This is a genomic window from Chitinispirillales bacterium ANBcel5, from assembly GCA_029688955.1.
GTDB classification, from domain to species: Bacteria; Fibrobacterota; Chitinivibrionia; order Chitinivibrionales; family Chitinispirillaceae; genus Cellulosispirillum; species Cellulosispirillum alkaliphilum.
The window spans coordinates 1-41,484 of sequence record JARUKZ010000039.1 but is presented as its reverse complement, the minus strand read 5'-3'; the positions used below and the strand labels follow the sequence as shown (position 1 = coordinate 41,484).

Genomic DNA, 41,484 nt, shown 5'->3' with positions numbered 1-41,484 from the left:
TTTGGGGTATTACATACTAATTCCCATCGGTTTAATCAGGCTAAAAGACGAATTGGTATGATCTATGGTTTTTGTAGAAGGATTGTTCATTTCTCTTGCTCCTTCCTGCTCAACAGGGCGACTTCTATTGTAGATGATACTTTCTTTGGCCTTGATCTCCCTCATAAGCGCTGAATGCGCGCAATTTAATAGCCCGGGGTAAGCCAGTCTTCTGGCGCGGCCCCGGGTGCTGGCGCGAATAAAGATCCCAAGCGCTGAAAGCGCGGGATATTCTTGTGGTATTTGGATATGCAGGAAATAATGAAAAACAGAACCCTTTTTCCACTCCTCGGTCACTCAGAAATGAATATCACAACTCTGTTTTTCGCTCATAAGTCACCTAGAAATGAACTTCACAACGCGTTTTTTCGCTCATAAGTCACTTAGAAATGAATATCACAACCCGTTTTTTCACTCCTAAGTCACTTAGAAATGAATATCACAACCCGTTTTTTCACTCCTAAGTCACTTAGAAATGAATATCACAACCCGTTTTTTCACTCCTAAGTCACTTAGAAATGAATTTCACAACCCGTTTTTTCACTCCTAAGTCGCTTAGAAATGAATTTCACAACCCTGTTTTTCACTCCTAAGTCGCTTAGAAATGAATTTCACAACCCGTTTTTTCATTTCTAATTCACAATGTTAAGTAATTTGGACTCTGTTTTTGACTCCTTAGTCACTTAGGAGCAAAAATTAGAACCCGTTTTTTCACTCCTTAGTCACTTAGGAGCCTCATTAGAACCCTTTTTTTCACTCCTTGGTCACTTAGAAGTCAAAATTAGAACCCTTTTTTTCACTCCTAAGTCACTTAGAAGCCTCATTAGAACCCTTTTTTTCACTCCTTGGTCACTTAGAAGTCAAAATTAGAACTCTTTTATTGACTTCTTAGTCACTTAGGAGCCTCATTAGAACCTTTTTTTTCACTCCTTAGTCGCTTAGAAGTCAAAATTAGAACCCTTTTTTTCACTCCTAAGTCACTTAGAAGCCTCATTAGAACCCTTTTTTTCACTCCTAAGTCACTTAGAAGCCTCATTAGAACCCTTTTTTTCACTCCTAAGTCACTTAGAAATGAATATCACAACTCTGTTTTTCGCTCATAAGTCACTAAGAAATGAATCTCACAACCCTGTTTTTGGCTCATAAGTCACCTGGGAACCAAAAATTGAGCCCTGTTTTTGCTTACTAAAGTGGGAGTGTATGGGAGTGTGTATTTTTTTGTGTAACTGGTTCCGGTAAATTATTAAATCTAAAAACTCAGAAAGTGAACACACCATGAATAACAATCCCCAAAAAATAGTTCCCCATCTCTGGTCCGACGAAAACGCCAAAGAAGCTGCTGAGTTTTATGTATCTGCTTTCGGCAAAAACTCAAAAATTAAGAACATCACTACGCTTCACGATACCCCGCCCGGAGACACCGACACTGTCACTTTTGGATGATTTTAGCGGACCCAACTGTTGACCCCAGACCCTCCCCGGCCTAAAATCGGTTATCCGGAATGCCTCGTTCTGCTGCAAGTCGTTACACAGGTGCTAAAATATATGATCAATGATAAAAGACGCGAGCAAACCGGACACAGTTTCACTATTTCACTTCCGCTATTTCATACCCGTATCTTTTGCTGATCTCAATGATATTAGAAATATTGAAGATACCCCACTGTGTTGATACCGCGATTGTGGCATCTGCAAGTCTAATAAGATCCTCAGTGGCAAGAAAGTGTCTCCTTCTACGCTCACGATTATAGGCTTTTATCGCAACATCTGCTACAACAAAAACACCATGGCTTCCCTGCACATCTTTAGGAAATATTGTTTGCAATTCATTATATGTGGTATGTGGATTATCCTGAACATATTTTTTGACAATTGCAAGAGCAAGCTTTCCTTTACCATAAGCTTTACCATCAAACAAGTAGCGAGTAGAATCTTTTACTCCCGGTGTAGTGGTTGAGTTACCAATATCTGTTACCCCGGTTTTGGATGTGCTAAAAGGTTTAATAGCAACCTGTACAGTATTAGCGATTTTTGTTTTGATAGTAACCTGAATCTCATCAAGCAGTTTATCACACATTGGTTCATCGAGTACCTTAGCAATATCGCTTCTAATAACCGATACTAAATTTTTTTGGTACTTATCAGATAACAACATGGCCCTCATCTGATCATAGGCCTTAGCTTGCCCAATCCTATGAAGTTTATCTTTAACGTACTCTTGAACACGATCACTGTGCTCATAACCATCTTTGGAGAAGGTTTGGACAAATAAACTACCTTCTTCTTTCGCTCCCATTGAGAGTGGTATTTTTTTTAAACAGGTAAAATTCTCATGAACACCCTCTTTTTCATCAAGGTAAATGCTTAATGTATCCCCAATAATTAACCCAAGTTCACATTTGACCTGTCGCATATATGAATACAACTGCCTGGTGTATGCATCATTAGTTGAGTCGACAGCTGGCTTTTTGACTTCGATTATAAATTTGCGGCTATGGTTACCAAGGCTCTGAACCAGGATGTCAGGGTAGATATTCCCTGTGCTGCCGATCTGTAAGCAAGGTTTTTCAACAATCTCTCCCCGAAACTGACTCCACCCAAGTTTCTCAAGAACTCGAATAATTTCCCTTTGAAACGCACTTTCATCAATCTCTTTGCTGATGTTTTCAGAAAGGATGTAACAGATCTCTGCCCAAAGGTTTTCACTTTTTTCTAAACTCATTAGTAACTCCTCTGCACTCTGCAACCATACCTTGTAACCAGCATATTATGTAGAGAACTGGTATTACAGTTTAGGGGGGCTTAAAACACCTGAAGCTTTTTAGGCCATGGTAGACGAGAGCACCTGAAGTGTAAGAACATTTTTCCTAACATACTATTACATTATAATATAATTTTGAGCCGACAAAAGAGTATCCACATTTGTTCTCCTCCGACTAAGTGAGTTTTAGTCGACACTCCCGTGAGGGAGTGACGGTCGACATGCCGTCATTGAAAAGCTGCTGGATCCCGTTCAATCCACACTCCCGTGAAGGAGTGACATGGGGCTGTCTGAGACAGTTTGCACTTCAGAGGACCTCAGCACAAGCTCAGCATGAACGGAACATCCTCACAATCCCTCACTCTACAATAACAACCCGGTCCCTTCAATATACTACCCCGAAGGGGTTACGGCTCTAGCATGGGGGGCTTCCTATCCCATAAACCGTGAGAGGATGAATACCGATACCCCGCTCCGTACGGACACCCCTCCTGGGTGTCCTCCCTCATCCCCATGCCGATATATCCAATTCTCAATCAAAAATATCCCCAAAAACGCATCAAAACACTTCCCAAAATCCCTCACAAAACGCGACATCCGCACCAAATTTATCACCCCCGCTCTTGTTGGGCCAGGTATGGACGGAAATATCGATACCACTGCAGGTGTCACGCCTTTAGCCCCAAAAAATCTCTATTCCAAACTTCTCTCCAGGCAACTACGTAACCTCCCCTCCCCTTCTCTTTACCATTATGTTCTTTATAAGTTTATCAATCTCCATCACCACAATAATCAACAGTCCTATTCCCACCGTTTCTGCCCAGGATCTGAGTCCAAGACCGGTTGTTCGGAATACAAACTGCATAAATGAAAGGTGAAGCACTGCAACCTGGGCCAGTATAGCAGCTAACAGACTAAGAAAAAGATAGGGATTGGAGAAGAAAGGAATCTTAAAAACCGACTTATTTAACGACCTTGAATTCCAGGCGTGAAAAAACTGGAAAAAGACGATGGTGTTAAGTGCACTAGAACGGGCATATTCGATACCAAAGCCCGCCTCGATTCTTTGCCAGAAAATATAGAGAGAACCGATAGCAATGAATACCGCAATTACTATTATCCTTCTTAACACTTCAGCATTAATAACATTTTCCCCCGGGTCTCTTGGTTTTCTCAGGTGTATATCCTTTTCCCCGGGTTCATTTGCCAGAGCAAGGTGCTGAAAGCTGTTGGTGACCAGATTCATCCACAACACCTGAGTTGCCAGAAAGGGAAGCTGCAGCCCAAAAAACAAACTGCCCAATATGGTTACAGCAATACCTGCCCCTGTAGCTATGAGGAAAAAGGAGACCTTGCGGATATTGTCAAAAATCACCCTTCCTACTTTTACCGCCTGAAAAATAGTGGCAAAATTATCATCACTAAGTACCATTTCAGAAGCTTCCCGTGCCACATCAGTTCCAACCTCTCCCATTGCAACCCCGATATTACCCCTCTTTAACGCCGGGGCATCATTCACTCCATCCCCGGTTACCGCAACCACTTTACCCTTTTTTTGCAACTCCTCGACGATATCGATCTTATGTTGTGGTGATACGCGTGCATACACCGTTGTTTTCTCGACATTTTTGGCTAAAAACTCTTTACCGTTTTTATCGATTTCACTGCCACTTATAACCAGATCCCCCTCTTCGAGTATATTGATTCTTCTGGCAATAGCACTTGCTGTCACCTTATGATCTCCGGTTATCATTACTACCCTGATCCCTGCCCTGTGTGCCTGCCTAATAGCCTCAATGGCACTTTCTCTGGGTGGATCAATAATACCCTGAAAGCCCAAAAATTCCATATCTGTGGTTGATTCCTTTTCGATATCGATATTTTCAGGGCACTTTTGGGGAAGCTCTTTCATACAGAAACCAAGTACTCTTAACCCATCATCAGCCAGTTCAGTATATTTTTCCGCAAGTTTTTTGTTATCACCATTACCAGTAAATTTAAGTATCTTTTCAGGAGAGCCTTTTACCATGATAAAACATTTCCCCTGGTAATTGAAAACAGAGGACATATATTTACGCTGTGAACTGAACGGTATTTCATCTACAAACTCAAACTGCTCCTCCTGTTCAACTCCCAGCCCATATTTTCTGGCAGAAACAATCAGTGCACCCTCCGTGGGATCACCATCGATTTTCCACTCCCCCTCTTCCTCAAAGAGATTTGCAGTATTACAAAGCATCCCACACAGCAGTAGTTTTTTAAGGTCCTCATTGTCCCCTACTTTTTCTCCACTCTGCAGGATCTCACCCTCCGGTTCATACCCCGTACCCTTAAACTGAAAATACCTGTCCTTTGCGAACACTTTTGTCACAGTCATTCGGTTTTCGGTGATAGTTCCGGTTTTATCTGAACAGATATAATTACAACTACCAAGGGTCTCAACAGCCATGAGTTTTCTCACAATTGCATTTCTTTTTGCCATTCTGGTAAGACCGATTGCCATGGTTACCGTTATAGCAACCGGCAATCCCTCCGGTATTACCGCCACGGTCATACTTATGGAGAAAAGAAGCATATCAACGACTTCTCTGCCCTGAAGAATTCCTACCAGAAAAGCCAGCAGAGCCAACCCCACCGAGCTTGCACCGATAATCCAGGTAAGAATAAAGAGCCGTTTTTGAAGCGGTGTTTGCTGCTTTTCTGTTGAACCAACCTTCTCGCTTATTGAACCCAGTTCAGTCTGTTTACCCGTTTTAACCACTACGGCTCTTCCTCTGCCCTGGGTAGCTACGGTTCCCATAAACACCATATTGGCCTGATCACCAAGCGGCACACTATCGTCATCTATTGGCTCAGAATTCTTAGCGACCGGTACCGACTCCCCTGTCAGCATAGACTCATCAACTTCAAGCTCCTTATGATCAAATACCCGTGCATCCGCAGGCACAGTGTTGCCCGCCATAAGCTCAATCACATCACCGGGTACAACCTGAGAAGACTCTATTTTTTCATTTTTGCCCTCTCGTGTCACATAAGCCTTTGGCGCCGAAAGACTCATAAGCGCCTGCATTGCCTTATCGGCCTTATATTCCTGAATAAACCCAATTACCGTATTTATCACCACTACGGCGAGTATAACAACCATATCGACATAAAAACCGATCAGAAGTGTGATGATTGCAGCGATTATTAGCACAAAGATCAGCGGATTTTTAAGCTGACGAAGCACCAATTGATACGGTGATTCCCCTTCTGCCTTCTCCAGTTCGTTTGGCCCATGCTGTTGAAGCCGTTTTTGAGCCTCCTGGTTTGAAATACCACTATCTTTTGATTCCAGCTCTTCAAAGACCTGCTTTACATCTTTTCTGTAATGCAATCTGAACTCCTCTGATTTATTGAATGTGAATTTTTGGGTTTTTCTGAGGTACTACACGCAATAATTTTGCCAATGTAGGTAAAAAAATCCTCTCACAGGTGTAATTTACCCCGTATACTTCTATACCATTTTTCACCATAGTATAGAAGCCACACCAGAGTTATTCCCAACACCGCACCAGAAAGAACGTCCAGAGGGAAATGTACCCCGATATGAATTCTTGAATAGGAAATAAGTGCCGCCAGTAGGTAAGAGAGCCAGAAATACCCACCAAAGCACAGAACCATCACCGAAGCAACGGCAAAGGATGTGGAGGCATGGCTTGAAGGGAATGATTGCTGTTTAAACCCTTCTCCTGCCAGGGTCACAGCAACAGCGTCAAAACTTTGCTCTGATGGAAACTGCCGTAACGGTTCGGCAAGCTGCGCGGGCAGCTGCTCTATACCCTCAAAATGCTCTACCGGTCTTGATCGGTCTACGGTGTTTTTGAGAATAAAGGTAGATAAAAAGACCAGAAAAAGTGAAACTAAAGCAAACTGAAGATTTTTTTTGAGTTTAGCAACAGGACTTTTTAGCAGTATAACTGCAAAAAGTACTACTCCGGCCACCCATACATTCCCGATCTGAGAAATGAACCAGAAAAACCAGTTTAGGGGTAATCTGTAACCGTAGTTTAAGAATATAAAGAGCGATTCATCTATTTGCATTACCCTTTGAAGGTTTAAAGCACTACCAACCATACTCCCCCGTGTGCTTAAGAAACGTTTAGTGTGGCATAGATCTTGTACTTTTAATACCCTAAAACAAAAATCTTACCACTTGTTTAACCAGGGGTCAAATCATGAGGAAAGTATATTGCTTTGTTTTTTTACTTTTGGGACTTACCCTAAACGGCTACTCATTTGAGAGTACTATTCAACTACGGCACACCTCTTTTAACATGCGAAGTGCCTCCTTCATAAACAGAGACACCGCATTTGCCTCGGCAAACCCCAGCTGGAACCAGGACAGCCTTAGGTATACCGGCACTATCGCAAGGACTTTTGATGGCGGGCAAACCTGGGAAAAGCTTGAAGTAGGGGTACATGTTTCATTTCCGGACCTGTTTATAACGGATGATCACACCATTCATGTCGCAGGAACTAATGGTCGTTATTTAAGATCAACCGATATGGGTGAAAGGTGGACTGTCAGTGTAATGAATCCTCGTTACGACTTTTCAAGTATACATTTCACAGAGCAAAACGGATGGCTTATTGCAAACAGACGAGAACATACCGGCGGTGGTGGTGTAGCACTGTGGCATACAGATGATGGGGGAATTTCCTGGAATCAGCTCGATTTCCCCGGCACAGCATCACAGATAAACGATCTTTTTTTCGTTGATGATAGTACGGGGTGGGCAGCAGGTAAGATGATTACCACCGATGGTAATAGTATAGGCGCAGTATATTTAACGGTTGATGGTGGAGAGTCATGGGAGCTTATGCTTGAGACTGAGGAACAGGTAAGTTTCACCGCTGTTTCTGCGGTAGATAACCATGCCTGGGTTGCAGCCAAGAGACCTTCTTCTGAACCCCGAAGCACTGTTTATTCCACAGAAAATCTGGGAGAAGATTGGAGAGAACATAGTCTGCAGGCTAATTTCAATGCTATAGGTTTTCTTGACACTCAAAGAGGCTATGTGGCAGGTCCCAGGATCAGGGGTGGGCAGCCAAAAATTTACCGCACAACAGACGGAGGTAACAACTGGACACGTGTTCTGGTTGATCGTCAAACCGGAGAAGAAATTAATGCTATTTATGTAACGCAAGACTTTGTAGCTTGCGTTGGTGAGAGAGATTTTTTCACCGTAGCAGACGACCCCTGGAAACAACCAATTGCTGCAGAAGAAACTCTTTTTGAATCTTTCCAGGTAAATCCGCAGTATGTATATGATGCAGTCTATTTCGTTGATGAAAACACCGGATGGGTAAGCGGAACAAAAACCGATTTTGATCATGGAAATCAAATCATCTTAAATACCACCGATGGTGGAGAGACATGGCAGGAAGTGTATGAAAGAGATACATTTTGCGTAGGATATGGAAGACCCTTTAGCAGATTACGTGACTTGGTAGTAGTTAATGACAGCAGCGCAGTTGCAGTGGGAGGGTTAGGTTCCCATTGGTGTGACCCTAACAGTTCATATCTTGTGCACCTGGATACATCTGGTAGCTGGGTTGCAAATACGCACTATCAGGGCGAACAGATGTACTCTATACACGCCATAAGTGAGGACAATATGTGGGCCCTTCCGCAGATGAGTAGAGGTGATCGGCTCACTTTGGTTCATATTACAGAAGGTGGTGCTAACTCCACCCTTCGACAGTACGACATCACGGTTCCATCCTCAATTACCAACGGATCGGTCTTTTTCCTCGATTCACTGAATGGATGGGTTACCGGCGGAAGAGATTTTTTAGCTGCTACCGAAGACGGGGGTGAGACATGGCATAGAAATGATAACAATACGTTAAGTGGTCTGTTACATACCGTTTATTTTATTACAGAAGATATCGGATGGGTAGCGGGTGATAACCTCTATCAAACTACTGATGGTGGAGAGACCTGGGAGGTTCAGATTCTTAGCACCTCTGATACAGACACTCTTAACTTCCCAATTTACGACATCACCTTTACCGATAGCTCTCATGGATGGCTTTCAGGTGGTGGTGGAATAATTATGCAGACTACTGATGGTGGAGAGACCTGGCGTGGTGAAACCGGTAGACAAAACTTTCAGGTGCTCCATTCAATCAGTTTTGTAAATGAAAGAGTGGGTTGGGGATGCGGTGGAGGCGGAACGATAGTAAAAATTAGAGCCTCAGGACAAACTGTATCAACTCAGCCTCAAATCACTAAACGAAACAGAATTCACAACAATCACCTCTCCTCCCTTCTTACCACCTCAAATTCAGTTATAATGAATTTTGAAGTCCATCAATCAACTACAGTACAAATAGATCTGATGGATTTAAGAGGCAGAAGGGTAACAACACTTAAAGAAAAACTTTCGCCTCAAAACAACAGAGTGTCTCTTAATACTCAAACGATCAGTCCGGGAATGTACATACTCAGATATTCTGTACAGGGAGTTTCCGCAAATAGAAGTATAATGATCAGATAGGAGCAGTTCGTCATGGGCCCATTCAGTTGACTGGGCCCAACATTTAGTTTTACTGCTAAGAGTCGGCAAAAAGCATTGGTATACTTAAATACCTTTCCATGCTATCGGGAAACAGCACTACTGCTGTTTTATTTTCGAGTTGATTTTTTTCAATATATTCATTAGCGGCAAACAGTGCGGCACCACTGGATATTCCCGCAGCGATTCCCTCCTGGCGAATAACTTTTCTGGTCCAATCAAATGCATCAGAATCGGAAACTCCAATCACTTCATCAATATCTTCCATATCCAGAATTGATGGTATAAAACCAGCGCCAATCCCCTGAATCATGTGAGGTGCAGGTTTAGCGCCATTTAAAACACCGGAGGCAGATGGTTCCACCCCAATCACCTTTATTTGGGGCTTTTTTCTTTTAAGATGACGGCCTACCCCTGTGATTGTGCCACCAGTACCTACACCTGCAATAAAGATATCAATGGTACCATCTGTATCGTTTAGGATTTCCTCTGCGGTTGTTGCCTCATGGATAGCGACATTTGCACTGTTATCAAACTGTCCTACTATAAAGGAGTGTGGTATTTCACTGGCGAGCTGTTCTGCTCTTTTTATGGACCCCTGCATTCCCTCATGGGCTGCAGTAAGTTCAAGCCGTGCACCAAACGCCGTTAGGATTTTTTTTCGCTCTGCACTCATACTATCAGGCATTACTACAATTGTATTATACCCTCTTGATGCGGCAATAAACGCCAGGGCAATACCGGTGTTCCCACTGGTTGCCTCAATAATCGTTGAACCAGGCCCAATCAGTCTCTTCTCTTCAGCATCCTTTATCATCCCCAAAGCAGCTCTGTCTTTTACCGATGAAGAGGGGTTTTGCTGCTCCAGTTTTGCCAGTATCAGATTTGATTCGCTGTTAATAGCAGTATTGATTTTTACTAAAGGTGTATGGCCTATCAACTCAGTAATATCATGAGCAATATTCATTTATTCCCCCGTTAAATATGATAAAGAACCTGTTGATCCAAGGCCTTCTGTTGCATCCACAGTTCACTGAGAGTAATAGAAAGAGTATTTCTGACCGAGGTTTCAACCTTTCCAAAAACACCTTTCAAAGCAGCCATTTCGATATTGTTGGTAAGTTTTATCTCACCCTCAAGTGCCTCAATTACATCAAGCAGTGTTAGGGTGTCGGGATTTCGGTTAAGCTCATACCCACCCCTGTTACCTCTCACACTTTTCACTATCCCACTTTTAAGTAATCGGTTTAAAATCTGCTCCAGATAGTTTTTAGGAACACCTCTTCTTTGTACAATATCCTTTATCTGAACCAGGTTTTTGCCGTATCCCTCAACCAGTTCCATTACAGCTATAAGACCATAATTTGTCTTTGCACTAATAAAATTCATTGTTAATTACCTGTTTTTTACTTCTGTTTTTTTGTTATTGATAGTTACAGAACAATCAACAGATTGTCAGGTGGCAGGAACAAGGGGCAGTGTATAGTACCGGCCACAAAAGAAGAAATCTTTTGTGGCCGGGCAGAAATTTTATCACTATTTGAATAAATAGTTACTTTGCTACTTAATCTCTTCGATTCCAATCATCGGCTGATCTTTATCAATATTCTGCCCATCATCAACCAAAACCTTAACTATCTTACATTTAACCGGGGCATATATTTCATTGAAGAGTTTCATAGCCTCTACAATACAAACCTTGGCCCCTTTCTCTACCACATCCCCCTCTTTCACAAAAGAAGGTTTGCCCGGCCCCGGAGCACGATAAAAAGTACCAACGAGCGGAGCATTTATTGTGTTTGAATATGGTTCATCCTTAGCCTGGGGCGTTTTCTCCTCCTGTTTACTTTCTTCCTGGGCTTTTGGTTGCGCAGTTTTAGGCTCAGAAACCGCTGTTGGCTCCTGCGCAGGCGCACCACTGGGTTGTATCGATGAAACAGCACCGGCAGGTCTTACACTAAGAGAGACTTCGCCCTTTCTGAAAACAATCTCTTCAATCTTTAAGCCTTCAATCTTGCTGTTCACTTCAGCTGCGACACTTTCGATGTCTGAGCTTCCCTCGGTATCGTTTAACAGTTGAGGTGACTGAGAAGGTTTCTGGGCGGTAGTTTTCTCCTCCCGCTCAATGCATCTATCCTCTATTTCCTGTTTCTGAGATGCTTTTTTCATCTCCAGTTCAGCAGGAGTTTCGGGACGTTCATCAGGAGCAAGAGCGCGATATTTAAAATATTCACTGGCTGGCTCAGGAAGCAGCACATAAGAGAGGATATCCTCTTCATTTTCGAAAAACGAAGCCTCAACCCCATCAGTAGCACTGGGCAGCATCGGCTTAAGTGCGTCTGCGGGACGGGAGGTGATTGGTTTTTCATCACCAAGAATTTTCTTGATAATATCTTTTTTAATTGGAGCGGGTGATTTCCCGTACAAGCCTTTCACATAGTCTCTTACCTCTTTAGGCACGATTTTATAACGCTCACCGGCGATAACATTCATAACAGCCTGAGTGCCAACGATCTGACTTGTTGGAGTAACCAACGGTGGATAGCCCAGATCTTTTCTTACTTCAGTGACCTCATTAAGCACCTCGGGAAGTTTATCCAGAGTTTTTTGCATCTGGAGCTGTGAGCGGAAGTTGGAGATCATGCCACCGGGGATCTGATGGATCAGAATGTCGGGGTCGATGATATTCAATGGTTCGTTGCACTGTCGTCTTTTGGGAGCAAGGTCCATAAAATACTTTGCTACCTTTTCCATAGCCTTCAGATCCAAATTTGCAGAATAGTTGGTTTCTGAGAAGATAGCTTCCATAGTTTCCACCGGAGGCTGTGAGGAGTACCCGGCCATAGAAGAGATGGCACAGTCAATAGCCCCGGCCCCGGCTCTCACCCCTTCAACATAGGTTGCAGTCGCCATTCCGCTTGAAGCGTGGCAGTGAAGCTGAATGGGGATATCAACCTCTTTTATAAGAGCACTTACCAGCTTTTCAGCTGCGATTGGAGAAAGAATACCTGCCATATCCTTTATACAAAGTGAATCTATCCCCAACGCTACCTGTTCTTTTGCATACTGAACATATTTTTCTACTGTGTGCAGGGGAGAAATTGTGTAGCAGAGTGTACCCTGAGCATGGCCTCCATACTTTTTTACCGCTTTTATTGCAGCTTCCAGATTTCTGGTATCGTTAAGCGCATCAAAAACCCGGAAAATGTCGATACCGTTCTCACAGGCAAGTGCAATGAACCGGTCCACAACATCATCAGCATAGTTTCGGTACCCCACCAGGTTTTGCCCCCGTAAGAGCATCTGCAGTGGTGTGTTTTTAGCTTTGGCCTTAACCATGCGAAGCCGTTCCCAGGGGTTTTCCCTCAGAAAACGCAAACAGACATCAAAGGTGGCTCCGCCCCACATCTCAAGGGAGTAATAGCCCACATTATCGATTATATCAACAATATGCAGTATATCATCAGTTCTCATCCGAGTTGCCCAGAGCGACTGATGTGCATCTCTTAGAGTAGTATCAGTAATACGCAGTGGTATCTTATGGAGCTGATCTTCGCTGTTTTTTTTCTGAATTTTAGCCATACCCGAGAATCCTTACATTATTATTTGTTGAATTTTCCCATAGCAGCAAACTTATCAAATCTTCTTGATAACAGTTTTGAGGTTGAATAGGATGATAATTTTTTCAAACTTTTAAGCAACTCATCCTTAATCGACTCAGCAGTTTGTTGATGATTACAATGGGCCCCACCCGGTGGTTCTTCTACAATTGCGTCTATCACCCCAAGCTCAAGCAGGGATTTTGAAGTAATTTTTAACGCCTCAGCAGCATCGGGAGAATAAGCTGCATCACGCCACAGAATCGAAGCACACCCTTCGGGAGAAATTACCGAATACACAGCATAAGAGAGCATAAGCACCGTATCGGCCACACCGATTCCCAGTGCACCCCCGCTTCCCCCTTCACCTGTAACGATTGTAACAATGGGAACCTCTATACGTGCCATTTCCGTAAGGTTTCGAGCGATGGCTTCAGCTTGTCCCCGCTGCTCAGCGTCAAGTCCGGGAAACGCCCCGGGAGTATCGATAAAAGTTACGATGGGGATGTTAAATTTTTCAGCCAGACGCATAAGCCTTAAAGCTTTTCTATACCCGTCAGGGCTGGCCATCCCAAAGTTTCGTTTCACATTTTCATCAACATTGCTACCTTTGTTGTGCCCAATCAGCATTACCTTCTGATCACCAAGCATAGCAAATCCGCCAATAAGCGCCTGATCATCACCAAAAGCTCTATCCCCGTGCAACTCCACAAAGTCTGAAAAAACCAGGGAGATATAATTCATGAGCAACGGACGTTTTGGATGGCGGGCAACCTGGACAGTCTGCCAGGGCGTAAGATTATCGTAGACCTCTTTCTTACGCTCCTCACACTTCCTCTCCAGCTCTTTTATCTGATCGGAAAAATCTTCTTTATTTTCAGCTGCAAGTGTCTTTAGTTTCTCGATTGCCTTTTCCATTTCGGCGATCGGTTTTTCGAAATCGAACTCACGTTCCATGGAGCAACCCTCTTAACGGTTATAGAATGAGAGAATTTTGTGAAGAGTTGTTTTCATATCTTTGCGATGCACAACCTTGTCAATAAAACCATGTTCCTGTACAAACTCAGAGGTCTGAAAATTCTCAGGAAGCTTTTGCTTAATCGTCTGCTCAATTACCCTGCGGCCGGCAAAACCAACCAACGCCCCCGGCTCTGCCAAATTCAGATCACCAACCATAGCATAGGAAGCCGAAACTCCCCCGGTTGTAGGATCAGTAAGCACAGAAATATAGGGTAGCCTCTTTTCATCCAGACGAGCCACCCCTGCACACGTTTTAGCCATCTGCATCAGTGACAGTATCCCTTCATGCATCCGGGCACCACCAGAGGCGGAAAAAACGATATAGGGCAGCCGATGATCATAGGCATAGTTTGCAGCCAGAAGGATCTTCTCACCCGTCGCAGAGCCAAGACTTCCGCCAAGAAATCGAAAGTCCATAACCCCCACAACCACATCTATACCACTAATTTTTCCGGTACCGGTTACAATCGACTCATTGAGGCTTGTTTTTTCCCGTGCCAGCTCAACTTTTTCCTTGTAACTCCCCTTGGCATCAACGAAAGAGAGCGGATCTGAAGGAGTGATAGTTTCGTTTATCTCAGCAAACGAACCGGAATCCAGTGTAATACCTATACGCTCATAGGCGGTTAATTTACCATGCCAGTTACACTTGGGGCAGACATTTTGATTGTTACTGAAATCTTCTTTAAAGATATGCGCATTACACGATTTACAGCGTATCCATATCTCATCACGGCGCTTCTTTTTTGCATCCCGTGTTGATCTGGTCTTGATAAACCATGGCATATAAACGGTTCCCCTGTGACTTAAGTTTTCGTTGTTTTCTCTATCTACAGTACCATACACTCATCTAAAAATGTAATCACATAATATAATTTTCGGAGTTGGTGGGAATGTCTTTTTATGCTGAAGCAAAGGCCTGAAGCCAAAGTTTATGCAAATCTACTCCTCCCAACTACTATTTAACACCATAAACTAAGAAAAGGAGACCCTCTTTTCAAGGCACTGTGGGTAATTATACCTATTATAATAGAAGCGATGAGCTGCATTTTTTCTCTTTTTACCTAAAAATCTACCCAAAGTGTCCAGCCTCTGTGATAAAAATTTTCAATCAAATAACTGCTCACGGTTCCCCCATTATTGACTTCCTGAGCCGGTTACACTATATTGAGCGCAGAAAAGCATCTGATTTAACCCTGTGATAAAGGAGATTACTTTGAAGATATTTGTTACCGGGGGAAGCGGTTTTATCGGCTCCTATATTGTCCAAACCCTCATTGAGAACAATTATGAGGTAACAACGCTTGTCCGCAACCCGGATAAGCTCCCTGAGCTCTATAACATTCAAGGTGTCAGTGTAATAGAGGGAGGATTTGAAGCCAAAGAGGCGATAAGCCAGAGCTTACAAGACCACGATGTGTGTATCCATGTTGCTCTTGGATGGGGAGAGACACCTCTTACAATGCTAAAAAATGATACCGAATTCACTGCCTACCTTCTTGAGACAGCAGAAAATGCCGGGGTCAAACAGTTTATCTATACCTCCTCAACAGCTGCAGTTGGCGAGATTCGCCCTCTTATGACACCACAGAGTGTCTGTCGGCCAACAGATCTTTACGGGGCAACCAAGGCAGCATCCGAAGCGTATATCCTGGGCTTCTGCAGCAAAGCCACAATTAGAGGAAATATTGTCCGACCAGGGTACACCTTTGGTAATCCGGTTTTTAGAGGTGGTTCAACTCAACCAGACCGGCGATTCCACACTCTGGTAAAAAATGCGTTAGAAAACAAACCACTTGAAGTGATCAAGTACGATGGGACCCAATTTATCTGGGCCGGAGACCTTGCCCGTATTTACCTGAGCCTTGTGCAAACAGAGGAAAACAGAAGTGTTATGCACGGACTCGCACGTGAGTTTGTGTCCTGGGAACAAATTGCACGCTGGATAAAAGAGATAACTGGTTCTGAAAGCGAAATTAAGGTCGAAGACAAGGGATGGGGAGCTGACCCTGCAATTTTTGATGTATCGTACATAAAAAACCGCTGGGGACACAGTTTTGAAAGTGAACAGAGGTTAAAAGAACATATAGAGTATCTAACTACTGTTTTTGCTGCATCAACTCCATCCTAATGGAGTTGATGTTACTTTTTTAGTATCACCATAAAACACCGAAAATAAACACTTTACACAGACTGCACAAAAATATCGCTTATAAAAATAAAATAGCCTTCACTTTTATAGCGCCTTTTTACGAATTTATTATAAACCGAGCTTATCAGTAAGGAGATCTTTTATGGCTGAATATGGAGCGTACAGAAGATCGATGCAATATCAAAGCAGCTCTGAAATCATAGGTGTGGGGCAAATAGCACTCGGTCTAATTGTAATTATCCTGGCGGGTGTTGCTACCTGGATTATGTTGCTTGTGCTTGGAGCGGTTCTTTTAATTCGGGGCATAATGGATGGATACTCTGCTTTAGGAATAAAAAAAGAAAAGAGCTTTGTACCCAAAATCTCAATCGCAGTTTTGAGTGCGGTAACCGGTATTTTACTCCTCACCTGGCCCCAGGCTGGTGTAGCAATAGTTTCTTTGTTTTTGGGTGCACTGTTTATAATCGAAGGTATTTACAAAGTTTCGGTTTCGGTGGTTGAAAAAGGTATAAAGTGGAAACATGTAGCTTTAGGTGGTGTATTGTCTATTGGCCTGGGGATATTTATTTTTACTCAGTGGCCAGTTGTTAACTTTTGGCTACTTGGAACCCTGGTAGGCTTAGAACTTGTAATAAATGGTTGGTCCATAACAATTGTTTCCATGGCTGTTCGCAAGAATGAATCCCATGGTGCCCATGCATAGATTATAAATCTGATAGCTCATTTTTTATTGTTCAGGAACAGAGATGTGCAACTCTTTCACTCGTTAAAATCGCTTAAACTACCGATACTTATCATATTGCTACTGCAGTTGAGCTTTGTGCTTACAGCCGCTTTTATGCATGATTTTAACAGTATTTTCATCACCGTGCTATCACTCTGGACCATATTTAACATCTCTTTAACCCTGTATTTCACCAAAAAGTTACGAGAAGAACAGCAAAAGAGTGTAAAACACGAAAAGCTGGTAAATCGTTACAAACGCATCTCCAATTACTTTGAAAGTATTCTTCAGGATTCTTCCGATATCATTTTCTCTCTTGACTGCGACGGCTATATTTTAAAATTTGCAAACGGAGCACAATTTCACTTAGGCTACTCACAGGAAGAAATTGTAGGAAAGCCATTCAAAACACTTTTAAGTGGCAGCCAAAAAGTATCAACAATGCTCAATAAAGTTATCAGTGAAGGAAGAGTTGAGAATAAAGAATTGCAGATGAAGACCAAAAACGATAAAACGATATCGGTGGTTATGAGTCTTTCTGTTATGAGAAACGAGAGTACTAAAATCATAGGCATGGTTGCAACCGCAAAAGATATTACTGCACGAAAGAAACTTGAGGCAGAGCTTATTGAGAAAAATGTACTGCTTAAGAAACTTGCTATCACCGATAACTTAACGAATCTGTATAATGTACGCCATTTCCATGATCAGATAAAACGTGAACTAAAGCGCCTTAAACGAGCACCGCAGAGAAAACTATCGTTAATAATGGTCGATATTGACCATTTTAAGGAACTTAATGATTCCGAGGGGCACCAGATGGGTGATCAGGTGTTGCGCTCGCTGGGAAAAGTAATTGAGGTATGTATTCGCAGAGATATAGATACGGCCTACAGGTATGGAGGTGATGAGTTTGTGATAATTCTGCCCGACACAACTGTAGAGCAGGCCCGTGTGGTAGCACTGAGAATACAACACCAGTTCGGCGCGTTCAGGTTTGGCAACACAAGCCTTTCGATCGGAATCGCAGCTGCAAAACCCGGAGAGGATGAAGAGTTGTTGGTAAAAAGGGCCGACAGTGCAATGTATATTTCCAAAAAAAACGGGAAAGCCAAAATCACTCTTGCTTCAGATCATTTTTCTGAAGCATCAGCCCCTGTGCACCCATAAACATACAGATAGCTCCACTTGCTCCTACATTAAGAGACTCTGCAGCCCCTTGAACCATCGGTATTCTGAAAACCGAATCACAAAGTGTCAGCAGATCACTGCTGAGCCCGGAGCCTTCACTTCCAAGAGCAATCACATGTTTGGTAAAGTTTGAAAAATCAATCACCTCTGTTCCGCCGAGACCTGCAGCTACAAGCGTAAAGTGCTTTTCTTTTAGCTCTGTAAGCATCTCCATGTACCGATCACTTCTTCTGATCCAAACAGAGAGCACAGAGCCTGCGGTTGACTGAATCGATTTAGGAGAAAAAGGATCAGCACACTTATCACTGAGCAAACATCCGTCATATCCCAGTGCAGCTGCAGTTCTTATCAGTGTACCCACATTTCCTGGATCCTGAACATGCTCAAGAAGCAGAATTCGGGTTCCGATCTGCTGAGGTAGCAGGCAGGAGTAGGTGTCTTGAGGTATCCTCACCACCGCAGCTACACCCTGTGGTGTGCTGGCAGTACAGATTTTTTTCATCTGTACATGTTCAATCCGGCGAACTGTATAGTTATTAAAGTGTTCTGGGTAGTGATCCTTTGAAATCAAAATCTCTACTACAAAATCGGCCTTTAGTGCAAGTATCTGCTCAACAGCTCTTTTACCTTCAACCAAAAACAAGGATTCTGAGCGTCTGTGGCGGGATTGTGATAGGTTTTTATACCAGTTCAGTGCTTTTAAATGCATAAATTTTCTCTGAAAACAGGTAGCCAGTTTTTCAGTAAATATACATTTTTTAACAGACTCAAATTATAGTTGTATAGGTGGATAGTGCGGTCTCCCGCCTTTTTTTTACCTACTCTGATAAGTTTGGAATCCAAAAGCTCTCTAAATGATGTGTTTTGGGTGGATTCATTTTGTCCCTGTAATGACATTTCCATTTCTTTACCGGTGATTTCAACAGTTTTAGATCCATTTTTTCCTGTATATTCAAGCCCTATTGACAGTAGCTTACTTACGAGCTCAAAGGCACCATCAGAAAACGATTCTCCCATTAATCTACCCTCATCCTGCCTTACTCTTAGGAAATTCATATAAAGGGAAAGGACGGCGGGATCTTTTATGAGCACAAATTCCCTGTTTGCTTTATTCTTTCTGATAACAACCATTTGTTTTACAATCAAGTGATGTAACACTTTTTCAACTTCAAGTCCCCCTATCCCCATAACTGAGTTAACCGTATCCTTAAGCCTGGAAAGAGGAACTGATGTAGTGTTATCAATTACTACCGGTTCTGTTTGACTTAGAATAAGCAGTACTCTGATAACCCCGGAGATTGAATCAAAGGCTCTTTCCTGGTCCTTTTTCTCCAGTGCACTTCTCAGCCTGGTAACAATAACCTTTAAAACGCATTCCAGCCATTTTGGAGCAGCAGAGACAGTACTTTCAAAAGTTTTGTGATCTATGACCATTGCCATAGTATCTTCGGTAACCTGAGCAGTGGCGCTTCTTGGCTTATCATCCAAAAGAGAGAGTTCACCCAATAGACTTCCCGCTCCAAGGGTGGCAAGCTCAATAACATGTTCTCCTTCCTGCCTTATAACCCGTACCTTACCGGAGCGTATAACAAACATCTCCCTTGAGCGTTCACCTTCAATGAATATGAGAGTTCCACGTTTGTAGAAACGTTCATCCCGATTAAGTACTCCCTTAGCTGCACCCGTTTTTTTAGAGTTCTGCACCTACATCTCCAATTTAAACTGAGGCAACCATTCATTAATTTTTTTGATCCTGATAAGATTCTCTTTTTTAAATAGAATTATACTGTCCTGATCATCAGGAAGGGTCTCTATAAGCCCTATTTTATCGAGTTCCTGCAAGTTTTTTTCATGCGCTTCGATTTTTTCCAAACCTTCATCACGTAAATCATTTATTAACACCGCTTTGCTTAAAGTGGTACCGTTTTCTGTTTCGATCCCTGATTTCTGTGCCAGATAGGCAATATTACTGAATAAAGCTACCGATTCCTGTGAAATATCAGCCTCTAAAAAATTTCTATTATCCCTTTTCAGTTCCAGATATTCACAATACAGCTTAAGTACCTGGGGATCATCGATAACGATCATTTTCCCCTTTCCCTGAGGCTCCTCTATACGTATGATTTTTCTGTTTTCAAGCTGGCTGAGCGAGAAATTTACTTCTTTTGCACTCAGGCGGCTTACATGATTTGACTCAGTAAGTAAATATTTGTAATCAAGTGTCAAGGCCCCGTTTTTATCACTCTGAATTACTTTTGAAAGCAGTAGTAACAATGATACAAACCCATGCTCTTTATGCTGGAGCATAGATTCACCAATTCTGCTGTTAGTTTCTCTCAGGCGGCTGATGACAATTTTAATGATACTGCTTAACCAGGAAGGAATCTGTTGTAGTGTTTGATTAAAGATGGCCTTGTTTATAACAACGACACTTGAATCTTCACCTGCAATGACCGTTGCAGATCGAGGTTGATCATCCAGTAATGACATCTCCCCCACAACCCCATTTTTTTCAATGGTGGCAAGCTCAATTCTTCCGTGTGGTGAATTTTTATAAACCCCCACTTTACCCTGCTGAATTATATACAGCTCACGTCCATCAGAGTTTTCTTCAAACAGAATATCGCCTTTTTTCAAATACCGGACATTTTGCGTAAAACGATTTCCAGTTTCTGCCATAAATCGGGACGCTTGTTAAAATGAAAAAGGATGGATCTAAAAAGACCCATCCTCATTATAACCCTTTAAACCGTTTTTGAGAAGATTATTTTTTCTCTTTAATACGAGTAGCCTTTCCGGTACGTCCCCGCAGGTAATAGAGTTTTGCTCTTCGTACAAGCCCCCGCTTCACCAACTTGACATCTGCAATCAATGGTGAGTGGGCGGGAAATACTTTTTCCACATATACACCAGCAGATGATACTTTCCTCACTGTCACAGTGGAACCAACTCCTGTCCCGTTGGTCTGGATAACCACACCCTGAAACTGCTGAAGACGTTCCTTATCACCTTCTCTGATTTTAAAGGAAACATTGATTGTATCCCCCGGACTGTAGTCCAGATTTCGATCTGTTAGCTGTTTCTTCTCTACAGCCTTGATAATGTCCTGCACCGGGCACCTCCGTAATTGGATTTATATCGAATTGTTATGTTTGTTTTCTTTTTCTTTTAAAAGATCCGGCCTTCTATGCTGCGTTATTTTTTGAGCCATCATTTCCTGCCATTGCTTGATTTTTGCATGATGTCCACTGAGCAACACATCCGGAACACTCATCTGTTCAAATATCTCCGGTCTGGTGTACTGAGGATAGCTAAGCATTCCAGAGTAGAATGAATCAGCCTCAGCACTCTCTCTGTTTCCCAATACTCCCGGAATCAGCCTGGTTATGGAGTCCAGAAGTACCATTGCAGGAATTTCACCTCCAGAGAGAACATAATCACCAATAGATATCTCTCTATCAACGTAGTGATCTATAATACGCTGATCGATACCTTTATACCTTCCACACAGAAGAATAAGTGCCTTATCGGATAAAAAACTATTGACGACACTTTGATTAAGCGGCTCACCTGCAGGACTCATATACACTACCGTGGGGTTGTGCCCTTTAAGTCGCTCTTTGCTATCTTTTATAGCATCTGCAAGTGGTTCTGGCCGCATAAGCATTCCGGCATCACCACCATAAGGATAATCATCCACTGTGTGATGTTTTTCATCATGGGAGTAATCACGAATATTATGGATATCTATGGAAATAAATCCCTTATCGACAGCCCGTTTAATGATGCTGTCACAAAACACTCCCTCAAACATAGCCGGAAATAGCGTCAAAATATCAAAGAACATCTCAATAATTCCATTTTGTTTGCACTGATTAGATCGAAACCAACGTACTGTTTTTTGGGTCCCTACAAAAGCTCTTCAATAAAAGCCCACCTTACCACAACTTGTGAGGCGTTGGTATCAACAGAACGTATCGCCTGTTCGTTATAAGGAACAAGCACTGTGCACCCATCAACTAATCTAACCTCAAGGGCATCCATTGAAGGAAGGTTAACGACTTCAAGAACCTTTCCAACAGTTTCTGCTGAAGAATCAGAGACAACGTTAAGTCCTTCCAGCTCGAAGTGATAATAATCCCCAGCTTCAAGCTTCGGTAACTGACTACTACTCAGATAGATCCATTTGTTGGTCAGTTGTTCAACTGCTGTACGATCTTCAATGCCTTCAAAGCGGCACATTTTGCCTTTGGGTCGTTCCCTTATCTCCTCGATCACCATTGGTCGGGCACTGCTTTGCTTCCAACCAACGAATACTTCAAAGGGTGGCTCCAGATGAAAAAAGGTAGTACCGGTTGGTTCAACCATGCAGTACCCTTTTAGCCCTACAGCCCGCCCGACCTTGGCAATGATGACACATTCATCCTGCAACATAGGTTCCTTTTTTCAGGCTATATGCTTCAGGAATCGCTTTTTTCCTTCTGAGGCTTAGCTTTACGCTTGCGTTCAGGTTTGCGTTCAATATTAAGCTCATCGGGAGAAAGGCCTTTTTCAAGTCCTTCCATTTTTTCGTAAAACCGATCCTGTTTAAGAAGATTTGCAACAGTTTCGGAAGGCTCTGCACCCTGCTTGAGCCAGTAAGCAACCCGTTCAGTTTTAAATTCAAAAGCCTTTGGATGAATTGTTGGATCGTATGATCCAATAGTTTCCAAAAACCGTCCATCGCGTCTCATACGACTATCAGCGGCAACGACACGATACTTTGCAACCTTTTTCCTGCCCACGCGGGCCAAACGAATTTTTACCGGCAAGATACTCTCCTTGCACTAAGTTGAAATTTATAGTTTATGTTTATTTAAATCAAAATGGTGACAAATTCCTCAGAGCAGCATTTTGCCCTCTTTTACCGGAAATTTTGTTCATCCTTTTCATCATTGTTTTCATGGTGTCAAACTGCTTGAGCAGCTTATTAACATCCTGAACAGTTGTACCGCTTCCAGCAGCGATTCTTCTTTTTCTGCTGGCATCAAGTACAAGAGGTTTTTGCCTCTCATAGAGAGTCATAGAGCAAATAATTGCCTCAACTTTAACCAGTGCTTTATCATCCACAGGCACATCTTTGAGCTGATTTCCCATACCCGGAATCATAGCCATAAGCTCATTTAAGGGGCCCATTTTTTTAATCTGACGCAACTGATCGAGAAAATCCTGAAGGGTAAAATTATTTTTTCTAATCTTTTTTTCAAGCTTTTTACTCTTTTCGACATCAAGATTGATCTCAGCCTTTTCTACCAAAGAGACGATATCACCCATCCCAAGGATTCTTGAAGCCATCCTCTCGGGATGAAACTGCTCAAGTCCATCAGGTTTTTCACTTATCCCTACAAACTGGACCGGTACCCCCGTTACATCTAAAATAGAGAGCGCCGCTCCACCTCTTGCATCACCATCCATTTTAGTAAGAATAGTGCCGGTAAAACTTATCTCTTTATGAAACTGAGCAGCAACATTGACCGCATCCTGACCAGTCATGGCATCTGCTACAAAGAAAATTTCATCAGGCTTAGCTAAAGAGGTGATCTTTTTAAGCTCAGACATCATATCTTCATCTATATGAAGCCGTCCGGCTGTATCGATAATTACTAAAGAGTGATCCTCACGCTTTGCATGCTTTAAGGCATCCGAAGCAATCTGAACAGGCTTTTCCTGGCGGTTAGAGAAAACAGGAATTCCCAATGACTTACCAAGGGTTTCAAGCTGATCTATCGCTGCAGCTCTGTAGGTATCACAGGCAACCAGTAAAGGCCTGTGTCCCTGTTTTCTGAAATGAAGTGCTAATTTGGAGCAGGCGGTCGTTTTACCCGAACCCTGCAACCCTGCAAGCACCACCACATTCATCCTGTTGGTATGAAACTTCACTGCCCGGGTTGTTCCACCCATAAGAGCTGTAAGCTCATCTTTTACCAGTTTAACAAACTGCTGCCCCGGAGTAATACTTTTAAGCACTTCTGTACCAACAGCCTTCTCCATCACCGAAGCACTGAACTTTTTCACCACCTTATAGTTCACATCAGCTTCAAGCAGTGCACGTTTAACATCACGCACCGCCTCGGAGACGTTTTCCTCGGTTAGCTTACCGCGGCCCTTGAGCCGGTTGAATATCGAATCAAATCTGTTGGATAATTCTTCAAACATAAATTTATTGCTTTCACTCGCTGTGGCAATTGGTTTAACAATTACCGGAATCTTTTAAAATTACAATTTGGAACTAAGGGAACACAAGTATTATACTTATTTCGATTATGAATCAATACTATTTTATGCAAATGGCCTACCAGGAAGCCTTAAATGCCCTCGATGAAGGAGAGGTTCCTGTTGGCGCTGTTATCGAAAAAAACGGCGTAGTCATGGGTAAGGGCTACAACCGGGTGGAAGGATTGAGGGATGTAACTGCTCATGCTGAGATTGTTGCAATTAGTGCCGCAACCCAAAACCTCTCATCCTGGAGACTCAATGGCTGCACCCTTTATGTCACCCTTGAACCCTGCCTTATGTGTCTTGGAGCGATCGTACATTCAAGGATCGATTCCATAGTTTATGCCGCCCCTGACCCAAGAGCCGGTGCAGTTGATACCTTTTTCTACCAGCAGGAGATTGAGCGCTCCTATAACTATTTCCCCGCAATTACCTCCGGAATACTAAAAGATGAGTGCAGTGCATTACTGAAAGCTTTTTTCCAAACTATCAGAAAAAAAAATTAAAGTTAATCCTTACCCTTCCGATAAATGAAATAGGAGAAGCTATAACCGGGGAGGAGAAACGGCAATTTCTTTATACCTCCCTGGGAAAAAAGGACGGATCAGATGATCCTTTGTCTTTAATCGGAGATGATGACATGGATTAGTCATCATTACCTATAAACAGGGAGGTTTTTATGCGTATCAACCACAACATCTCTTCGATGGTGGCTACCGGTGCCTTAAACAGGACAAACCGTGAGATGGGAAAAAGTCTGGAGAAACTTTCCACCGGGCTTAGAATCAACCGGGCAAGTGATGATGCTGCAGGTTTGGCCATTTCAGAGCGCCTCAGAACTCAAATCAGAGGCTCAAGACAAGCACAGAGAAATGCACAGGACGGTACATCGCTGCTGCAAATAGCAGAAGGTGCAATGAATGAAATATCTGAGATTCTCCAGAGAATGAGAGAGCTTGCTGTTCAGTCATCAAACGATACACTTACAGACGTGGAACGTGGCTACACCAATGAAGAATTCAAACAGTTAAGAAGCGAAATCGACCGAATCGCCGGTGTCACCAACTACAATGGAATGAAACTCATCTCCGGGGATGCCGAGCGATTTGGTGCAGGAGACGGAAGTACCTTATGGATTGATGCAGGAGATACTGCTGCAACAGATGCCATGACCATACAGCTTAAAAATATGACTGTGGCAGATCTGAGCGCTGAAATGGCCGGTGCTTTTGAAATCGATTCTCAGGATAATGCCGTGGCAGCGATAGGGTATGTGGATACTGCAATTAATGAAGTTAACAGTGGCAGAGCGGAAATTGGTGCTATTGTAAACAGGCTGGAGCATGCTATAAACAATCTTATGGTCAGTGAAACAAATCAGGCCGCAGCCGAATCTCTTATTAGAGATACTGATTTTGCTCACGAAACGGCAAAATTCACCAGAAATCAGATTTTAACCCAATCGGGCACAGCTATGCTGGCCCAATCCAATATGACTCCTCAAAATGTACTGACACTTCTCTAAAGGAGTGCATAGTTTTAGAAGCCGGGAATTCAGATCCCGGCTTTTTATTAATCAACGACCGTTTTAAACAGAGATGGAAAGAACCGGACAAGGTGCACTTTTTAATACCTGCCCTGTAGTGCTTCCGGTAAATGACTTAACCAAACCGTTTTTGCCCTTTGAAACCAGAACAATAAGATCTGAGTTGTATAACTCACAGGAGTTTTTTATAGCCTCCTCAACCGGCTCCGATCTCACGGTCTCAATCCATTTAATAGAAGCATCTTTACGCAGCTTAAGGGATGGAAAATTTCTTCCCGAGTGCATACCAATTACGCACGGTTTTACTCCCTCAAAGAGTTCAAAAAATCTCAGCAAAACATCGGAAGCAAGATCATAGTACTGCTGGTTACTAATCGGCAAAAGCACAGAGTTAATCGAAACCGTGCCGCTCTGTTCGTTGAGAAAACAGCGGGAATCGCAGGGGACAAAAAGTGTAATGCGGTTGAAATGTCTTGCCACATTTTGGGGAAGTGATTGTGAAAGAGAGCTGCTACTACCAGTTCCTATAACCATAAGATCATGCTTATGGCGATCCAGACGCTGTCTTATCTGTTTTTTTTTGTTTCCCTCTTTTACCACCTTCTTTACCCGAAGCCCTACCTCTTCTACATTTCTACGGTGAGAACCTGCTGGCAGTACCCCCCAACGTTCAAGAACAGAACGAACACTTATGTGCTCAAAAGCCTCCTCCTCTGCCCTCACATCTACTATTTCAAGATCTCCACCTGACATCAGCGCTATCTTCAGAGCAACCATAAAGGGTGTCTGAGAGTTTTGTGAACTGTGAACAGGATGTATTACCCGCAGCCCCGCTGCTTCTTTACTATCTTCAACATTTAGTTTACCTCGCTGTTGATTCATAGCCCTTTCCCCCTGCTTAAGATAGATTAAATATTGTATGTTCAAACCTGTTCACATGCAACGTTTTTTGCTACTCTGTGGTGCTATTTATATTTTGTGTAAAACTCCTGTTGCCCGTAACCATAATAAAGCGAGTGAAACCAATGAAATCATGGACAATTGAAGACCTTAAAAGTCATGTTCACAATTTCGAAAAGCTAAATGAACACCAGCGCAGCATTCTGTTGGAGAAGATGAATAGCAAACATCCCCCACACTCCTTCGAAAAAGACTTACAGAAACGCCGCAATGCGCTAAAAAATAGTAAAGTTGCAAAAAACATTCTTCAAAATGCACATTCTCAATTCCCCGGTTTCATTAAAGGAGAACAACTACAGTGCTCCCCGGAATCTTTAAAAGGATATGGCCTGGTCTTTACCGCCGGTGGAGAAGGAGAACGGCTGCGACTAAGTCTCCTTAAAAAAGGTGTCGATCCCCAGTCCCTTAATGACTTCACCAAAGCCACCTATCCTCTTCACGATTTTTTTGACCAATATGGCTCACTGCACATAAACCTTAAAGTTGTAGCCCACTTTTGCTCAAAACTCAACATTTCGATCCCGGTAATTATAACCACCGGCCCTGAAGGGTCACTAACCGAACGGGTAATTAAACAGGTCCTAAAGAAACATCACAATTTTGGCCTCAAAGATGTGCTTATAGTCCCCCAGGATGAAAGACTACATTTTACCTCCGATGAAAAAATTGCTTTTACACTCATAAACGACCTCCCGGAACCCGTTACCCAACCCGATGAAACCGGTGGACCTCTTATGAAACTCAAGCAAAAATCGGGCACAATGGATCTCAGTGCCCTGCAGTGGTTAAACCAGAAAAATTGCTCTAAACTTATTGTCGTTCAGGCGACCGCTATCTATGACCTGAACCTTCTTCCCATGATGGCCAAAGCTGCAAAAGAGCATGACTGCCTGGGAGTAGGAATACTCAGAACAGAATTTCCTTCAAATGATCCCTTTGGAACGTATGTGACCCTTAAAACCGAAACTGAAAAAAAGACCTGTATCATAGAACAGGATATAAGAAATGAAAAAATGCGTTCTCTTAAAGATGAAAGTGGCCAGTATTACCTGCCGTTTAATACAGGCTTCTACGCCCTTAACTGCTCTTTGCTTGAGAACAATGAGCTTCCGGATTATGCCACACCGCCCAAAGAGGTACTACCAGAACTCGATAAATCCCCAAAAATCGGCTATGCAGCAACCGATATCTTACCACTTGCAGAAAAACCGGTCGTTCTGACAGTTGATCCCAACATGTTTGCGGTAATAAAAACAGCAGACGACCTCATTGAGCTGTCTAAAGCAGCAAAGAGATACAGACTGGACACTATCGTTAAGGAGTAACAAGAAAGGCAATACCCTGGTAAACTTACAACAAGAATACTAAAACCTAAAACAGAGGGAAAGAAAGAACATATGATTATCAAAAATCACCGTCTGGAAGGCAAAAGTGTAGAGTATATTCAAACTCCCAATATTGGTAATGAAATGTCAGGAAATTTACCAGATACAATTGTTTTACACTACAGTGCGGGAAGAGACGCAAGTTCCACAGTCAGAACACTGTGTAATCCCTCTGTAAAAGCCTCTGCGCACCTGGTTATAGGCCGTGGAGGTGAACTATACCAACTTGCACCCTTCAACGTAGTCACCTGGCATGCAGGTAAAAGCAGCTGGAACGGCCGAACAGGCCTCAATCGCTATTCCATAGGTATAGAAATCGACAACGCAGGTTTACTTAATAAAAATGATGATTCCTACACATCCTGGTTTGGAAAAGAATATCCAAAATCAGAGGTGATTCATGCAGTACACAGAAACAACAATATAGCTCAATACTGGCATCGTTTCAGTGAAGTTCAAATAGAGCTCGTTGAGCAGCTCTGCCGTTTACTTTCAGACCACTATTCCATCGACACCATCGTTGGGCATGAAGAGATCTCCCCTAAACGAAAAATCGATCCGGGCCCTGCATTTCCTTTGGATAAAATTCGTGATCACTTACTAGGCTCAGGAAGAGACGATGAGAGTGGTGAAGAAAACAATGATGCCGAACCAGACACTTTGTATGTTACTGCAAGCCGACTCAATATTCGTACAGATCACTACGCCGATGCTCCCAGAGCTGCAGACTCTCTGCCTCGGGGAACAGTGCTTAGAGTTCTTGAAAAATCAGAAAACAACTGGTACAGAGTAGCAACCGGAGCAGTAGGCTGGGTGAGCGGAGATTTTGTCTCTCCTGATAAACCCTAAAAAGGATTGGTAAAAGAGCGACACAATTGCCTCAGAGAATTTAAGCCGTATCCTCTGAGACCGGTATGAAGTTGAACCAGCTATTTACTATAGTACCAACACTCTAAATAGATTGGTGTCTCTAAGGAAGCCAGCAGCAATATTTTTTTTACCGTCTGCCAGCTCACCCTTTAAGAAGAAGAACCTATAATTTTTTATTAGTTTTTTACCCTGGTTCCTCTGTATAACTCATATTCGTAAAGTCTGCATTCAATTTTACCATTGAAAAAAGGATAATGGCGTTTTGCCTTAAGCCCCACTTTTCCTGCTAAAGTAGTATTTGCAGTGAAAATATATCCTCTGTAACCCTGGCATTTGTGTTTAAAAAAGGAGCCTATGTCCCTGTATGTTGTAATGAGTTCATCTTCTTTACCCATCCTTATTCCATATTCAGGATTAACCACAATTACACCAGGCTCTGGAGGTATAATGGTTTCAGAGAAATCACGTTGATAAAAGCGGATAAGATTACTAACCCCTGCAGTTTGAGCATTCTTTTGAGCTGCTTCAATGGCTTTCTCAGAGACATCGGTTGCGATAATTGGTTCAGATAATCTCTTTTTTACAGAAAGTCCAGCCTGTTTCCGTAACTTTTGCCACTCGTATCTGTCGAATCCAAGCAGATGTAAGAACCCAAAGTTTACCCTTGTTAGCCCGGGTGCACGCTCAGAGGCTGCCAGCGCTGCTTCAATGGCAATTGTTGCGCTTCCGCACATGGGATTAACAAAGTGCTCATTATAGTTCCACCCACTTGCTTTAATTACACCCGCAGCAAGGGTTTCCTGCATCGGCGCAGAGAGAGGAATTTTACGATACCCACGCCTTGAGAGCGGTTCACCACTTGTATCAAGATATACTCTGCAGCGATCATCTCTCCAAAAAAGGCTTACCACCGCACGGGTTCTGTCTGATCCGGAATCGGGACGCCTGCCCTTTCTCTGAAAAATCCTGTCTACAATTGCATCTTTACATCTTAAATTTGCGAATCTGGTATCTCTGATCGTTGTATTTACAACATTGGAAACAACACTTAGGTAACCGTCTGCAGGTATCATAAGTTCCCATGGTATAGTTAGGAGACTTTTATACAGTTCATCAGCATTTCGTGCTTTAAACTTCGCTACCTCATAGAGTACGTGGTGTGCTGTCCTCAGGTGCAGATTTAGACGCATTGCATCAACCTTGTTCCCCTCTGTTTCAAGGGTTGTTGAAGAAAGGGAACGAACAGGATAGCCCAACTGTTCAACTTCCTCTCTAAGAAACCTACACAGACCTCTTGGTACAGTGACCACTATAGATGCTTTACTCATAACCTTCTCTTTGGTAAATGTAACTTTTGTTTATACAATTTAATGGGCTTTTCCCCAGTGAGTACCAAACCCGGCTTCAACCTTAAGTGGCACTTTCAGCTTAAAGGCATCACTCATCTGTGCAGTAACCCACGCGGCAAATTCTTCAGTCTTTTCCCGGGGAACCTCAAACACCAGCTCATCATGTACCTGAAGCAGCATATGTGCCCCGGACCAGGAGTTTAAATTTTTATGAATATTTACCATCGCCATTTTAATAATGTCTGCAGCAGTACCCTGAACGGGCGTATTAATTGCAGTTCTCTCAGCAGCGACTTTTATATTTTTGTTTGATGCATTGATTTCAGGCAGGTAACGACGTCTGCCAAACAGGGTCTCGGTATACCCCAGTGATCTTGCATTTTCTATGGTACAATCCATAAAGCTGCGAATAGTTGGAAACTGAGTGAAGTATGTCTCAATGAACTTTTTCGCTTCACCGAAACTAATCTTTAACTGCCGTGACAGATTTATGGGCCCCATCCCATACATCAGACCAAAGTTTATAGTTTTAGCCACTCTGCGCATCTCAGGAGTAACCAGTTGGGGGTGAGAGGTAAATATAACGGAAGCGGTGAGAGTGTGTATATCTTCATCGTTTTCAAATGCCTCAATAAGCATAGGATCTTCAGAGAGGTGAGCGAGGATACGAAGCTCAATTTGAGAGTAGTCAGCAGCCACAAGCATACTCCCCTCCCCTGCTACAAATGCTTCTCTTATCTTACGGCCGTTTTCAGTACGGATTGGTATATTTTGTAAATTAGGATTGGTACTGGAAAGGCGTCCTGTGGCAGTTACAGCCTGATTAAAAGAGGAATGAACCCGTCCACTTTCACTGTATACCTGTGAAGGCAGTGCATCAATATAGGTAGATAGAAGTTTTTGTTTTTCTCTGTGATCAAGTATCATCTGGACTACCGGATATTCTTCCGAAAGCCTCTCAAGCACCTCTACTCCTGTAGACTGAGCCCCGCCTTTAGTCTTTTTACCACCTTTGATTCCAAGCTTTCCAAACAATACTTCACCAACCTGCTTGGGAGAATTAAGATTAAATGACTCCCCTGCAATGTTAAAGATCTCCTGAGAAATACTATCCAGGTTTTCACAGTATTGTTTAGACAATGTCGAAAGAAGTGATGTATCAATCTGTATACCTCTCCACTCCATCTCTGCCAGCACGTCACTCAGTGGCAACTCAACATCTCTGAATAGCCCCCTGCAGTTGCGCTCTTCAAGCAAAGGCTCAAGTTCCTCCTTTACAAGAAGCGGAAGACAAACCACCTCAGCAGCATAAGGCGCAAGCTGTTCAACAGAGACGAAATCAGCACTCAGAGCATTCTTACCGTTTCCAAGCACCTTTTCAATGGGCGTAACTTCAAGATCAAGCCACTGCGGAGAGATCATCCCAAGGTCGTAATTGCGCTTTCCGGGCTCAATCAGATACGCGGCAATCATTGAGTCAAAGTGAATTCCCTTAAGGGTAAGACCATAATTTCTAAATATCTGATAATCATACTTTAAATTCTGCCCTATTTTCCCTATAGCAGCTGATTCGATAATCTCTTTTAAACTCTCCAGTGCCGCCACTAAATCAACATTGCCGCCCTCACTGTGACCAACAGGGATATAGTAGGCCTGCTCAGGGTCCAGGGCCAGACTTATCCCCACCAGTTTTGCGGCCCTGGGCAAAAGTCCTGTGGTCTGCGTATCAATAGCCAAATACCCGTTTTGCACTATTTTGCTTTTAATGGTTTCAAGCTCTTCAAGCGATTTCACTATCTTTAGCTCAGGTTTAAGCTTTTCGGTGCCCCCAAACAGAGGATTTTTCACCAGTGATGTAAAATCATTATCTCTAAAAAGAGAGACGCACCTGTTTTTATTCACCTCTGCCCGTTTAAGATGTTCGGGCTTAAACTCAATTTCCACATCCGTTTTAAGGGTGGCTAAGATTTTTGAGATCTTAAGTCGCTCCCTGTGTTCGGTGAATTTTTCGATCAACTTTGGTTTCTCAAGCACAGAAGGATCCTGCAGTATATCATCGACCGATTTCACTTTTTCTAAGATCTTCAGAGCAGTCTTTGGCCCAACCCCCGGAACTCCCGGAATATTATCCGAAGCATCCCCTATTAACGCCAGATAATCCACAATTCTGGCAGGCTCAAGTCCCATTTTTGAGAATACCTCCTGAGGCCCGTACTCAGTAAAAACCCCCGTTCCCTCAGGTGCAAGCATCTTAACCTGAGGCCCCACAAGCTGCATCAGATCCTTATCCTTGGTGACCAAAAATACCTCAAACCCTTCAGCTACCGCATGATTAGTAAGAATGGCGATAAGATCATCAGCCTCAAGCCCCTCCTTTTTTACCAGAGGCAGATTAAGTGCAGCTATAAGCTCTGAAATCACCGGCATTTGGGCTTTAAGATCATCGGGCATCGCTTCGCGGTTAGCCTTATACTCTTCATAAAGGTCATGACGAAAAGTAGGGGCGCTACTGTCCATGACCACGGCCATATAGGGACAGGAATAGTTCTCTATCAGACGTATAAGATAATTGGCAAACCCATACAGAGCCCCCGTGGGCTGCCCCCGTGAGTTGGTAAGTGGGTTTCTGATAAAAGCATAATAGGAACGATACACAAGTGCATGGCCATCGATCAGGTAAAGACATTTTTCATTCATTACAATTCTCTTTCGTTGCTCCTAAAGCCTAAACCTGTTAGCATCAAAAGATTATGAGCTATCCAGGAGCAGAAACACTGAGGATCTTAAAAGATAGAACAGAGCTGATAATTTAAATTAAAAACAGAAGATATAAAATACGTTTTTATAATCTTTTGATTATCCACTTTTTAATTGAGAGGGGGATTTTTTTTTGTTTATGCGTCATTAGGGGCAAAGACTTGCCAAAGGCCTCTGCCCCCAAAGAAGGGGACTTAGTATCCCTGCTGCAGTAGGTCGTTAAAACGCTGCTGCAGTTCAGGGGAGATTTGAAGCAGAGTGCCAATTTCCTGAAATCGCTCAGGTGTCAGCCCTTCCTGCTCGATAATGGTGATAGCTTTTCCCTGCATCCTCTCCTGGATTCGAATGATCTGATCTGAAATCGCTCTGGCTTTCTCAAGTTCCTCATTACTGGCATCAGAATCAATCTCGGGATTGTTTTCCATTATAACGATCTCATTGTACCTCTCGGGAGTAAGCCCATGCTCTCTTATAACACCCTTCATCTGCTCTTCAGCCTCTTCCTGAAGCACTTCAAACTGCCGGTTTATTTCAATGAATTTCAGTAATTCTTCATCTGTAACATCCTCATCGACGACACTTTGAGCTTGTGCAGCACCAAAGGATGCAACAGAAATAGCCAAAAAGAACACCGAGAATATGACAACGATTGAATAGGTTGATTTATGAGTCAATTGCGCTTTTTGCTGTCTCATTTATACCTCCTGAAAACCAGATTTTCACATTTCTGCAGAAACTGCCCTGCAGGTTTTATCTTCCCTAACTAGTAGCCACATTTACCCTCTCCCTACAGAATCGCAAATTGTATTCCACTAAAGATCTCACCTGTCCCTTTTTGTGCTAAAGTGTTGATTTTGAAAACAGAACGACCTTATTATTCGTCCAACTTAATCACTTAAACAGAAAGTATATTTGACAACAGCCTACTCATGGGGTATACTATATAAATAAAAGCCAAGGGCTCAACCGGCATACCTAATCCTTTAACTGCATTTGCCGGTTAACCCCTTTAAATATGCGCAATTTAGCACAACACCCCACTGAGGGACTACGTTGTATGCTCTTTTGAAGAAAAAAAGAAGGTGCTCATGCCCGAAATCTACAACTATACCAATTACAAAGATTACTTAAAGGACTTTTTTAAAGAACAGAAGATTAAATCTCCAATCTTCTCTTTCAGGTATGTGAAACAGAGAATCGGTATCGATCCTGGCAATCTTGCAAAGATTTTGCACAAAGAGCGCCACCTGGCGACCAGATTCATTCCCGGATTTATAAAACTGTGCAAACTCAGAGGCAAAAGGGCTGAGTATTTTGAGATTATGGTGCTTCTGGGACGGGCAAAAAACGCTCAGGATCAGGCCATCTATCTTGAAAAACTCTTTTCTATAAAAAAGATTACCTCCCACAGAATAGAAGAATACCAGTACGAATACTACAGAAAATGGTACTACTCTGCAGTGCGCGCCCTTCTGGACTTTTATTATTTTACCGATGATTACGAAGCACTTGGCGAAAAACTAAGCCCCCCTATAACTGCAAGAGAAGCAAAGAGTGCAGTTGAGCTGCTCGAGAATCTTGAATTGATAGAAAAAAATGAAGACGGAGCATACAAGGTAACCGAAAAAATCGTTACAACGGGTGAAACCTGGCACTCAGCAGCGATCACTAACTTTCAAAAAGAGGTGATTAGCTTAGGGGCACAGGCACTCAATCAACACAAAAAAGAGCACCGGGATGTCTCAACCATAACCATGAGCATAAATAACGAAGATATACATAAACTATCCAAAGTTATCCATGAGTGTCGACAGAGCATATTAAGCATAATAGATAAATCAGAACCCAGCAACAGTGTTTACCAACTCAATATACAGCTAATACCTCTTACCAAAATAAAGGGAAGCGGAAAATCATTATGAAAGCCATTATCTATTCCCTCATTACCTCAGTGCTGCTGCTTGGAGCCTTCAATTGTACATCAAACGTTGCAGGCACCGCTTCAGAAACCACAAACGGCATAAGCGCAAAAGTTTCTATGCCCGATGGATCAGTCGCAAAAAATGCCACAGTCAAAATCATTGACAACAAAAACTGGTTGCGCCGTAAAAAGGAGGGGAATTCAGTTGTCATCCACAGAGCCCATACCGATAATTCTGGTTTTTTCAACATAGACTCTATCGATCTAAGCCACTTTAATCTTCAGATCATATGCACCAACTCAGTTCATTTCGTAACTAATGCCCAACAAGTCTATGAACTCAATAGCGATCGTAACCATATAACACTCCAGGAGGGCCTTGAGCTTAGTGGTGAGATAAGCATAGATACAGAAAATCCCGGTTCGCTCTATCTGTTTGGTACCGATTTTTCTTCCCACATAGATGAACATAACCATTTTAGCTTTCCGGCTTTGCCACATAGCCAGTTTACACCAGTAGTAGAGTTTGGGTCACCAATTCAACGCTCCTACACTGTGGCCCCTCCGGTTCAAACTGATCCATACATTACAACTGTTACAATAGAAAGCAGATCAAACTCAATTCTGGTGGATAATTTCAATGATCAAAGCCCAACCTCTTTTCTACACGGAATCCTTGGAAACTCCTATTGGTATGTAGTTAGTGATGACCAGGGCAGCATGGTTTTACCCGAGAGCATTTACGACAATTTTGCTACGGCCTTTGTACCCACCGATCGAGCTGGGGAGGATGGGTATATACTGGATGTAGAATTTTCTATAAATCAGGACTATTTTGAGAGATTTGCACTTTTTGGGGTTGATCTGGGGATAGAAAATTCCTCTATGTATCATAACCTTTCAGATATGACCGGATTATCTTTCAGAGCCAAAGGATCGGGAATCATAACAGTTCAGTTTATCACTAAAAGTGGCGAAACAGCTACTATTCCCTATACTCACGAAACTACCATTGAGCTTAACCAGGAGTGGAGTGATTTCACTGTTAGTGTGGCAGAACTATTTCCTAATCATGAAAATGGGGTTACCTGGCAGGAAGCTTCACATGAGGTTAAAGGGTTTTCTTTTCTCAGTACTGAAAACAGCGAGATGTCTATCGATGAAGTGGTTGTTGAAGGAGTGGTTGTTTCGGATCTTTTGGAGTGAAGGAGGTGATTGGAGAAGAGGGGGAAACACGAAAAGTGCGTAAATAACGGAGAATTAGAACGAAATGGAAAGAATTGTCAAGAGGATATAGGATAAGTGAAAGTGGGGTTAGTGAAAATTGAAAGGCGTTATATTAACAATCTTTTTATTTCAACTTTTGGATATGCACCGAAATTCATAATAAGACCCAGTTTCAATCTGGTGGATTTCAGGTAGTTTAATACCTGGGCCTGATGTTCTTTGGAGATAACTGAGACACTCTTTATCTCTACGATAATTTTACCGTAACAAATCAAATCTGGTCTATACGTCTTTAGCAGTTTATTCCTCTTATAGTGCAAAGGGATCGATTTCTTAGAAATATACGGCATATCTCTTGAATCTAACTCTCTTTCCAGACATTCCTGGTATACCGCTTCCAGAAATCCATTTCCCATCTCTTTATAAACTTCAAATACAGCTCCCTGTATCTGATAACACTCTTGTTTATAAATTAAGTCTTTCATCTTTTTTCCTAACGTTTGTTTTTACGGCACCTAAAAGCGAAAGTTAAAATAAAAACATTCACTACTCTTTGGACTCAAAAACTCAAACGTGATGAGAAAAAATGGTGTCGATTAAAAATATATCCTACACAGGTCATGTAAATAGATTGATTTTTGTCCATGTCCGATCTCAGTAATTTGACCGTCCATTTCCCTCTCCATTTCCCTCTCCATTTCAATCTCCATTTCAATCTCCATTTTCGTCCTATTTCGTGTCTTTCGTGGCCCATTTCTTCCCCTCTTCTTCTCCGTCTCCTATTCCCTTTCCTCCCCCACTTCCGGCATCATTCTTGCCCCTTCTAGAAATTCAACACAACCAACAAACAAAGGACTTTTTTATGACTCGCTCCTCGCCGGAACTTGAACGTATCGTTAAAGACCACCTGACCTGGGACAGTCGGCTGGATGGCTTCGATATAAATGTTAAAGTTCGAAACAATACGGCTCATTTAAGTGGCACTGTCACGTCCTATATGGCCCGACAGGCTGCTGGGGAAGATGCAATGAGTATCCCGGGAATTGCAGCGGTGGACAATGTAATTGAAGTAGTGGGGGATACTATATCTGGAAGCTCTGACGATCAGAAATTAGCAAAAATTATTAAGAGGACCATAGATCTGTATCCCCATTTGGATCCAAAAATGGTTGACGTTGTTGCGAGAGGAAATGAAGTAACACTTACTGGTGATGTAGATACGTTTTGGAAAAAACTGAGAGCTGAAGAGCTTGCTTTTAATATTACGGGAGTAAAAAGGGTTCATAACAAACTGGATGTGGTGCCCTCACATTCGCTCAAAGATGAAACTATAGCACGAGAGATTCGTCAGGCAATAGAGCGAACCGAAAAACTGGATTCATCACATATCGATATCAAAGTGGATAACGGTACAGTTACCCTGTTTGGTGAGGTCAGCAATCAGGAGGTATACTCTTCCATCAACGAAATAGTTACCCATACCCGCGGGGTCACCAATATAAATAATGAACTTTTGGTTAGTAACTTTTAAAAGAGCAGGTATTATACTTACTTATATTTTACAGGAGGTTACTATGGTTAAATTTATCTGGACACTTTTGTTAAGTCTAATAGCAGTGTTAAGCTTAAATTGTAATAACCCTGCAGACAGTAATACTACGGAGAATGGTCAAAGCTCCTTTATTGGTAATTGGGAAGGATTGCGGCAGATCGAAACAGTTGTAACAGATTATCAAACGATATCTGATACAGCAACCCTCGAAAACAGGTATATGGCTATAGGTGACAACCAGATTGTCCTTTATTCCTATTACCCTCACAATTCTCACCAGTGCTTCGAGCAAATATCTTTTAGATACTCTCTAGAAAACGATAAAATTATCTTTGATCTTGATCAAAATGAACAATACTTCACTAACGATCAGGTTGATATTAGCCATTTTCAGGGAGAGATCTACTTTGATGATAATGATCTGATACTTTCTATTGAGATTACTGGTATAGCTGAATTTGGTGAGTTCGAGAGTATAAACCATACCGTCTTGAAAGGTTATGATGGTGCGATTCCTCCTTCTAACTGGCCTGAGCATGTATGCTATTTATACGAAGATACAGAGGATTTCGACTCTGGTGACTTTGATGAATTTAAAGAATTTATAATCAGTTTTGAAGATATAGATGAGTTAAGGACCTATTTGATGAATCATGAAGACTCAGAAGATCTGTATCAGTTAATTGAACTTTTAAATGAGTTTGATGATTTAGATACTTTTATCGAGTTCATAGAAGGTTACGATGACTTTAATGAGATTGATGATAGAGATAAAGAGTATGATGAAGTAGGAGAACTTTTTACAACTGTTACAAACTCAATGATTGAAGGTAATTTAGAATTAGAAGATTCACAGATTGATAAAATAGAAGCTATAGTAAACGATTTATCCTATGAACTCACTCAAGTTACCACTCAACAAGGATTAGTAATATTTTCATCAAATTATTATCGTGAAATAATAATTATAGAACAATTAGCTACTGTACATTCAGAGTACCTGTCCTCACGAAACCCTGAGCTTTTGGCTCTGCTAATAGAATTTTTGGAAATGTATAATCAAAAGGTTGATAGTTTAAATTGATTTCTATAACAGCCTTTTTCTGCGGTGTGGTAGAGAGATAAAACAAATCTCTACCACATACTATTACCTCTATTATTTCAACCTGTTACAGACATTTAGTTCTGCACACTTCAGAATGGCTACCTTTCTCCGTTTTCACAATATATTTTAATTCTATAGTATTGTTAATCACCCGATTTCTCACGGAGGCAATAATGGTAAAATTCACATGGATGCTGCTAATCTCCTTAGCAATCTTGTTGAGCATAAGTTGTAGTAATCCTGTTGATAACAGTAACGATGAAAAAACTACAATTGAAGAAAACGACACTCATACCGACTTAAATGATGTCGAAGATGCTGAAGATTTAGACGATTATTTAGTATTTCCAGATAGTTTGGGTATTGAAGAGCTACTTGAACTGTTAGACGGTTTGGAAGATTCAGAAGACTTTGAAGAACTACTTAATCTATCAGATGGCCTGGAAGATTCAGAAGACTTTGAAGAACTACTTAATCTATTAGACGGTCTGGAAGATTCAGAAGACTTTGAAGAACTACTTAATCTATTAGATGGCCTGGAAGATTCAGAAGACTTTGAAGAACTACTTAATCTCTTAGACGGTCTGGAAGATTCAGAAGACTTTGAAGAACTACTTAATCTATTAGATGGCCTGGAAGATTCAGAAGACTTTGAAGAACTACTTAATCTCTTAGACGGTCTGGAAGATTCAGAAGACTTTGAAGAACTACTTAATCTCTTTGATAGTCTGGAAGGATCGGAAGACTTTGAAGAGCTACTTAATCTATTAGATGACCTGGAAGAATCGGAAGACTTTGAAGAGCTACTTAATCTATTAGATGGTCTGGAAGATTCAGGAGAATTTGAAGAGATCTTTGAGTTCATTAATGATCCCGAAAACATCCAAGAGCTGCAAAATTTCTTCGAAAACTTCTCTGATCTTTTAGAAAGCTACAGCTACTATGAAACATTGTAACTTATTATAGTTTAGATTATGAGTTTATGTTTTTGGTTGAGGCATTGCAGACAATGTCTCAACCTTTTTTTATAAACCTTACCCTGGACTGGTGGTTTCTACTTCTGATTCAATGCCCCATGAGCTATCCACCCTCAATTCAGGAAGGTATTAGCTTTCAGCGATTCTCTCTGCTTCTCTTACACCCGACAGGTATGCACCGTGTACCGTTCCAGGATAATCGGAATTTGTAGCTTCACCTGCAAAATGTAATGATTCAAAAGGTTGAGAAAGTACGTCATATTCATCAAAGCTTGCATTCACTGGTACAAATGAATATGATCCATATGTATAAAGATCAGCAGCCCACCGGCTCGCTTCAAAAACAATGGGGTTTTCCCCGGTATCTCCCACCATCTGCCTGATTGTAGACAATGCTCTTTCTGAACAGATAACATCAGATAACTTTTCAAGTTCAAGTGCTTTCTCTCCTACGCTCCAACCGATAAGAAATGGTTTGTGATACGATTCCATACATGAAAATGATTTGTGCAAAAGAGAGTCGCTCTGTGGAGGCATAAGATGACCGGTTCGAGGCCAAAATCTATCTTCAAAAACCATAACAGTCTTATTAAGTACACCCATTTCAAGCATTTGTATTGCTTTAAGCTTTGAGGAAGGAAGTGAGGGATTAAACTCTATTACTCTCCCTTTAAGTATGCCAAGTGGTACTGTTATTACCACTTTCTGTGCTGTGAACATCCCCTGATTAGTATCTACCATTACACCATTTTCTATTTTTGTAATGCTAAAAACAGAATGATTAAGTCTGATATCAATCCCACGTGCAAGTTTTTGAGAAATTTGATCATAACCGTCCGGAAACCATCTATCACTTCCCTCAAAAGATTTACCTTTTTGTATATGTCGGGCAGAAATACTCCACGGATCACCGGCATTTATCAATCCAGTTCTTATAATTTGTGCATCCCAAATGCCTTTTTCGGTGTCATTTTTAAAATTTGGTGAAACCTTAGCCATGGCATCCTTAAGAGATAAATCGTGAGAAGCATTGCTTGCAAAAAGTGAAGCTTTCTGAAGACAGGAACCGAACTCCTCCTCGATGGTGTCATTGTTTAGGTGTAATGGTTCTTGCCCTGAAAGTGGGTAGTAGAGGGTATCATGTATAAAAGGCAAACTTTCTATTCCGAATTTTTTTGCCAAAGCAGTGATCGGATTCCCCTGATCCCCATGGATCCACTGTGCTCCAAGGTCAATAGGCATAGAAGAGGAGCGATTGGTATACACCCTGCCTCCCACCCTGGATGAAGCTTCAAGTACAATAACACTTTTTGAAGAACCCATAAGCCTCTCTGCACACCCTAAGCCTGCCATACCGGCACCGATTATAATTACTGAAGCATCCATAGTACTCCTTACGACTATTTGGGGTTATAAATGTAGTTTATTTCAATTTCTGTACCATATTTGAGCTGTTTTGTTGGAAATATCACTTATACTGTTTAGTGTTATACTGTTTAGTGTTATACTGTTTAGTGTTATACTGTTTAGT

General features: G+C 42.1%; 35 protein-coding genes and 1 pseudogene. 14 read left to right on the top strand and 22 right to left on the bottom strand.

From position 1 onward, the window contains the following. Nucleotides 1-1,314 precede the first annotated feature (1,314 nt). Nucleotides 1,315-1,482 carry a VOC family protein gene (locus QA601_15950; protein MDG5816590.1) on the top strand — a complete coding sequence of 56 codons (168 nt, stop codon included), beginning with the start codon at nucleotides 1,315-1,317 and terminating at the stop codon, nucleotides 1,480-1,482. A 145-nt stretch (nucleotides 1,483-1,627) separates the two neighbouring features. On the opposite strand, the gene QA601_15945 is transcribed toward QA601_15950, so the two are convergent. The 3 genes from QA601_15945 to QA601_15935 form a co-directional block, all read right to left on the bottom strand. Next, the gene (locus tag QA601_15945) at nucleotides 1,628-2,761 is read right to left on the bottom strand and encodes a hypothetical protein (GenBank protein ID MDG5816589.1); all 1,134 of its coding nucleotides are present in this window, start codon (nucleotides 2,759-2,761) and stop codon (nucleotides 1,628-1,630) included. Nucleotides 2,762-3,518: 757 nt separating this feature from the next. Continuing rightward, the gene (locus QA601_15940) at nucleotides 3,519-6,176 is read right to left on the bottom strand and encodes an HAD-IC family P-type ATPase (GenBank protein MDG5816588.1); all 2,658 of its coding nucleotides are present in this window, start codon (nucleotides 6,174-6,176) and stop codon (nucleotides 3,519-3,521) included. A gap of 92 nt (nucleotides 6,177-6,268) precedes the next feature. Next, complete coding sequence (locus tag QA601_15935; GenBank protein MDG5816587.1) at nucleotides 6,269-6,916, bottom strand: phosphatase PAP2 family protein; 648 nt, start codon at nucleotides 6,914-6,916, stop codon at nucleotides 6,269-6,271. Between the two features lie 101 nt (nucleotides 6,917-7,017). Here QA601_15935 and QA601_15930 point away from each other — a divergent pair, with 101 nt between their 5' ends. Beyond that, complete coding sequence (locus tag QA601_15930) at nucleotides 7,018-9,345, top strand: YCF48-related protein (protein ID MDG5816586.1); 2,328 nt, start codon at nucleotides 7,018-7,020, stop codon at nucleotides 9,343-9,345. A 55-nt stretch (nucleotides 9,346-9,400) separates the two neighbouring features. On the opposite strand, the gene cysK is transcribed toward QA601_15930, so the two are convergent. The 5 genes from cysK to accD all read right to left on the bottom strand — a co-directional run bounded on the left by cysK (nucleotide 9,401) and on the right by accD (nucleotide 14,768). Continuing rightward, a complete protein-coding gene (cysK, locus tag QA601_15925; GenBank protein MDG5816585.1) occupies nucleotides 9,401-10,330 on the bottom strand; it encodes a cysteine synthase A in 930 nt (309 codons plus the stop codon). A gap of 11 nt (nucleotides 10,331-10,341) precedes the next feature. Continuing rightward, nucleotides 10,342-10,752 carry an Rrf2 family transcriptional regulator gene (locus QA601_15920; GenBank protein MDG5816584.1) on the bottom strand — a complete coding sequence of 137 codons (411 nt, stop codon included), beginning with the start codon at nucleotides 10,750-10,752 and terminating at the stop codon, nucleotides 10,342-10,344. Between the two features lie 171 nt (nucleotides 10,753-10,923). Then, nucleotides 10,924-12,945: a pyruvate carboxylase subunit B gene (locus QA601_15915; GenBank protein ID MDG5816583.1), complete on the bottom strand. Its 2,022-nt coding sequence runs from the start codon at nucleotides 12,943-12,945 to the stop codon at nucleotides 10,924-10,926. 20 nt (nucleotides 12,946-12,965) lie between these two features. Beyond that, nucleotides 12,966-13,919, bottom strand: a complete 954-nt coding sequence (locus QA601_15910) for an acetyl-CoA carboxylase carboxyltransferase subunit alpha (GenBank protein ID MDG5816582.1) — start codon at nucleotides 13,917-13,919, stop codon at nucleotides 12,966-12,968. Between the two features lie 12 nt (nucleotides 13,920-13,931). Continuing rightward, nucleotides 13,932-14,768, bottom strand: coding sequence for an acetyl-CoA carboxylase, carboxyltransferase subunit beta (accD, locus tag QA601_15905; protein ID MDG5816581.1), 837 nt, complete (start codon nucleotides 14,766-14,768; stop codon nucleotides 13,932-13,934). 430 nt (nucleotides 14,769-15,198) lie between these two features. On the opposite strand from accD, the gene QA601_15900 reads away from it, so the two are divergent. The 3 genes from QA601_15900 to QA601_15890 all read left to right on the top strand — a co-directional run bounded on the left by QA601_15900 (nucleotide 15,199) and on the right by QA601_15890 (nucleotide 18,028). Continuing rightward, the gene (locus tag QA601_15900; GenBank protein MDG5816580.1) at nucleotides 15,199-16,113 is read left to right on the top strand and encodes an NAD(P)-dependent oxidoreductase; all 915 of its coding nucleotides are present in this window, start codon (nucleotides 15,199-15,201) and stop codon (nucleotides 16,111-16,113) included. A gap of 163 nt (nucleotides 16,114-16,276) precedes the next feature. Further along, nucleotides 16,277-16,837, top strand: a complete 561-nt coding sequence (locus tag QA601_15895; GenBank protein MDG5816579.1) for a DUF308 domain-containing protein — start codon at nucleotides 16,277-16,279, stop codon at nucleotides 16,835-16,837. A gap of 45 nt (nucleotides 16,838-16,882) precedes the next feature. Continuing rightward, nucleotides 16,883-18,028, top strand: coding sequence for a diguanylate cyclase (locus QA601_15890; GenBank protein MDG5816578.1), 1,146 nt, complete (start codon nucleotides 16,883-16,885; stop codon nucleotides 18,026-18,028). On the opposite strand, the gene QA601_15885 is transcribed toward QA601_15890, so the two are convergent. From QA601_15885 to ffh, 8 genes and pseudogenes are all read right to left on the bottom strand, one after another. Then, complete coding sequence (locus tag QA601_15885) at nucleotides 17,976-18,758, bottom strand: RNA methyltransferase (protein ID MDG5816577.1); 783 nt, start codon at nucleotides 18,756-18,758, stop codon at nucleotides 17,976-17,978. The two genes, QA601_15890 and QA601_15885, sit on opposite strands and share 53 nt — an antisense overlap. Continuing rightward, nucleotides 18,749-19,753, bottom strand: coding sequence for a Crp/Fnr family transcriptional regulator (locus QA601_15880; GenBank protein MDG5816576.1), 1,005 nt, complete (start codon nucleotides 19,751-19,753; stop codon nucleotides 18,749-18,751). The genes QA601_15885 and QA601_15880 overlap by 10 nt, the downstream gene beginning before the upstream one ends. Continuing rightward, a complete protein-coding gene (locus tag QA601_15875; GenBank protein ID MDG5816575.1) occupies nucleotides 19,754-20,728 on the bottom strand; it encodes a cyclic nucleotide-binding domain-containing protein in 975 nt (324 codons plus the stop codon). It lies immediately after the preceding gene. 85 nt (nucleotides 20,729-20,813) lie between these two features. Further along, a complete protein-coding gene (gene rplS, locus QA601_15870; GenBank protein MDG5816574.1) occupies nucleotides 20,814-21,161 on the bottom strand; it encodes a 50S ribosomal protein L19 in 348 nt (115 codons plus the stop codon). Nucleotides 21,162-21,182: 21 nt separating this feature from the next. Further along, a complete protein-coding gene (gene trmD, locus QA601_15865) occupies nucleotides 21,183-21,896 on the bottom strand; it encodes a tRNA (guanosine(37)-N1)-methyltransferase TrmD (protein ID MDG5816573.1) in 714 nt (237 codons plus the stop codon). 62 nt (nucleotides 21,897-21,958) lie between these two features. Continuing rightward, nucleotides 21,959-22,483: a ribosome maturation factor RimM gene (gene rimM / locus QA601_15860; protein ID MDG5816572.1), complete on the bottom strand. Its 525-nt coding sequence runs from the start codon at nucleotides 22,481-22,483 to the stop codon at nucleotides 21,959-21,961. A gap of 152 nt (nucleotides 22,484-22,635) precedes the next feature. Further along, nucleotides 22,636-22,860, bottom strand: a pseudogene (rpsP, locus tag QA601_15855) (30S ribosomal protein S16). A gap of 49 nt (nucleotides 22,861-22,909) precedes the next feature. Then, nucleotides 22,910-24,244, bottom strand: a complete 1,335-nt coding sequence (gene ffh / locus QA601_15850; GenBank protein MDG5816571.1) for a signal recognition particle protein — start codon at nucleotides 24,242-24,244, stop codon at nucleotides 22,910-22,912. A 107-nt stretch (nucleotides 24,245-24,351) separates the two neighbouring features. On the opposite strand from ffh, the gene QA601_15845 reads away from it, so the two are divergent. After that, nucleotides 24,352-24,810, top strand: a complete 459-nt coding sequence (locus QA601_15845) for a nucleoside deaminase (GenBank protein ID MDG5816570.1) — start codon at nucleotides 24,352-24,354, stop codon at nucleotides 24,808-24,810. A gap of 173 nt (nucleotides 24,811-24,983) precedes the next feature. After that, entirely contained in the window at nucleotides 24,984-25,829 is an 846-nt protein-coding gene (locus QA601_15840; protein MDG5816569.1) for a flagellin, read from the top strand. A gap of 63 nt (nucleotides 25,830-25,892) precedes the next feature. Here QA601_15840 and QA601_15835 read toward each other — a convergent pair whose 3' ends face one another. Then, nucleotides 25,893-26,732 carry a universal stress protein gene (locus tag QA601_15835; GenBank protein MDG5816568.1) on the bottom strand — a complete coding sequence of 280 codons (840 nt, stop codon included), beginning with the start codon at nucleotides 26,730-26,732 and terminating at the stop codon, nucleotides 25,893-25,895. A 143-nt stretch (nucleotides 26,733-26,875) separates the two neighbouring features. Between QA601_15835 and QA601_15830 the strand changes: the two genes are divergently transcribed. Further along, a complete protein-coding gene (locus QA601_15830; protein MDG5816567.1) occupies nucleotides 26,876-28,135 on the top strand; it encodes a hypothetical protein in 1,260 nt (419 codons plus the stop codon). 72 nt (nucleotides 28,136-28,207) lie between these two features. Further along, nucleotides 28,208-29,044, top strand: a complete 837-nt coding sequence (locus QA601_15825) for an N-acetylmuramoyl-L-alanine amidase (GenBank protein ID MDG5816566.1) — start codon at nucleotides 28,208-28,210, stop codon at nucleotides 29,042-29,044. A gap of 197 nt (nucleotides 29,045-29,241) precedes the next feature. Here QA601_15825 and QA601_15820 read toward each other — a convergent pair whose 3' ends face one another. The 3 genes from QA601_15820 to QA601_15810 form a co-directional block, all read right to left on the bottom strand. After that, nucleotides 29,242-30,393, bottom strand: a complete 1,152-nt coding sequence (locus QA601_15820; GenBank protein ID MDG5816565.1) for a hypothetical protein — start codon at nucleotides 30,391-30,393, stop codon at nucleotides 29,242-29,244. Nucleotides 30,394-30,432: 39 nt separating this feature from the next. Further along, a complete protein-coding gene (gene polA, locus QA601_15815; protein ID MDG5816564.1) occupies nucleotides 30,433-33,111 on the bottom strand; it encodes a DNA polymerase I in 2,679 nt (892 codons plus the stop codon). Between the two features lie 254 nt (nucleotides 33,112-33,365). After that, entirely contained in the window at nucleotides 33,366-33,866 is a 501-nt protein-coding gene (locus QA601_15810) for a DUF4168 domain-containing protein (protein ID MDG5816563.1), read from the bottom strand. Between the two features lie 393 nt (nucleotides 33,867-34,259). On the opposite strand from QA601_15810, the gene QA601_15805 reads away from it, so the two are divergent. Together QA601_15805 and QA601_15800 are read left to right on the top strand one after the other, a co-directional pair. Beyond that, on the top strand, nucleotides 34,260-35,093 hold the full coding sequence (locus tag QA601_15805) for a TIGR02147 family protein (GenBank protein ID MDG5816562.1): 834 nt from the start codon (nucleotides 34,260-34,262) through the stop codon (nucleotides 35,091-35,093). After that, on the top strand, nucleotides 35,090-36,298 hold the full coding sequence (locus QA601_15800) for a hypothetical protein (protein ID MDG5816561.1): 1,209 nt from the start codon (nucleotides 35,090-35,092) through the stop codon (nucleotides 36,296-36,298). Before QA601_15805 ends, QA601_15800 begins: the two co-directional genes overlap by 4 nt. 128 nt (nucleotides 36,299-36,426) lie before the next feature. Here the strand turns inward: QA601_15800 and QA601_15795 are convergent, their stop codons facing one another. Then, nucleotides 36,427-36,804: a GxxExxY protein gene (locus tag QA601_15795; protein ID MDG5816560.1), complete on the bottom strand. Its 378-nt coding sequence runs from the start codon at nucleotides 36,802-36,804 to the stop codon at nucleotides 36,427-36,429. Nucleotides 36,805-37,181: 377 nt separating this feature from the next. Between QA601_15795 and QA601_15790 the strand changes: the two genes are divergently transcribed. The 3 genes from QA601_15790 to QA601_15780 all read left to right on the top strand — a co-directional run bounded on the left by QA601_15790 (nucleotide 37,182) and on the right by QA601_15780 (nucleotide 39,932). Next, on the top strand, nucleotides 37,182-37,850 hold the full coding sequence (locus QA601_15790) for a BON domain-containing protein (protein ID MDG5816559.1): 669 nt from the start codon (nucleotides 37,182-37,184) through the stop codon (nucleotides 37,848-37,850). Nucleotides 37,851-37,893: 43 nt separating this feature from the next. Then, a complete protein-coding gene (locus tag QA601_15785; protein ID MDG5816558.1) occupies nucleotides 37,894-38,955 on the top strand; it encodes a hypothetical protein in 1,062 nt (353 codons plus the stop codon). 194 nt (nucleotides 38,956-39,149) lie between these two features. Next, nucleotides 39,150-39,932: a hypothetical protein gene (locus QA601_15780; GenBank protein MDG5816557.1), complete on the top strand. Its 783-nt coding sequence runs from the start codon at nucleotides 39,150-39,152 to the stop codon at nucleotides 39,930-39,932. A gap of 150 nt (nucleotides 39,933-40,082) precedes the next feature. Here QA601_15780 and QA601_15775 read toward each other — a convergent pair whose 3' ends face one another. Next, nucleotides 40,083-41,339, bottom strand: coding sequence for an FAD-dependent oxidoreductase (locus QA601_15775; protein ID MDG5816556.1), 1,257 nt, complete (start codon nucleotides 41,337-41,339; stop codon nucleotides 40,083-40,085). Nucleotides 41,340-41,484 lie beyond the last annotated feature (145 nt).

Excerpts from the sequence above, each read along its gene's own strand:
- QA601_15780 (MDG5816557.1), top strand. The coding sequence starts at position 39,150 with ATGGTAAAATTCACATGGATGCTGCTAATCTCCTTAGCAATCTTGTTG.
- QA601_15805 (MDG5816562.1), top strand. The coding sequence starts at position 34,260 with ATGCCCGAAATCTACAACTATACCAATTACAAAGATTACTTAAAGGAC.
- QA601_15775 (MDG5816556.1), bottom strand. The coding sequence starts at position 41,339 with ATGGATGCTTCAGTAATTATAATCGGTGCCGGTATGGCAGGCTTAGGG.
- QA601_15820 (MDG5816565.1), bottom strand. The coding sequence starts at position 30,393 with ATGAGTAAAGCATCTATAGTGGTCACTGTACCAAGAGGTCTGTGTAGG.
- ffh (MDG5816571.1), bottom strand. The coding sequence starts at position 24,244 with ATGTTTGAAGAATTATCCAACAGATTTGATTCGATATTCAACCGGCTC.
- rimM (MDG5816572.1), bottom strand. The coding sequence starts at position 22,483 with ATGTTGCAGGATGAATGTGTCATCATTGCCAAGGTCGGGCGGGCTGTA.
- accD (MDG5816581.1), bottom strand. The coding sequence starts at position 14,768 with ATGCCATGGTTTATCAAGACCAGATCAACACGGGATGCAAAAAAGAAG.
- polA (MDG5816564.1), bottom strand. The coding sequence starts at position 33,111 with ATGAATGAAAAATGTCTTTACCTGATCGATGGCCATGCACTTGTGTAT.
- QA601_15910 (MDG5816582.1), bottom strand. The coding sequence starts at position 13,919 with ATGGAACGTGAGTTCGATTTCGAAAAACCGATCGCCGAAATGGAAAAG.
- QA601_15785 (MDG5816558.1), top strand. The coding sequence starts at position 37,894 with ATGGTTAAATTTATCTGGACACTTTTGTTAAGTCTAATAGCAGTGTTA.
- QA601_15950 (MDG5816590.1), top strand. The coding sequence starts at position 1,315 with ATGAATAACAATCCCCAAAAAATAGTTCCCCATCTCTGGTCCGACGAA.
- QA601_15845 (MDG5816570.1), top strand. The coding sequence starts at position 24,352 with ATGAATCAATACTATTTTATGCAAATGGCCTACCAGGAAGCCTTAAAT.
- QA601_15830 (MDG5816567.1), top strand. The coding sequence starts at position 26,876 with ATGAAATCATGGACAATTGAAGACCTTAAAAGTCATGTTCACAATTTC.
- QA601_15810 (MDG5816563.1), bottom strand. The coding sequence starts at position 33,866 with ATGAGACAGCAAAAAGCGCAATTGACTCATAAATCAACCTATTCAATC.
- QA601_15915 (MDG5816583.1), bottom strand. The coding sequence starts at position 12,945 with ATGGCTAAAATTCAGAAAAAAAACAGCGAAGATCAGCTCCATAAGATA.
- QA601_15885 (MDG5816577.1), bottom strand. The coding sequence starts at position 18,758 with ATGCATTTAAAAGCACTGAACTGGTATAAAAACCTATCACAATCCCGC.
- QA601_15920 (MDG5816584.1), bottom strand. The coding sequence starts at position 10,752 with ATGAATTTTATTAGTGCAAAGACAAATTATGGTCTTATAGCTGTAATG.
- QA601_15790 (MDG5816559.1), top strand. The coding sequence starts at position 37,182 with ATGACTCGCTCCTCGCCGGAACTTGAACGTATCGTTAAAGACCACCTG.
- QA601_15795 (MDG5816560.1), bottom strand. The coding sequence starts at position 36,804 with ATGAAAGACTTAATTTATAAACAAGAGTGTTATCAGATACAGGGAGCT.
- QA601_15945 (MDG5816589.1), bottom strand. The coding sequence starts at position 2,761 with ATGAGTTTAGAAAAAAGTGAAAACCTTTGGGCAGAGATCTGTTACATC.
- QA601_15825 (MDG5816566.1), top strand. The coding sequence starts at position 28,208 with ATGATTATCAAAAATCACCGTCTGGAAGGCAAAAGTGTAGAGTATATT.
- QA601_15840 (MDG5816569.1), top strand. The coding sequence starts at position 24,984 with ATGCGTATCAACCACAACATCTCTTCGATGGTGGCTACCGGTGCCTTA.
- QA601_15800 (MDG5816561.1), top strand. The coding sequence starts at position 35,090 with ATGAAAGCCATTATCTATTCCCTCATTACCTCAGTGCTGCTGCTTGGA.
- QA601_15935 (MDG5816587.1), bottom strand. The coding sequence starts at position 6,916 with ATGGTTGGTAGTGCTTTAAACCTTCAAAGGGTAATGCAAATAGATGAA.
- QA601_15895 (MDG5816579.1), top strand. The coding sequence starts at position 16,277 with ATGGCTGAATATGGAGCGTACAGAAGATCGATGCAATATCAAAGCAGC.
- QA601_15835 (MDG5816568.1), bottom strand. The coding sequence starts at position 26,732 with ATGAATCAACAGCGAGGTAAACTAAATGTTGAAGATAGTAAAGAAGCA.
- QA601_15875 (MDG5816575.1), bottom strand. The coding sequence starts at position 20,728 with ATGGCAGAAACTGGAAATCGTTTTACGCAAAATGTCCGGTATTTGAAA.
- QA601_15930 (MDG5816586.1), top strand. The coding sequence starts at position 7,018 with ATGAGGAAAGTATATTGCTTTGTTTTTTTACTTTTGGGACTTACCCTA.
- trmD (MDG5816573.1), bottom strand. The coding sequence starts at position 21,896 with ATGTTCTTTGATATTTTGACGCTATTTCCGGCTATGTTTGAGGGAGTG.
- cysK (MDG5816585.1), bottom strand. The coding sequence starts at position 10,330 with ATGAATATTGCTCATGATATTACTGAGTTGATAGGCCATACACCTTTA.